The sequence below is a fragment of the Streptomyces sp. XY006 genome, from assembly GCF_002237655.1.
Classification (GTDB): domain Bacteria; phylum Actinomycetota; class Actinomycetes; order Streptomycetales; family Streptomycetaceae; genus Streptomyces; species Streptomyces levis.
Genome location: NZ_NOKT01000012.1, coordinates 112,549 through 167,371 on the forward strand (window position 1 = coordinate 112,549; position 54,823 = coordinate 167,371).

The window sequence follows — 54,823 nt, forward strand, 5'->3', positions numbered from 1 at the left end:
GCCCGTTCTGCCACGGCTGGGAGGTGCGCGACCAGCCGTTCGGGGTGCTCGCGACCAGCCCGGCGAGCGTGCACCAGGCGCTGATGGTGTCGCAGTGGTCTAAGGACGTGCGGCTGTTCCTGCACACGGTGGCCGAGGCGGAGCTGTCCGACGAGGATCTGCGCCGGCTCGCCGCGGCCCGGGTGGACGTGGTGCCCGGGGAGGTCGCGGAACTGGTGGTCGAGGACGACCGGCTCACCGGGGTCCGGCTGGCGGACGGCACGACGCACGCCCGCCCGGTGCTGTTCACCGCCCCGCGGCCGGTGCCGCAGACCGGCCTGCTGGAGCGGCTGGGCGCCGAACTGCACGAGACGCCGTTCGGCGCGTACCCGGTGGTCGACGCGACCGGCCTGACGACCGTGCCGGGCGTGTGGGCCGCGGGCAACGCGATCGGCTTCGCCGAGCAGGTCGTGCACGCGGCGAGCGGCGGCTACCGGGCCGCGTCCGCGATCGTCGGGGACCTGCTGATGACGGACCTGGACGCGGCCGCCCAGGTGTAGAGGCACCGCCCGCGGTGCACCATGACTGCATGCTGCTGCACCGGCTGGCCCGCGTGTCCCAGGAGGTCGCCGCCACCTCGGCGCGGTCCCGGAAGACGGCTCTGCTCGCGGAGCTCTTCCGGGACGCCGAGGCGGAGGACGTGCCGATCGTCATCCCCTATCTGGCCGGGCGGCTGCCGCAGGGCCGGATCGGCGTGGGCTGGAAGGTGCTGAGCCGCCCGGTCGGCCCGGCCGCGGAGCCGAGCCTGACCGTGCGGGACGTCGACGCCCGGCTGTCGGAGCTCGCCAAGGTGTCCGGCCCGGGCTCCCAGGCGGAACGCACCCGGCTGGTCGGTGAGTTGATGGGCGCGGCCACCGCGGACGAGCAGCGGTTCCTGCTCGGGCTGCTCACCGGGGAGGTCCGGCAGGGCGCGCTGGACGCGGTCGCGGTCGAGGGCCTGGCCCAGGCCACCGGGGCGCCGAGCGCGGACGTACGGCGGGCCGTGATGCTCGCCGGTTCCCTCCAGGCCGTCGCCGAGGCCCTGCTGACGGACGGCCCGGCTTCCCTCGAACGGTTCCGCCTCACCGTCGGCCGCCCGGTGCTGCCGATGCTGGCGCACAGCGCCTCCTCGGTGGCGGAGGCGGTGGACAAGCTCGGCGCCTGCGCCGTGGAGGAGAAGCTGGACGGCATCCGCGTCCAGGTGCACCGCGACGGCGACAGGGTGCGGCTGTACACCCGCACCCTCGACGACATCACCGACCGGCTGCCCGAAGTGACGGCCGCGGCGCTGGAGTTGCGGGGCGAGCGGTTCATCCTGGACGGCGAGGTGATCTCCTTCGACGCGCAGGGGCGGCCCCGTTCGTTCCAGGAGACGGCCGGGCGGGTCGGCTCCCGCACGGACGTGGCGACGGCCGCCCGCGCGGTCCCGGTCGCCCCCGTCTTCTTCGACGTCCTGTCGGTGGACGGCCGCGACCTGCTCGATCTTCCGTTCACCGAGCGGCACGCCGAGCTGGCCCGGCTCGTCCCCGAGCCGATGCGGGTGCGGCGCACGCTGGTGGCCGGGCCGGACGAGACGCGCACGGCGGAGGAGTTCCTCGCGGAGACCCTCGGGCGCGGCCACGAGGGCGTCGTCGCCAAGGCCCTCGACGCCCCCTACAGCGCGGGCCGGCGCGGCGCGTCCTGGCTGAAGGTCAAGCCCGTCCACACGCTCGACCTGGTCGTCCTGGCCGCCGAGTGGGGCCACGGCCGCCGCACCGGCAAGCTCTCCAACCTCCACCTCGCCGCCCGCACCGCCGACGGCGGCCTCGCCATGCTCGGCAAGACCTTCAAGGGCATGACCGACGCGATGCTCACCTGGCAGACCGAACGGCTCCGGCAGCTCGCCGTCGACGACGACGGCCACGTGGTGACCGTCCGCCCGGAACTCGTCGTCGAGATCGCCTACGACGGGCTGCAGCGCTCCACCCGCTACCCGGCCGGCGTCACCCTCCGCTTCGCCCGCGTGATCCGCTACCGCGAGGACAAGCGCCCGGAGGACGCCGACACGGTCGAGACGCTGCTGGCCGCCCACCCGGAGGTCAAGCCGTGAAGCGCAGCGCCGGTCTGCTGCTGTTCCGTCCCTCCGGCCAGGGCTTCGAGGTCCTGCTCGGCCACATGGGCGGCCCGTTCTTCGCGCGGCGCGACGCCGGGGCGTGGACCGTCCCCAAGGGCGAGTACGAGCCGGACGAGCCCGCCTGGGACGCCGCCCGCCGCGAGTTCCAGGAGGAACTGGGGCTGCCCCCGCCCGACGGGGAGGCCATCGACCTCGGCGAGGTCCGGCAGACCAACGGCAAGATCGTGACCGTCTGGGCGATCGAGGCGGACCTCGACCCGGCGGCGATCGTGCCCGGCACGTTCCGGATGGAGTGGCCGCCGCACTCCGGCCGGCTCCAGGAGTTCCCCGAGCTGGACCGGGTGGCCTGGTTCGGGCCGGAGCGGGCCCGCGAGGTGATCGTCAAGGCGCAGGTGGCGTTTCTCGACCGCCTGGCGGAGCACTCGCCCTGAGGAGACGCTCCCGCGTTGCGGTCCCCTCCGCCGCGCGGGAAGGTCGAGACACAGCCCGCTCCCAGGGAGGTCAGCCATGCCCATCGCAACGGTCAACCCGGCGAACGGCGAGACGCTCAAGACGTACGAGGCCATGGGCGAGGAGGAGATCGAGCGCCGGCTCCAGCTCGCGGAGGCCACGTTCCGCACGTACCGGACGACGACCTTCGCCGAGCGGGCCCGGCTGCTGCGCCGGGCCGCCGACCTCCTCGACGAGGACCAGCAGGACATCGCCCGGGTGATGACCACCGAGATGGGCAAGCCGATCCAGCAGGCCCGGGCCGAGGCGGCGAAGTGCGCCAAGGCGATGCGCTGGTACGCCGACCACGCCGAGGAACTGCTCGCCGACGAGGAACCCTCCGAGGCCGACGTCAAGGACTCCGGCGCCTCCCGGGTCCGGGTCCGCTACCGTCCGCTCGGCCCGGTGCTGGCGGTCATGCCGTGGAACTTCCCGCTGTGGCAGGTGGTGCGCTTCGCGGCGCCCGCTCTGATGGCGGGGAACGTCGGCCTGCTCAAGCACGCCTCGAACGTGCCGCAGACCGCCCTCTATCTGGAGGACCTCTTCCACCGGGCGGGCTTCACCGAGGGCTGCTTCCAGACCCTGCTGATCGGCTCCGCCGCGGTGGACGACATTCTGCGCGACGAGCGGGTCAAGGCGGCCACGCTCACCGGCAGCGAGCCCGCGGGCCGCGCGGTCGCCTCCACCGCCGGAGAGATGATCAAGAAGACGGTGCTGGAGCTGGGCGGCAGCGACCCGTTCGTCGTGATGCCCTCCGCCGACCTCGACCGGGCCGCGAAGGTCGCGGTGACCGCCCGGGTGCAGAACACCGGGCAGTCCTGCATCGCCGCGAAGCGCTTCATCGTGCACGCGGACGTCCACGACGCGTTCGCCGAGCGCTTCGCCGAGGGCATGCGGGCGCTGAAGGTCGGTGACCCCCTGTCCGACGAGACCGAGGTCGGGCCGCTCTCCAGCGAGCAGGGGCTGCGCGATCTGGAGGAACTGGTCGACGACGCGGTGCGCGGCGGTGCGCGGGTGCTGTGCGGTGGTGAACGGCCGGAGGGTCCCGGCTGGTACTACACGCCGACGATCCTCTCCGGCATCACGCGCGAGATGCGGATCCACCGCGAGGAGGCGTTCGGGCCGGTCGCCACGCTGTACCGGGTGGCCGACCTGGACGAGGCGGTGCTGGTGGCGAACGACTCTCCCTTCGGGCTGAGTTCGAACGTGTGGACGCGCGACGAGGCGGAGGTGGACCGGTTCACCCGGGACCTGGAGGCCGGGGGCGTGTTCTTCAACGGGATGACGGCGTCCCATCCGGCGTTCCCGTTCGGCGGGGTGAAGCGGTCCGGGTACGGGCGTGAGCTGTCCGGGCACGGAATCCGCGAGTTCTGCAACATCACCACTGTTTGGCATGGTGCGTGAGTGTTGCGGGGCTACGATCCCGTCTGTGAACCGCGAAGTGACTCTGCCTCTGATCGTCGACGACCGCGGGACCCTGCAGGTGGCTGCGGCGGATGTCAGCAAGCTGTTGCGGACGGTGGGGGGTCGGTGGGTCCGGCTGGTGGAGGACGGGGAGTCCGGGCTGGACGAGGACACGGTCGCGGCGCTGACCATCGAGCTGGCGAAGCTGGCCGACCGTATCGACGTGGCGTGCATCGCGCACAGCAGCGGGACCGCGACGTAGCGGTCAGTGGGACATCGTCCCGCTGAGCGCCGACCAGAAGCTCGCCTCGTAGTGCTGCAGCAGCCGGCCGTACGTGCGGGCCCGCCGCTCGTCGAGGCGCCCGGTGTCCACGGCCGCCCGCACCGCCCCCTCCGCCAGCCGGTCCAGGTCGGGTGAGGGCTCCGCGAAGAAGTCGAAGAAGGCGCAGGCCTCGTCGCCGAGGCCGTAGTGCTCGCGCAGCGCGGTGGCGATGGCCGCGCAGTAGCCGCCCCACGCCGAGAAGTTGGCCGTCAGGGCCAGGACGGCGTCCGCCGGTGCGGCGTTGAGGGCCAGCCACGCCACGTACGCGGGGTACGCCTGCGCGCCGGGGAGCGGCTCGTACGACGCCTGCTCGGCACCGCAGGCCCGTGCGAAGGCGACCAGCCGCTCCCCGGCCAGCGCCTCGCCCTGCGCGAGGGTCGTGAAGAAGGCCGCCGCCTCGGGGTCGGTCGCCTCGGAGCGCACGGCCAGGTGCTCGAACGCGCAGCGGTCCGCGGGGATCACCCAGGTCTGTTCCAGGGCGAGCGCGGCGAGGGTGGCGCGGGGTGCCGTGCCGGCGGCGATCCGGGGGACCACGGGGTTGGCCTCCGGGTCGGGGGCGAGGGCCGCCGTGGTCGTGCGCAACAGGTCCCGGGCGGGGTGGGTCATCGCGTCCTCCGTCGTCAGGGTGTCGGGTCGAGCCTGGCACGCGGTCCCCGAGACGGAGTAGTCCGGCGCGAAGTCGGCCTGCCGAAGGGTGATCGTGGGTGTACCACCCTAGAGGTGAACCACCTTCTGACCGGGGGGCGAAGGGCCTTCCGGGAGGCGAAAGCAGGCACGGTTCATGGCGACTTTGTGCAGACCTTCGGTGTCCGTTCCAGAGCACGTGATCACGATGGAGGAGACGCTTGAGCTGGCGCGTGAGCGCCACGCCGACCACCCCCAACTGCCGCTGGCCCTCCGGCTGATCGAGAACACCGGTGTGCGCACGCGGCGCATCGTGCAGCCCATCGAGGAGACCCTGAAGCATCCGGGGTTCGAGGACCGCAACAAGCTCTACGAGGCCGAGGCCAAGGCGCGGGTGCCCGCGGTCATCCAGCGGGCGCTCGACGACGCGGAGCTGCTCGCCACCGATGTGGACCTGATCATCTACGTGTCGTGCACGGGCTTCATGATGCCCTCGCTCACGGCCTGGCTGATCAACGAGATGGGCTTCGACCCGACCACCCGGCAGCTGCCGATAGCCCAGCTGGGCTGCGCGGCCGGCGGGGCGGCGATCAACCGGGCGCACGACTTCTGCACGGCCTACCCCGAGGCCAACGCGCTGATCGTGGCCTGCGAGTTCTGCTCGCTGTGCTACCAGCCCACCGACATCGGCGTCGGCTCGCTGCTGTCCAACGGTCTGTTCGGCGACGGCATCGCGGCGGCCGTGGTCCGCGGCCGGGGCGGCGAGGGCATCGCTCTGGAGCGCAACGGCTCGTACCTGATCCCCAAGACCGAAGAGTGGATCATGTACGACGTCAAGGCGACGGGTTTCCACTTCCTGCTGGACAAGCGGGTCCCGGCCACCATGGAGCCGCTCGCGCCGGCGCTGAAGGACCTGGCAGGCGAGCACGGCTGGGACGCCTCCGACCTGGACTTCTACATAGTCCACGCGGGTGGGCCCCGCATCCTCGACGACCTCAGCACCTTCCTGCACGTCGACCCGCACGCCTTCCGCTTCAGCCGGGCCACGCTCACCGAGTACGGCAACATCGCCAGCGCCGTCGTCCTGGACGCGCTGCGCCGGCTGTTCGACGAGGGCGGCCCCGAGCACGGGGCGCGCGGGCTGCTGGCCGGGTTCGGACCCGGTATCACCGCCGAGATGGCCCTGGGCCGCTGGCACCGCGCGGACGAGACGAAGTGAGATGAGCGAAGAGACGATCACCCAGACGCCGCCCCCGGTCCGGGAGTGGCCCGCGCTGGACCTGTCCGGTGCGGACTTCGACCCGGTCCTGCGGGAACTGATGGACGAGGGCCCGGTCACCCGCATCAAGCTGCCCAACGGTGAGGGCTGGGCCTGGCTGGTCACCCGCTACGACGACGTGCGGATGGTGACCAACGACCCGCGCTTCGGCCGCGAGGCCGTCATGGACCGGCAGGTCACGCGGCTGGCCCCGCACTTCATCCCGTCCCGGGGCGCGGTCGGCTTCCTCGACCCGCCGGACCACACCCGGCTGCGGCGCAGCGTCGCGGCCGCCTTCACGGCACGGGGCGTGGAGCGGGTGCGCGAGCGCTCCCGCCGGATGCTGGCGGAGCTGGTCGACGAGATGCTGCAGGACGGCCCGCCCGCCGACCTCACCGAGGCCGTGCTCGCCCCGTTCCCCATCGCGGTGATCTGCGAGCTGATGGGCGTCCCGGCCGCCGACCGGCACGACATGCACACCTGGACGCAGCTGATCCTGTCCTCCGCGCACGGCGCCGAGGTCAGCGAGAAGGCCAAGAAGGAGATGGGCGCCTACTTCGCCGACCTGATCGGCCTGCGGGAGGGCGCCACCGGCGAGGACGTGACCTCGCTGCTCGGCGCCGCGGTCGGCCGGGGCGAGGTCACCCTGGAGGAGGCGGTCGGACTCGCCGTGCTGCTGCAGATCGGCGGCGAAGCGGTCACCAACAACAGCGGCCAGATGTTCTACGTGCTGCTGACCCGCCCCGACCTCGCCGAACGGCTGCGGGCGGAACCGGAGATCCGCCCCCGGGCCATCGACGAGCTGCTGCGCTGGATCCCCCACCGCAACGCGGTCGGGCTCTCGCGGATCGCCCTGGAGGACGTGGAGATCGAGGGCGTGCGGATCCGGCAGGGCGACGCGATCTACGTGTCGTACCTGGCGGCCAACCGCGACCCGGACGTCTTCCCCGACCCGGAGACCATCGACTTCTCCCGCAGTCCGAACCCGCACGTCTCGTTCGGCTTCGGACCGCACTACTGCCCGGGCGGCATGCTGGCCCGGCTGGAGTCGGAGCTCCTGGTCGACGCGCTCCTCGACGGCGTGCCCGGTCTGCGGCTCGCCGTGCCGGCCGGGGACGTGCCCTTCAAGAAGGGCGCGCTGATCCGCGGGCCCGAGGCCCTGCCCGTCACGTGGTGAGCCGGCGATGACGGCGACGGAGGGCCTGCTCGTCCCGCCCGGTCAGGGCCGGGTCGTGCAGGCCCCCGCCCAGCACGTGACGTTCAAGGTGACCGGCACCCACTCCCGCATGGCCTCCACCTTCGAAGTGGTGGTGCCACCGGGATTCGACGTCGGAGCCCATGTGCACACCCGCAGCGAGGAGTTGTTCTACGTCCTCGAAGGCGAGCTGGACGTGCTCGCCTTCGAGCCGCGGGTGCGCACCCGCGACCACTGGCAGCGGTGGGAGTCCACCTCGGGCAGCCGGGTGGTGCGGGCGACGCCGGGAACGGTGATCGTCGTGCCCCCGGGGTGCCCGCACGCGTTCGCCAACCCGACGGACGAGCCCGCGAAGATGTTCTTCCAGGCGAGCCCGCCGCCGGACCACGAGCGCTACTTCGAGGAGCTGCTGGAGATCCTCGCCGGCGGGGGCCCGCCGGACCACGCGGCCATCGAGGAGCTGCGGGCGCGCTACGACATCGAGCAGCTGACGCCGCTGCGGCACCGTTAGCGGGCGTCAGCGGATGGGCACGCCGGCGAGGGTGCGGGCGATGACCAGGCGCTGGATCTCGCTGGTGCCTTCGAAGATGGTGTAGATCGCCGCGTCGCGGTGCATGCGCTCGACCGGGTACTCCCGGGTGTAGCCGTTGCCGCCCAGGATCTGGATGGCCTGGGCGGTGACCTTCTTGGCGGTCTCGCTGGCGAACAGCTTGGACATCGAGCCCTCGGCCGCCGTGAACGGCTTGCCGTTGATCGCCATCCAGGAGGCGCGCCAGACCAGGAGCCGGGCCGCGTCGATGGAGGTGCGCATGTCCGCGAGCTGGAACGCCACGCCCTGGTTGTCGACGATCGGCCGGCCGAACTGCTCGCGGGTGGTGGCGTAGTCGAGGGCGACCTCGTAGGCGGCGCGTGCGGTGCCGACGGCCATGGCGCCGACGGCCGGGCGGGAGGCCTCGAAGGTGGCCATGGCCGCGTTCTTCACGCGCTCCCCGCCCTGCCTGGCCTTCTCGCGGGCCCGGGCGAGCCGCTCGTCGAGCTTCTCCTTGCCGCCGAGCAGGCAGGAGCCGGGGACGCGCACGTTGTCCAGGATGACCTCGGCGGTGTGCGAGGCGCGGATGCCGTGCTTCTTGAACTTCTGGCCCTGGGACAGGCCCGGCGTGCCCGGCGGGACGATGAAGGAGGCGTGGCCCTTGGAGCCGAGCTCGGGGTCGACGACCGCGACCACGACGTGGACGTTGGCGATGCCGCCGTTGGTCGCCCAGGTCTTGGTGCCGTTGATGACCCACTCGTCCTTGGCCTCGTCGTACACGGCGCGGGTGCGCATCGAGGCCACGTCGGAGCCGGCGTCGGGCTCGGAGGAGCAGAACGCGGCGACCTTGACGTCGTTGGCGTCGCCGTACATCTGCGGGATCCAGGTGCCGATCTGCTCCTCGGTGCCGTTGGCGAGGACGCCGACGGCGGCGAGGCCGGTGCCGACGATGGACAGGGCGATGCCCGCGTCGCCCCAGAACAGCTCCTCCATCGCCATGGGGATGCCGAGACCGGTGGGGTCGAAGTACTGCTGGGCGTAGAAGTCCAGGGAGTAGATGCCGACCTTGGCCGCTTCCTGGATGACCGGCCAGGGAGTGTCCTCACGCTCGTCCCATTCGGCGGCCGCGGGCCGGATCACGTCGGCGGCGAAGCCGTGGAGCCAGTCGCGGACCTCCTTCTGTTCGTCGTTGAGCTCCATGGTGAACTCGGCCATGTCGGTCCCCTCCAGCGGCACACGTGCATGTTACTTGCGGTAACACCAGTCTGTTACCGGTGGGTAGTCCGCGTCAACTCCTACCGACCGGTCGGCACCCTTTCGGTGTCCGGGGCGTGCTTCAGTGTTAGTTTGCGCAGGCGTCATCGAAACAGCACGGGTGGGGAGAGCACATGGACACCACGCAGCGGACCGACCAGCAACGGTCCGCCGACCGCCGACGGCGTGAACTGCTGGAGGCCGCCGACCGGGTGGTGCTGCGCGACGGCCCGCAGGCCTCGATGAACGCGATCGCAGCGGAGGCCGGCATCACCAAGCCGATCCTCTACCGGCACTTCGGCGACAAGGGCGGACTTTACGCGGCCCTTGCCAAGCGGCACACGGACGCGCTGCTGGACTCGCTGCGGGCGGCGCTCGACGCGCCGGCGGACCGGCGCGAGCGGGTCGAGGCGACGCTGGACACCTACCTCGCGGCGATCGAGGCGCGGCCCCAGGTGTACCGGTTCCTGATGCACCCGGCGGAGGGGAGCCAGCCGGGCGACCAGGGTTTCGACGTCGGCAAGCACAGTGCGCCGCTGCTGCGGCGGATGGGCGAGGAGCTGGCGCAGGTCATTGAGGAGCGGCTGGATCTGGGGCCGGGCGGACAGCAACTCGCTCGCGTCTGGGGACACGGGATCGTCGGCATGATGCACGCGGCCGGGGACTGGTGGCTGGGCGAACGGCCGTGTTCCCGTGCGGAGTTGGTGCGGAGTCTGGCCGACCTCTTGTGGGGTCGCCTTGCCGCTGCGGGAGACAAGATCGGCGGTCCGGGGTTCTGACCGCCGGATCTCGGATGCGGGCCGGTGGGGGCTGGTCGCGCCCACGCGGCGGAGCCGCATATCGGATACGGCCCCGCGCCCCCGAGGCAACGGCCCTCAGGCGTTCCACGAAGCCCGGGCCACCTGGCGCATCAGCTTGCGTCGGCGCCAGCCCTTGAGGTGGTCCGCGTAGACGCGGCCCTCCAGGTGGTCGCACTCGTGCTGCAGGCAGCGGGCGAAAAAGCCCGTGCCGTGCAGGGTGACCGGTGCGCCGGTCATGGTGAAACCCTCGACCACCGCGTGGTCGTGGCGCTCCGTGCCCGCTTCCAGGCCCGGCAGGGACAGGCAGCCCTCGGGGCCGCGGATCACCACCCCGTCCGTCGTGACGAGGCGGGGGTTGACCACGTGGCCGAGGTGGCGGACGTCCTCGTCGTCGGGGCAGTCGTAGACGAAGACCCGCAGCGGCTCGCCGATCTGGTTGGCCGCCAGGCCCACGCCCCGGGCGGCGTACATCGTCGCGAACAAGTCCTCGACCAGCCGGGCCAGTTCGGGGCCGAAGTCGGTGACCTCCGCGCAGGGCGTGTGCAGGACGGGGTCGCCGTGCAGGGTGAGGGGTCTCACGCGGCCGCGGGCGCCGGGGATGGGGCTCTGTCGCATGGCCGCAAGAGTAAGGTCCTGTCGGTGCGCGCCTCCCACACGAGTTCGCCACGGTGCCGCGGTTCGGGAGTGCGAATGGATCTCGATAGGCTGAGGTCCACACCACGTGGCCGTCAGGCTTCAGGCGCGGCGCGTACGCAAGGAGGATCGAGAACTGATGGCAGGCAACTCGGACCCGCTCTCGCCGCGGGCCAAGCTGGCCGTGACCGCGGGCAAGGCGGTCGCAGCGGCGTCCCGTGCGGCGGGACGCGGCAGCGGATCGGTCATCGGCGGCCGGGTGGCGCTGAAACTCGACCCCGACCTCCTCGCCCGGCTGGCCCAGAACCTGGACGTGATCCTGGTCTCGGCGACCAACGGCAAGACCACCACCACCCGGCTCATCGCCGAGGCCCTGCGCGCGGCGGGACCGGTGGTCTCCAACGCGCTCGGCGCCAACATGCCGGCCGGCATCACCTCGGCGCTCGCCGGCGGCTCGGACGCCCGGTACGGCGTCATCGAGGTCGACGAGAAGTACCTGGCCGGCGTCGCCCGGGACACCGCCCCGAAGTGCATCGCGCTGCTGAACCTCTCGCGCGACCAGCTCGACCGCGCCGCGGAGACCCGCATGCTCGCCGAGAACTGGCGCGAGGGACTCGCGGGCTCCAAGGCGGTCGTCGTGGCCAACTGCGACGACCCGCTGGTGGTGTGGGCCGCGTCCTCCTCCCCTAATGTGATCTGGGTCGCAGCCGGGCAGATGTGGAAGGACGACGCCTGGTCCTGCCCGTCCTGCGGCGGCGTGATGCAGCGCCCGGGCGACGACTGGTTCTGCGGCGAGTGCGGCTTCCGCCGTCCGACGCCGAGCTGGGCGCTCTCCGGCGACCACGTCCTCGACCCGCACGGCTCGGCCTGGCCGATCCACCTGCAGCTGCCCGGCCGCGCCAACAAGGCCAACGCCGCCTCCTCGGCCGCCGTCGCCGCCGTGTTCGGAGTGCCGCCGCAGGTCGCGCTGGAGCGCATGTACCAGGTGCAGGCGGTGGCCGGACGGTACGACGTCGTGCAGTTCCAGGGCCGCGACCTCAGGCTCCTGCTCGCGAAGAACCCGGCCGGCTGGCTGGAGACGTTCTCCCTGATCGACCAGCCGCCCGCCCCGGTCATCCTGTCCGTGAACGCGCGCTCGGCCGACGGCACCGACACCTCCTGGCTGTGGGACGTCGACTACACGCGCCTGACCGGCCACCCGATCTGCGTGGTGGGTGACCGCCGGCTCGACCTGGCGGTGCGCCTGGAGGTCGCCGACCAGCACTTCCAGGTCTACGAGAACCTCGACCAGGCCGTGGCGGCGTGCCCGCCGGGGCGCATCGAGGTCATCGCCAACTACACGGCGTTCCAGGACCTGCGCCGCCGCGTCGGCAACTGAGCACGAGACGTCAGGGGACTTTTGTGAGCGACAACCAACTGCGGATCGTCTGGATCTACCCGGACCTGCTCAGCACCTACGGCGACCAGGGCAACGTCCTCGTCGTGGAGCGCCGGGCGCGGCAGCGCGGCCTGGACGTGGCCCGGCTGGACGTGCGCAGCGACCAGCCGATCCCGACCTCCGGGGACATCTACCTGATCGGCGGCGGCGAGGACCGGCCGCAGCGGCTCGCGGCCGAGCGGCTGCGCCGGGACGGCGGGCTGACCCGGGCCGTGGAGAACGGCGCCATCGTGTTCTCCGTGTGCGCCGGCTACCAGATCCTCGGCCACGAATTCATCAACGACCTCGGCCAGCGCGAGCCCGGCCTCGGGCTGCTGGACGTGGTCTCGGTGCGCGGCGAGGGCGCGCGGTGCGTCGGCGACGTCCTGGGCGACGTCGACCAGCGGCTCGGCCTGCCCCCGCTGACCGGCTTCGAGAACCACCAGGGCGTCACGCACCTCGGACCCACCGCCCGCCCGCTCGCCCGGGTGCGCTTCGGCAACGGCAACGGCACGGGCGACGGCACGGAGGGCGCGTACAACGACACGGTCTTCGGCACGTACATGCACGGCCCGGTGCTCGCGCGCAACCCGCTGATCGCGGACCTGCTGCTGAAGCTGGCCCTCGATGTCAACGCGCTGCCGCCGACCGACGACCGCTGGTACGAGGCGCTGCGCAACGAGCGCATCGCCGCTGCTCAGCAGCCCGCGTAGGCACAGCGCCGCAGCGTGCCCGGGGCACGCGTCAACCTGCTGGTCAACAGCCCGTATGACGGCCCATCCGCACAGGTGAGCGGGGTCGTCCAGCAGGCGGACGCGTGCTTCGGTCCGGCCCCTCGAAGCCGCTAGGGTGGCGGGGATTCCAGCCGGACAACGTGGTCCGGCCCCGGCCCACGTCGATAAGGTTTCTCGGGCTATGCGCATTGGTGTCCTCACGTCCGGCGGCGACTGCCCCGGCCTGAACGCCGTCATCCGGTCCGTCGTGCACCGTGCCGTCGTCGACCACGGCGACGAGGTCATCGGCTTCCGGGACGGCTGGAAGGGCCTCCTGGAGTGCGACTACCTCAAGCTCGACCTCGACGCGGTGGGCGGCATCCTCGCCCGCGGCGGCACGATTCTCGGGTCCTCCCGTGTCCAGCCCTCCCATCTGCGGGACGGTGTGGAGCGGGCCAGGGGCCATGTCGAGGAGCTCGGCCTCGACGCGATCATCCCCATCGGCGGTGAAGGCACGCTCAAGGCCGCGCGGCTGATGTCGGACAGCGGGCTGCCCGTGGTGGGTGTGCCGAAGACCATCGACAACGACATCGCGGTCACGGACGTCACGTTCGGCTTCGACACGGCCGTCGGGGTGGCGACCGAGGCGCTGGACCGCCTGAAGACCACGGCCGAGTCGCACCAGCGGGTCCTCGTCGTCGAGGTCATGGGCCGGCACACCGGCTGGATCGCGCTGCACTCCGGCATGGCGGCCGGCGCGCACGCCATCGTGGTGCCCGAGCGGCCCTTCGACATAGAGGAGCTGACCCGGCGGGTCGGCGAGCGGTTCGAGGCGGGCAAGCGCTTCGCGATCGTGGTCGCCGCGGAGGGTGCCAAGCCCCGGGCCGGGACCATGGAGTTCGACGAGGGCGGCAAGGACATCTACGGGCACGAGCGGTTCGCCGGCATCGCCCGGCAGCTCTCCGTCGAGCTGGAGCGGCGGCTGGGCAAGGAGGCGCGGCCGGTGATCCTCGGGCACGTGCAGCGCGGCGGTACGCCCACCGCGTACGACCGGGTGCTGGCCACGCGGTTCGGGTGGCACGCGGTGGAGGCCGTGCACCGGGGCGAGTTCGGACAGATGACCGCGCTGCGCGGGACCGACATTGTGATGGTGCCGCTGGCGGAGGCCGTGGAGACGCTGAAGACCGTGCCGGACGAGCGGTACGAAGAGGCGGAGACCGTTCTCTGAGGTCGCGCTCGTTCCGCCGGATGCGGGTCCTGAGTGACCGGTCGCGCGGGACCCCGCACCCCTGACGTGTCGTACCGCCCCCGGTCGCAGCGGCCACCGGGGGCGGTTCTACTCTTGTGGGCGGACAACTTGCTGCACACCCCCACGAAACAGGAGCCGGCGGAATGGATCACAGCGGGCACGGCATGACCATGGATCTGCCGCCGTTCACGCTGGGGCGAGGTCTGGAATGGTCGGCGGACCCGTTCTTCCTCGTCGCCTGCCTGGTGGGGCTGGCGCTGTACGGCTGGGGCGTGGTGCGGCTGGTGCGGCGTGGCGACAAGTGGCCCGTCGGCCGGACCGTCGCCTACACCCTGGGCGTGCTGAGCATCATGCTCATGATGTGCACCGGGCTGAACGACTACGGCATGGTCATGTTCAGCGTGCACATGGTGCAGCACATGGTGATCAGCATGGTCTCGCCGATCCTGATCCTGCTCGGGGCGCCGATCACCCTGGCGCTGCGGGCGCTGCCCACGGCGGGGCGGGGCCGCAAGGGGCCACGTGAGCTGCTGCTGATGTTTCTGCACAGCCGGTACATGCGGATCGTCACGCACCCGGCGTTCACGATCCCGCTGTTCATCGCGAGCCTGTACGGGCTGTACTTCACGCCGCTGTTCGACATGCTGATGGGCTCCAAGGCCGGGCACATCGCGATGATGGTGCACTTCCTCGCCGTCGGCCTGGTGTTCTTCTGGCCGATCATGGGCGTGGACCCGGGGCCGCACCGGCCGGGCTATCTGATGCGGATGCTGGAGCTGTTCGCGGGCATGCCGTTCCACGCGTTCTTCGGCATCGCGCTGATGATGGCGTCCCAGCCGATGGTGTCGACCTTCGAGAACCCGCCCGCCTCCCTCGGCATCGAGGCGCTGTCCGACCAGAACGCTGCCGGAGGCATCGCCTGGGCGTTCAGCGAGATCCCGTCCGTGCTGGTCCTGATCGCGCTGCTGTTCCAGTGGTACGCCTCGGAGCAGCGGCAGGCCAGGCGCTCGGACCGGGCCGCCGAGCGGGACGGGGACAAGGAGCTGGAGGCGTACAACGCCTATCTGGCCTCGCTGAACACGCAGGGGCGCTGAGAACCGGCTCGTGTAGGGCCCGTGCGCGCCGGGCGCCCACCGGGCACCATGGAGGGACCGGACCACGAGGAGGGTGTCACGATGCCCGGTTCCACGCACGGTTCCAGCGGTTTCAACGGGACGAAGACCATGGGGGTGCTCACTCTGGGCGGCCTCGTCGTGGTGACGGCCTACACGGTGGCACTCGGCAGCAACGGCTGGCTGTGGTTCGGCTGGGTCGTCCTGGGCCTGATCACCCTGGGGATGGTGGTCACCACGCGCAGCACCTGACGGCTCACTCCCGGGTCAGCCGGCCCGCCGAGTGCACACCCGGCTGGTACTTCGGGAGACGGACGGTGATCTTCATGCCGGCACCGACCGCGGTCTCGATCACGAGGCCGTGGTCGTCGCCGTAGACCTGGCGGAGCCGGTCGTCGACGTTGGACAGGCCGATGCCGCCCGAGGGGCTGGCCTCGCGGGCGAGGATGCGGCGCAGCAGTCCGGGGTCCATGCCCGCGCCGTCGTCCTCGATGACGACCAGGGCCTCGGCTCCCGCGTCCTGGGCGGTGATCTGGATGTGGCACTTGCCCGAGGAGACGGCCTTGCCCTCCAGGCCGTGCTTGACGGCGTTCTCCACGAGCGGCTGCAGGCACAGGAAGGGCAGTGCGACGGGCAGCACCTCCGGCGCTATCTGCAGGGTGACGGAGAGGCGCTCGCCGAAGCGTGCGCGCACCAGGGCCAGGTAGTGGTCGATGGCGTGCAGCTCGTCGGCGAGGGTGGTGAAGTCGCCGTGCCGGCGGAACGAGTAGCGGGTGAAGTCGGCGAACTCCAGCAGCAGCTCGCGGGCGCGCTCGGGGTCGGTGCGGACGAAGCTCGCGATCACCGCGAGCGAGTTGAAGATGAAGTGCGGGGAGATCTGGGCGCGCAGCGCCTTGATCTCGGCCTCGATGAGGCGGGTGCGGGACCGGTCCAGGTCCGCCAGTTCGAGCTGCACCGAGACCCAGCGGGCGACCTCGCCGGCGGCCCGGACCAGGACGGCGGACTCGCGGGGCGCGCAGGCGACCAGGGCGCCGTGGACCCGGTCGTCGACGGTGAGCGGGGCGACGACCGCCCAGCGCACCGAGCAGTCCAGGCGGTCGCAGGTCAGGGCGAAGGCCTCGCCCCGGCCGGAGTCCAGGGGGCCCGCGAGGCGTTCCATGATCTCGGAGCGGTGGTGGGCGCCGTCGCCGTCCCAGACCAGGACCTGTTCGCGGTCGGTGAGGCAGAGGGCGTCGGTGCCGAGCAGCGAGCGCAGTTTCCGGGCGGACTTGCGCGCGGTCTCCTCGGTCAGGCCGGCCCGCAGCGGCGGCGCGGCGAGGGAGGCGGTGTGCAGGGTCTCGAAGGTGGCGTGCTCCACGGGGGTGCCGAGACCGGCGAGGCTCTTGGCCCGGGCGGTGCGCCGGCCGAGCCAGACGCCGAGGGCCAGGACGGGGAGCACGGCGACGCACAGGCCGGCCAGGAAGTCGCTCATGCCGTCACCTCCGTGCGCAGTTCCTCGGGCAGGTGGAAGCGGGCCAGGACCCCGGCCGTGCCCGGCGGGACGCGGCCGGGGGTGGCGAGGGACACCAGGATCATCGTGAGGAAGCCGAGCGGCACCGACCACAGGGCCGGCCAGGCGAGCAGGGCGTGCAGGGCGGCGCCCCGGCCCGGGTAGCCCGCCATGGTCGCGGCGACCGCGAGCAGGGCGGAGCCGCCTCCGACCAGCATCCCGGCGGCGGCGCCGGGCGGGGTCAGCCGCCGCCACCAGATGCCGAGGACCAAAAGCGGACAGAAGGAGGACGCCGACACGGCGAAGGCGAGGCCCACCGCGTCGGCGACCGGCAGCCCGCCGACCAGGACGCTCGCCGCGAGGGGCACGACCATGGCCAGGACGGTCCCGAGCCGGAAGTGCCGCACGCCCCGGGAGGGCAGCACGTCCTGGGTGAGCACGCCCGCGACGGCCATGGTCAGGCCCGAGGCCGTGGACAGGAACGCGGCGAAGGCGCCGCCCGCGACCAGGGCCCCCAGCAGATCGCCGCCCACTCCCCCGATCATCCGGTCGGGCAGCAGGAGGACGGCGGCGTCCGGGTCCCCGGTGAGGGTCAGTTCGGGGGCGTAGAGGCGGCCCAGGGCGCCGTAGACGGGGGGCAGGAGGTAGAAGGCGCCGATCAGGCCGAGGACGGCGACGGTGGTGCGGCGGGCGGCGACGCCGTGCGGGCTCGTGTAGAAGCGGACCACCACGTGGGGCAGGCCCATGGTGCCGAGGAACGTGGCGAGGATCAGTCCGTAGGTGGCGTAGAGGGGGCGTTCCGCGCGGCTCTCGGCCTGGGACGGGGAGAGGTCGCCGCCGCCGCTGCGCTCGGCTTCGGGGACGGCCGCGCCCCGGGCGAAGGTGAGGCGGGTGCCGCCTTCGATGTGGTGGGTGCCGGCGGGCAGGTCGAGGCGGGTCCCGGTGTGGGTGCGGCCGTCGACGGTGCCGGTGACCGTGACGGTCAGGGGACGCTCCAGCTTCAGGTCGACGCTGTCGTCGACGCGGACGACGCGCTGCTCGCGGAAGGTGGCCGGTTCGTCGAAGGCGTGGCGCGGGGCGCCGTCGCTCTGCCAGGCGAGGACCAGGAAGAGGGCGGGGACGAGCAGGGCCGTCAGCTTCAGCCAGTACTGGAAGGCCTGGACGAAGGTGATGCTGCGCATGCCGCCGGCGGCGACGGTCGCGGTGACGACGACGGCGACGATCACGCCACCCAGCCAGTCGGGCGCCCCGGTCAGCACGGTCAGGGTGAGCCCGGCTCCCTGCAGCTGGGGCAGCAGGTACAGCCAGCCGACGCCGACGACGAAGGCTCCGGCGAGCCGACGCACGGCCTGGGAGGCGAGGCGGGCCTCGGCGAAGTCGGGCAGCGTGTAGGCGCCGGAGCGGCGCAGCGGGGCGGCGACGAAGAGCAGCAGGACGAGGTAGCCGGCGGTGTAGCCGACCGGGTACCAGAGCATGTCGGGGCCCTGGACGAGGACCAGGCCGGCGATGCCGAGGAAGGACGCGGCGGAGAGGTACTCGCCGCTGATGGCCGCGGCGTTCAGACGCGGGCCGACGGTGCGGGAGGCGACGTAGAAGTCGGAGGTGGTGCGGGAGATGCGCAGGCCGAAGGCGCCGACCAGGACCGTGGCGACGACGACGAGGGCGACGGCGGGGACGGCGTAGCTGGAGTTCATGGGCGTGGAAGTCAGCGGTCCTCGACGAGACGGACGAAGTCGCGCTCGTTGCGCTCGGCGCGGCGGACGTACCAGCGGGCGAGCAGGACCAGGGGGAGGTAGAGGCCGAAGCCGAGGACGGCCCACTCCAGGCGGCGGGCGTCGGGCATGGCGGCGAAGAGCAGCGGGAGCGGGCCGACGAGCAGGCCGAGGACGGCGAAGACGGTGAGGGCGGCGCGCAACTGGGTGCGCATCAGGGAGCGGACGTAGGTGTGGCCGAGGGTGGTCTGCTCGTCGATCTCGGTGCGCGGGCGGTAGTAGCCGGAGGCCCGCCGGGCCTGCCGGGGCGGGCCGGTGACGACGACGCGGCGTTCGGTGTGGTCCTGGGGCACCGTCATGTCCTCCTCATGAGCAGGTCGCGCAGTTCGCGCGTGTGGCGGCGGCTGACCTGCAGTTCCTCGGAGCCGACGAGGACGCTCACGGTGCCGGCGTCGAGGCGGAGTTCGCCGATGTGGCGCAGGGCGACGAGGTGTCGGCGGTGGATGCGGACGAAGCCGCGTGAGCGCCAGCGCTCCTCCAGGGTGGACAGCGGGATGCGGACCAGGTGGCTGCCCTTGACGGTGTGCAGGCGGGCGTAGTCGCCCTGGGCCTCGACGTGGGTGATGTCGTCGACGGCGACGAAGCGGGTCACGCCGCCGAGTTCGACGGGTATGTGGTCCGGGTCGGGTTCGCTCACGGGGATGCGGGGCGTGGCGCCGCGCAGCTCGGCGGCCCTGCGGACGGCCTCGGCCAGGCGTTCCTTGCGGACGGGTTTGAGGACGTAGTCGACGGCCTTGAGGTCGAAGGCCTGCACGGCGAAGTCCTCGTGGGCGGTGACGAACACGACGAGCGGCGGGCGGGCGAAGCCGGTGAGCAGCCGGGCCAGGTCGAGGCCGTCGAGCCCGGGCATCTGGATGTCGAGGAAGACGACGTCGATGGCCTCGGGTCCGCCCGGGCCGGACTCCAGGGCGCGGTTGATGCGGCGCAGCGCCTCGGTCGCGTCACCGGCGCCCTCCGCGCTGCCGATGCGGGGGTCGGCCTGCAGCAGGTAGAGCAGTTCCTCCAGGGAGGGGCGTTCGTCGTCGACAGCCAGGGCGCGCAGCATGAACGTGGAGTGTAGGGGCGATCCCTGCGTCTGGACACGTGCCGGGGGTGGACGTTCCCGCCGGACGCGGTGGCGGGGCCGGAGCGGGCGCGGGCCGGGGGGCCGGTGGATACAGTGCCCGCATGAACAGCAGGTCCTCGGCGTTCGACGAACTCGACCGGAAGATCGTCACCGCGCTGATGGCGAACGCCCGGACGTCGTTCGCGGAGATCGGCACGGCCATCGGGCTGTCGGCCACGGCGGTCAAGCGGCGCGTCGACCGGCTGCGCGAGACGGGCGTGATCACCGGGTTCACGGCGACCGTCAAGCCGTCGGCGCTGGGCTGGCGCACCGAGGCCTACGTCGAGGTGTACTGCGAGGGCGCCGCCCCGCCGCGGCGGCTGGCCGACGTCGTGCGCGACTACCCGGAGATCACCGCGGCGATGACCGTGACCGGTGGCGCGGACGCGCTGCTGCACGTGCGGGCGCGGGACGTGGAGCACTTCGAGGAGGTGCTGGAGCGCATCCGGCAGGAGCCGTTCATCCGGAAGACGATCAGCGTGATGGTGCTCTCCCATCTGCTGCCGGAGAGTCCGGAGGCGGGAGCCAGCCACCCGGCGCCCGAGTAGCTCCCGGGCGGCGCAGCGTCCGTGCGCCGGCCGGGCGGAAGACGCAGCGTTCCTGCGTGGACGCGCAATCTTTGTTTCTTGTCGGCCCCCACCGTCAGTTCCTACCGTTGTGTCAACCCCCAGTCACACACCGTGAGGAAGCGGAGGGACCCCTTCGTGCCCGACTCCCGTGTGCCGCGCCGGCGGCGCTACCTCGTCTGCGAGCCCAGACACTTCGCCGTGCAGTACGCGATCAACCCCTGGATGCACCCCGACGAACCCGTCGACGTGATCAGGGCCCTGGACCAGTGGCAGGCGCTGGTCGACACCTACCGTGCCCACGGCCATACCGTGGACAGTGTGAAACCCGTTCCCGGCCTGCCCGACATGGTCTTCGCCGCGAACGCGGCGGTCGTGGTCGACGGGCGCGTCTTCGGCTCGCTCTTCCACGCGCCCGAGCGCCGTCCCGAGTCCGTGCCCTACGAGGCGTGGTTCAAGACGGAGGGCTACGAGGTCTATCACCCCGAGGCGGTCTGCGAGGGCGAGGGCGACCTGGTGCCGGCCGGGCGCTGGATCCTCGCCGGGACGGGCTTCCGCACGACCCGGGAGGCCCACAGCGAGGTGCAGGAGTACTTCGGCGTACCGGTGATCGGGCTGACGCTGGTGGATCCGTACTTCTACCACCTCGACACGGCGTTGTTCGTCCTCGACGACGAACGCGACGGGAACATCGCCTACTACCCCGAGGCGTTCTCGCCGGGCAGCCGCGAGGTGCTGGCCCGGCTCTACCCGGACGCGGTGCTCGCCACCCGCGAGGACGCGATGGCGTTCGGGCTCAACTCCGTCTCCGACGGGCGCCACGTCTTCATCTCACCCGGGGCGACGGGCCTGGCCGCGCGGCTGGCCGACCGCGGCTACGTGCCCGTCCCCGTCGACCTGTCCGAATTCCACAAGGCCGGGGGCGGCATCAAGTGCTGCACCCAGGAGATCCGGGAGATCCGCTCATGACCGCACCCGTCACCACCCGTGGCCCGCAGGAGACCCCCGGTCCGCGGGGCGGCCGCGGCTCGGAGGAACTCATCCGCGCGGAGGAGCCGGTCCTCGCGCACAACTACCACCCGCTGCCCGTGGTCGTCGCCCGCGCCGAGGGCACCTGGGTGGAGGACGTCGAGGGCCGCTGCTACCTCGACATGCTGGCGGGCTACTCGGCCCTCAACTTCGGCCACCGGCACCCGGCGCTGATCGAGGCCGCCCACCACCAGCTCGACCGGCTGACCCTGACCTCGCGGGCCTTCCACAACGACCGGCTCGCGGAGTTCGCCGAGCGGCTGGCCGCGCTGACCGGGCAGGACATGGTGCTGCCCATGAACACCGGCGCGGAGGCGGTGGAGAGCGGGGTGAAGGTGGCCCGCAAGTGGGCCTACGACGTCAAGGGCGTCCCGGCGGACCGGGCCACGATCGTGGTGGCGGCGGACAACTTCCACGGCCGGACGACGACGATCGTCAGCTTCTCCACGGACGAGACCGCGCGGAGCGGCTTCGGGCCCTTCACGCCGGGGTTCCGGATCGTGCCGTACAACGACCTGGCCGCGCTGGAGGCGGCGGTCGACGAGACGACGGCCGCGGTGCTGATCGAGCCGATCCAGGGCGAGGCCGGGGTGATCATCCCCGACGACGGCTACCTGGCGGGCGTGCGGGAGCTGACCCGCCGCAGGGGCTGTCTGTTCGTGGCGGACGAGATCCAGTCCGGGCTCGGCCGGACGGGCAGCACGCTGGCGGTGGAGCACGAGTCGGTGGTGCCGGACGTGCTGCTGCTGGGCAAGGCGCTGGGCGGCGGCATCGTGCCGGTGTCGGCGGTGGTCGGGCGCCGGGACGTGCTCGGGGTGCTGCACCCGGGCGAGCACGGCTCGACGTTCGGCGGCAACCCGCTGGCGGCGGCGGTCGGCACGGCGGTGGTCGAGCTGCTGGAGACGGGCGAGTTCCAGCGCCGGGCGGCCGAACTGGGCGTGATCCTGCGCGAGGGCCTGGCGGGCCTGGTCGGCAAGGGCGTGGTCGGTTTCCGCTCGCGCGGGCTGTGGGCGGGCGTCGACGTCGATCCCGCGCTCGGCACCGGCCGCGAGATCAGCGAGCGTCTCATGCGCGAGGGGATCCTGGTGAAGGACACCCACGGCTCGACGATCCGCCTGGCACCGCCGCTGACCATCACCGGCGAGGAGCTCCGGGAGGCGCTCGGGGCCCTGGAGAAGGTCCTCGGATAGGCGGGCCGGAGGCTGGTCCCGGGCGGGCGGCCGCCCGGGACCGGCCTCCCCGACCGGACCTGCACAAGCCGCCCCCTCTCACCGGAAGGGTGAAGATGGGGGCAAGAGGTGGTAGACCACTCTCAGCGACAGAGAGGTCGGCCGTGGGCGCAGACGAGGAGTACGGCACTGCCCGGCAGCGGTTCGACGTGGCCGACGCGGCGCCGCTGTTGCTCGATCCGCAGGGCGTGGTGACGGCCTGGACCGACGACGCCCGGCGCCTGCTGGCGTACCCGGCCGCCGAGGCGGTGGGCCGCAAGCTCGCCGATCTGCTGGCCGACGAGGACGCGCAGCGGGTGCCGGACCTGGTCGAGCGGTGCCGCAGGGACGGCGGCTGGCGGGGACTGCTGACGGCCCGCCACAAGAACGGGCGGCCGGTGCGGGTCGCCGCCCGGATCGCCCCGGCGGAGGAGGCACACGGCGGCTCCCGCTGGCTGGTGCTGCTGTCGGAGCTGGCCGGCGCACCCGGCTGGGACATGAGCCGTACGGTGCTGGAGCGGATGGTGTCGGACGCTCCCGTCGGCATCGCCATCGTGGACACGGACCTGCGGTTCGTGTGGTCCAACGCAGCCCTGGAGCAGTTCGGCGGCGGACCGGCGGCGCGCCGGCTCGGACTGCGGTTCGCGGACGTCCAGCCGGGGCTGGACGGGCAGGCGGTCGAGGCGCAGATGCGGCACGTGCTGGAGACGGGCGAGCCGGTCGTCGGCTACGAGCACGTGGGGCATGTGCGGTCGGCGCCCCTGCGGGAGACGGCGCACATGCTGTCCTTCACCCGGCTGGAGGACGACCGGGGCCACCCGATAGGCGTCTACTACACGGTCGTGGACATGACCGAGCGGCACCGGGCCCGGCAGCGGCTGGCGCTGCTCGACCGGGCCGGTGAGTGCATCGGCCGCAGCCTGGACCTTATGCGCACCGCGCAGGAACTGGCCGACGTGGCGGTGCCGGGACTGGCCGACTTCGCCTCCGTGGACCTGCTGGACACGGTGCTGCGCGGCGGCGAACTGTCGCCCGGGCCGCTCCCGGACACGGCGGAGCCGGTGGCGCTGCGCCGCGCGGGCCACCGGGCCGCGGACGAGGACCTGCCGGCCGTCGTCGTCCCCGTCGGGGACACGGCCACCTACCCGGCCGGGTCGCCCCCGGTCCGCTGCCTGACCTCGGGCCGGTCCTGGCGGGCGGAACGGCTCGACCCGTCGTCCAGGGACTGGACCACCGACGCCCCGGGCGGCCGGCGGGCCACCTTCCGGGAACTGGGCCTGCACAGCGTGCTGACCGTGCCGATCCGGTCGCGGGGCACCACTCTGGGCCTGACCAGCTTCTTCCGCCGCACCCACCGGGAGCCCTTCGACGCCGAGGACCTGCGCCTGGCGGAGGACCTCGTCGCCCGCGCGGCCGTCTGCCTGGACAACGCCCACCGCTACACCCGCGAGCGGGACGCCGCGCTCGTCCTGCAGCGCAGTCTGCTCCCCCACCGGCTGCCCGAGCAGGACGCCGTCGAGGTGGCCGCGTGCTACCGGCCGGCGGACGAGCTGACCGGCCTGGGCGGCGACTGGTACGACCTCATCCCGCTGTCCGGGGCGCGGGTCGCGCTCGTCGTGGGCGAGGTGCCCGGGCACGGCATCGACGCCGCGGCGGCCATGGGGCAGTTGCGGACCGCCGTGCGGACGCTGGCCGCGCTGGATCTGCCGCCCGAGGAGGTGCTGGCGCACCTGGACGACCTGGTGGCGCGGTCGGCGCGGGAGGACGGGGCCGAACCGGACGCGGCGGGCGCCGACGGCGGGCGGTCCGTGGGCGCCGGATGCCTGTACGCCGTCTACGACCCGGTCGACGGCGGGTGCGCGATGGCCGCGGCGGGCCAGCCCGCCCCGGCGGTCGTGCGGCCGGACGGTTCGGTCACGTTCGTCGATCTCCCGCAGGGCCCGCCGCTCGGCGTGGGCGGCCCGCCCTTCGAGGCGGTCGAGCTGACCCTGGCGGAGGGCAGCACGCTGGCCCTGCACACCGACGGGCTGCTGGCCCGCAGCGACACCTGGGCCGTCGACGCCGGCCGCGAGCGGCTGCGCCGGGCCCTGGAACAGGCGGGTCCGCTCGACGCGCACTGCAGAACCGTGGTCGACGCGCTGGTACCGGCCCGTCCGTACGACGACGTGGCCCTGCTGATGGCCCGGACGAAACGTCTCGGCAGCGGGCAGGTGGCGGTCTGGGAGCTGTCCAGCGACCCGGCCGTCGTCGCCGAGGCCCGCCGCACGGCGACCCGGCAGCTGGCGCGCTGGGGCCTGGACGAGCTGGTGTTCACCACCGAGCTGGTGGTGAGCGAGCTGGTCACCAACGCCATCCGGTACGGCGACGGGCCCATCCGGCTGCGGCTGATCCGGGAGCGCGCCCTGGTGTGCGAGGTCTTCGACAACGGCGCCACCGCGCCCCATCTGCGCCATCCCCGCACGACGGACGAGGGCGGGCGCGGGCTGCTGCTGGTCTCCCAGCTCACCCAGCGGTGGGGCACGCGCTTCATCCCCGACGGGAAGATCATCTGGGCCGAGCAGCCGCTGACGGGCGTCCCGGAATGATGCCCGGGTGAGGTACGCCCATACCGTGCGAAACTGGTGTGATTCCCGGCATCGGTGAGGCGGCGGCCATGACGAATTCGGTGATCGACTACGCGGCGATGTTCCAGTGCCTGCCCGGCATGGTGGCGCTCCTGACGCCCGAGCTGGTGTACGCGGACGTCAACGAGGAGTTCGTGCGGGGCTCCGGCCGCTCCCGGGAGCAGCTGATCGGCCGCTACGTGTTCGACGTCTTCCCGGACAACCCCAACGACCCGGCCGCGACGGGCATGCGCAATCTGGAGGCGTCGCTGTACCGGGTCCTGGCCACCGGCGAGCGCGACGCCATGGCGCTGCAGCGCTACGACGTCGAGGATCCGGACCGCCCCGGGGAGTGGGCGGAGCGCTACTGGAGCCCGGTGAACGCGCCGGTGCTCGGCCCCGACGGGAAGGTGCTGCTGATCGTGCACCGCGTCGAGGAGGTCACGGAGCTGATCCGGGCCCGGGGGCGCGCAGGGGGCCGCAACAGCCGCGCGCGGGTGCTGGAGGCGGAGCTGTACACCCGCGCCCGTGAGCTCCAGGAGCTCAACGAGCGGCTGCGCCAGGCGCACTCCCGGGAGCGCGAGGTGGCACTGGCGCTGCAGGAGGCGATGCTGCCCGCCCGACGCCAGGTCAGCCGCCACCATCGGGCCGCGGTCCGCTACCGCCCGGCCGTCGGCGCGCTCAACGTCTGCGGTGACTGGTACGACCTGGTCGAACTGGTCGACGGCCACCGGATCGGGGTGTCCGTGGGGGACGTGGTCGGGCACGGGCTCGCCGCCGCCGGCGTCATGGGGCAGCTGCGCAGCGCGCTCAGCGCGGCCTCCCGGGTCGCCGCGGGCCCGGCCCAGGCGCTGGACGTGCTCGGGCGCTACGCCCACGTGGTCGACGGTGCCGAGTCGGCGACGGCGGTGACGACCTTCATCGACTTCGAGCGGCAGACCATCACCTACAGCAGCGCGGGCCATCCACCGCCGGTGCTGGTCCAGCCCGACGGCCGCACCCGGTTCCTCGACCAGGCCACCGACACACCGCTCGACGCCCGGCCCGATCCGATCCCCCGGCCCCAGGCCGAGACCGTGTTCACGCCGGGCACCACGCTGGTGCTCTACACCGACGGGCTGATCGAACGGCGCCGTGAGGACATCGACGCGGGTCTGGCCCGGCTCGCCGACGCCCTGCGCCGTCACCGCGACCAGGACCCCGAGACCCTCGCCGACACCGTCCTGCTGGAACTGCTGCCGTCCGGCGGCGCCACGGACGACACGGCGCTGATCATCGTGCGGCTGTGACCGTCACATCCGGGTCCTGCCGTGGTCCAGCAGGCGCACCCGGTCCACGTTCTGCCGGTCCTCGGCGTCCGTGCTGGGCACTGCCCCGAACCAGGCGTCGAGGATCTCCTTGAGCAGCGGCTCGGACGTCAGCCGGAGGCTGAGCGCGAGCACGTTGGCGTCGTTCCAGCGGCGGGCACCGTCGGCCGTGTAGGAGTCCGTGCACAGGGCCGCCCGGATTCCGGGCACCTTGTTGGCTGCGATCGAGGCGCCCGTGCCGGTCCAGCAGCACACCACGGCCTGGTCGGCCGTCCCGTCGGCGACCTCGCGGGCCGCGGCCTCGGAGCACACCGCCCACTGCGGGTCGTCCCCGGGGCGCAGAGCGCCGTGCGGGCGCACCTCGTGTCCCCGGTCGCGCAGCGCGGCCACGAGGGAGCGGGCGACGGGCTCGTCCATGTCCGAGGAAACAGAGATCCGCATGCTTCGCAGGTTACTCGGCGGGGCCGCAAGAACCAGCGGCCGGACAGGGAGCCGTCCGTATCGCGCCATGCGCGGCGTTCGGCTTGCCGGTCACTCGTACGGAGCAGCACGCTGGTCCCGCGATACTCCCCGGCCGCACGGGCACCACCGGACACACCCTGCTGACTGACCGTCAGTCAAAGCGTGAAGGATCGGCGCGGTCCTGCCGCACGAGGTGCCCGGTGACTGCCCCTGCACCTACACTGGCACCCCACGACATGCCGGTTGACCTGCTGGAATGCGGCGGTTGAGTCCACCGCCAGAGTCGAGGAGCGCCCGCTTTGTTCTACTACCTGCTGAAATACGTGCTGCTGGGGCCGCTGCTGAGACTGGTCTTCCGGCCTCGAATAGAGGGTCTGGAGCACGTGCCGGCGGAGGGCGCCGCGATCATCGCCGGCAATCACCTGTCGTTCTCGGACCACTTCCTGATGCCCGCGATCCTCAAGCGGCGCATCACCTTCCTCGCCAAGGCCGAGTACTTCACGGGCCCGGGCGTCAAGGGCCGTCTGACGGCCTTCTTCTTCCGCAGCGCGGGGCAGATCCCGGTCGACCGCTCCGGCAAGGACGCCGGCCAGGCGGCGATCCGCGAGGGCCTCGGCGTCCTGTCCAAGGGCGAATTGCTCGGCATCTACCCGGAGGGCACCCGCTCGCACGACGGCCGGCTCTACAAGGGCAAGGTCGGTGTCGCGGTGATGGCCCTGAAGGCCGGCGTCCCGGTGGTGCCCTGCGCGATGATCGGCACGTTCGAGGCCCAGCCCCCGGGCAAGGTCATCCCCAGGATCCACCCGGTCGTGATCCGTTTCGGCAGGCCGCTCGACTTCTCCCGCTACGAGGGCATGGAGAACGAGAAGGCCGTCCTGCGCGCCATCACCGACGAGATCATGTACGCGATCCTCTCGCTGTCCGAGCAGGAGTACGTGGACCGGTACGCGGCAGTGGTGAAGGCGGAGGAGGCCGCAGCGAAGGAGCGCAGGTTCCCGCGCATGCCCCTGAGGTGACCGCTGCTGCCGGCAGAAGGCGTTCCCGGGGCCGGGCGGGGCGATCTACGGTCGCGGCATGAGACGTGCTGAGGTGATCGGGGCGGGCGGACAGACCGGCCGGCCCACGGTGGCAGCGCCGGCCCGGGACGGCTGGGCAGTGACGGCCGCCTCCCGCGGCGGCGGCCGGGACGGGGACTGGCCCGGGTAAGTCCGCGCCGCGCGGCTCGACCGCTAGTACGACGCGGCATTGGGGCGCTGATCGGCGATGGCCGCGACCCGCTGGGCCAGGTCGTCGCCTACGGGGCGGGCCCGGCGTGCACGGCGGTTGACGGCCCTGGCCGGCCGCGTCGGCTCGGCGGTCGTCGTCTCCACGGTTTTGGTGTACGAGGAGGGCGCGGGCCGCGGCTTCGACCCGCCGGGACGGCCGGGCGGCCTCCCCGGCCCCGGCCGGTCGACGGAACCTGTACGGGCTCTCGCCTCGGAAGGCGAGAGCCCGTCGGCGCTGAGCTCGAGCCGGCGTGTGGCTCGGGGAGCGGGGTGGTGTGGGTGAGGGGCGGTCGGGGGTCCGGCCGCCCCTCTTTCGCCGCTACGGCTTCGGCGTGGCGTGCGGGGTGCAGGTCACGTCCGCGGCGTCCAGTTCGCCGGTGAGCAGGTAGCTGTCCACCCGGGTGTTGATGCACGGGTTGGTCAGGCCGGTGACACCGTGGGAGCCCGCGTCCTTCTCGGTGATCAGGCGCGAGCCCTTGAACCGCTGGTGCAGTTCGACGGCACCCTCGTACGGGGTGGCCGCGTCACGCTCGGACTGCACGATCAGCACCGGCGGAAGGCCCTTGCCGGTCTTCACGTTCAGCGGCGTCTGCTGCTTGGCCGGCCAGGTGGCGCACGGGAGGTTCATCCAGGCGTTGGCCCAGGTCATGAACGGGTGGTCCCGGTGCAGCCGCGTGTTGTCGCGGTCCCACCGCTGCCAGCTGGTGGGCCACTTGGCGTCGGCGCACTCCACGGCCGTGTACACGGCGTTGCCGTTCTCGGAGGCGGCGTTGCCCGCGGTGTCCGACAGGTCGGGCGCGGCGGCGTCCACCAGCGCCTGGGTGTCCCCGGCGACGTACTTGCTGAACACCGAGGCGATCGGGGCCCACTGGGAGTCGTAGTACGGCGCGCTCTGGAAGAAGGAGATCAGCTCCGCCGGGCCGACGACCCCGCCGAGCGGGCTCTTCTTCGCGGTGGCGCGCAGCTTCAGCCACTGCTCCTGGACCTCGGCGCGGGTGTCGCCCAGGTGGTAGGTCGCGTCGTTCTTCGCGACCCAGTCCTGCCAGTCCTTCCAGCGGCCCTCGAAGGCGACGTCCTGGTCCAGGTTGGCCTGGTACCAGATCTTCTCGCGGGACGGGTTGACGACGCTGTCGACGACCATGCGGCGCACGTGGCCCGGGAAGAGCGTGCCGTACACGGCGCCGAGGTAGGTGCCGTACGAGACGCCCAGGAAGTTGAGCTTCTTCTCGCCGAGGGCGGCGCGGATGACGTCGAGGTCGCGCGCGGTGTTCGGCGTGGTCATGTGCGGCAGCATCCAGCCGCTGCGCTCCTGGCAGCCCTCGGCGTACTCGCGGGCCAGCTTGCGCTGGGCGAGCTTGTCCGCCTCGGAGTCGGGCACCGGGTCCATCTTGGGCGCCGTGACAAACTCCTGCGGGTCGACGCAGGAGATGGGCGTGGACTTGCCGACGCCGCGCGGGTCGAAGCCCACGAAGTCGTAGGCCTTGGCGGCGTTGGCCCAGATGGGGTTCTTGGCGGTGACCCGGGCCGGGAAGCGCAGTCCGGAGCCGCCGGGGCCGCCGGGGTTGTAGATGAGCGCGCCCTGCCGCTCGGCCTTCGTGCCGGTGTTGCCGATGCGGTCGACGGCGAGCTTGATCTGCTTGCCGTACGGCTTGGCGTAGTCGAGCGGCACGGTGACGTACCCGCACTGGATCGGCTTGGCCAGGTTCCAGTCGGCAGGGCAGTCCTGCCAGTCGATGCCGGCCTTCGCGGCGCGGTCGGCGGCGATGGCGGCGCCCCGGGCCTCGCGGTCCGCGCCGGGGCCGCTGCCCGCGCTCGCGTTCGCCGTGGGCGCCGCGACGGCGCCGGCTATCAGCGTGGCCGTGACGAGCGCGCCGGCCGAACCGAGCGCCGTCACCCGCCTCTTCGGACTCGTACCCCTCAAGGGGGACCTCCCCGTACTCAGTTGCGATCAGTACGGGGGATCCTCGCGGGTGTGAGGTCCCCGGCAACAGGGGCGGGCATCCTTCTTTGCCAATCCGATAAACGGAGCGCCACGTCTGCTGTGCGGACGGCTACCCGAGCTGGGCGAGGGCCTCGTCGAGCAGCCGCCGCAGCCGCAGGGCGTCCGGCGCAACGGCCGTGACCAGCGCGGCGGGCCCGGCCAGCGGCATGAGCGCGGCGCCTTCGGCCAGCACCCCGCCCTGGACCGGCTCGGCCCCGAACTCCGGACGTACCACCACGAGTTGGCCCACGGCGCGATGCCCCGCGAGACCGGCCGGCCCGTCCCAGCCGCCGGGTGCGCCGGGCCCGCAGGCCAGTTCCTGGTCGAGCACGAGCCGCCCGGCCACCCGTAGCGTCAGACGGCTCGTCAGACGCCCGGGCCGCTCACCGGTCCGCCCCAGCACCTGCTCCTCGCGCAGCACGAGCCGGGCCGTGGCGGCCACCTCGGCCCGGGTCGTGACGCACAGGTCGCTGCCCTGAGCGGAGATCAACTGTTCCGGCAGCCAGTGCAGTTCGGCGTCGTCGGCGACGTCGAGCCGGACGTCGTAGCGGGCCTCGCCCTTGGCCTGGCCGGGCAGGGCGATGGTGGCGGCTGCCGATCCGACGGACAGCGTCGCGCCCTCTTCGACCCGGGCGTGCACGGTGAAGTGGTCGCCGCCGAGCGGGCCGCTCATCGCGCCGATCAGCATGACCCGCGCCCCGGCCCCGGTGGCCCGGGTGCGTCGCAGCGCCAGCGGCCCGTCGCTCGCCAGCACGGGCAGCGTGGTGCCGCCCCGGCCGTCGTCCCGGGCGACGATCCGCGCGACGGACCGCACCCCGGCCGCGTTCACGCGCCCGCCGTCCAGGCGGCGAGCCGGCCGCGCACCCACGCGGCGACGTCGGCGACCCCGGGCCCGCCGCGCAACGACTGGAAGACCACCGGCAGTTCGGCGCGCTGCGCCTTGGCGTCGGCCGCCATGCGCGCCAGGTCGGAGCCGACGTAGGGGGCGAGGTCGGTCTTGTTCACGACGAGCAGGTCGGCGGTGGTCACGCCGGGTCCGCCCTTGCGCGGGATGTCGTCGCCCCCGGCCACGTCGATGACAAAGATCTGCGCGTCGACGAGCCCTTTGGAGAAGGTCGCGGTGAGGTTGTCCCCGCCGGACTCCACGAGGACCAGGTCCAGCGGGCCGATCGCGTCCTCCAGGTCCTCCACCGCCTCCAGGTTGGCGGAGATGTCGTCCCGGATGGCGGTGTGCGGGCAGGCCCCCGTCTCGACGGCGGTGATCCGCTCGGGCGGCAGGACGGCCTCCCGGAGCAGGAACTCGGCGTCCTCCCGCGTGTAGATGTCGTTGGTGACGACGGCGATCGACAGCTCGTCGCGCAGTGCCCGGCACAGCGCGGCGACGGTGGCGGTCTTCCCCGAGCCCACGGGCCCGCCGAGCCCGATCCGCAGGGCGCGGCGGCTGCCGTCGGGGCGGTGTGCGTCGGCACCGACGGCGGCGGGGCCGTCGTGGTGGTGATCGAGGTGCATGTGCGGCTCCTGGTGAGGGCGGGCCCGGGGTGGCGGGCTACCGAGGTACGGAGTGGAGGGCTCGGGGTTGCGGGCTGCCGGGTACGGGGTGGCGGGGGCTGGTGCCGGGTGCGGGTGGGTGAGGGCTGGTCGCGCAGGTCCCCGCGCCCCTGGGGCGGGGAACTGCACGGCGTACAGCGTGCGGCTATGAGGCGAACAGCCGTACGGGCCACCCCGCGTGCACCTCCGCCCCGATCTCCAGCAGGGGCGCGGACGGGGCGGGCAGCGCGTCGACGCCGTCGTCGACGACCCGGCGGGCCGCCTCCACGCCCCGGTCCACGACCCGGTCCAGCTCGGGGGCGAGCCGGGCCAGCACCCTCGTGGCGTCGAAGGGGTCCAGGCTCAGCAACCGCACCGTCGCCGTGGCCGGCCCGCTCACGCTCTCGTACGCCGCGCAGTACGCCGCGTCCACCGGCCCGAGGCCGGCCGCCCGCGCCGCGAGACCGAGGACCACCGGCTGATGCGCCCCCTTGGGGAACTGCCGTCCCAGGGCGTCCAGTTCGGCGGACGGCCAGGTCGCCCGGGCGGCCCGCAGCAACTGCCGCCCCAGCTTGCGCGCGGCGACGCGCAGCGCGGGCGAGGGCGTACGGGCGTCCGCCGCGCCGTCCAGCGTGACGGGGTCGATGCCGAGCGCCGCGGCCGCCGCGAGGGACGCCGACACCAGCCCGGCCGTGTGCAGCCGCCCCCGGCAGAACTCCGCCAGGCTCGCCGCCCCGCTGATCCGCCCGGCCTTGACGGCCTCCTCGGCCCCGCCGGAGTGCGCGTGCCCTCCGGCGGGGAACCGGCCGTCGGCCAGTACGAGCAGTGCCGCCCGTGACATCGCGACCTCGCCTTCAGAAGAGGAAGTAGCGCTGCGCCATGGGCAGCTCGGCCGCGGGCGTCGCCTCGACGAGTTCCCCGTCGATGTGCACGGCGAAGCTGTCGGGATCGATCCGCACCTCGGGCCGCGCGTCGTTCTCGCGCATGTCCGCCTTGGTGACCGAGCGGGTCGACTCGATGGCCACGAAGCGCTTGCCGAGCCCGAGACGTTCCGGCAGCCCGTCCTCGACGGCCAGGGGCGCGACGAAGTTGACGGAGTTGGCGGCGGGGGCCCGGCCGATCGCGCCGTACATCGGGCGCGGCAGGACCGGTTGCGGGGTCGGGATGGAGGCGTTCGCGTCGCCCATCTGCGCGTACGCGATCTGTCCGCCCTTGAGGACCAGTTGCGGCTTGACGCCGAAGAACGCGGGTTCCCAGAGCACCAGGTCGGCCAGCTTGCCGCTCTCCACCGACCCGATCTCGCGGGCGAGGCCCTGGGCGAGCGCGGGGTTGATCGTGTACTTGGCGACGTAGCGGCGCACCCGGTGGTTGTCGGCTCGGCCGTCGCCGGGCAGTGCGCCGCGCCGCCGCTTCATGACGTGGGCGGTCTGCCAGGTCCGCAGGATCACCTCGCCCACGCGTCCCATCGCCTGCGAGTCGGAGGAGATGATGGAGATCGCGCCGAGGTCGTGCAGCACGTCCTCCGCGCCGATGGTGGAGGGCCGGATCCGGGACTCGGCGAACGCCAGGTCCTCCGGCACGGCCGGGTTGAGGTGGTGGCACACCATCAGCATGTCGAGGTGTTCCTCGGCGGTGTTGACGGTGAAGGGCCGGGTCGGGTTGGTGGAGCTGGGCAGCACGTGGGACTCGGAGACCACGGTCATGATGTCCGGCGCGTGCCCGCCGCCCGCGCCCTCGGTGTGGTACGCGTGGATGCCCCGTCCGGCGATGGCGGCGAGCGTGTCGCCGACGAACCCGGCCTCGTTCAGGGTGTCCGTGTGGATGGCGACCTGGATGCCCGTGCGCTCGGCGACGGTCAGCGAGGCGTCGATGACGGCCGGGGTGGAGCCCCAGTCCTCGTGCAGTTTCAGGCCGAGCGCGCCGCCCCGGATCTGCGACAGCATCGCCTCGTGCGAGACGGTGTTGCCCTTGCCGAGGAACCCGATGTTGAGCGGGTAGGCCTCCATGGCCTCCAGCATCCGGGCCAGGTGCCAGGGGCCGGGGGTCACGGTCGTCGCCTTGGAGCCCTCCGCCGGGCCGGTGCCGCCGCCGACCAGGGTCGTGACGCCCGACGCCAGGGCCTCGTCGGCGATCTGCGGGCAGATGAAGTGGACGTGCGCGTCGATCGCGCCGGCCGTGAGGATCCGCCCGTTGCCGGCGATGATCTCGGTCTCCGGGCCGATGACCAGGTCCGGGTGGACGCCGTCCATGGTGTCGGGGTTGCCGGCCTTGCCGATGCTGGTGATGCGGCCGTCGCGGATGCCGATGTCGGCCTTGACGATGCCCCAGTGGTCGATGATCACCGCGCCGGTGATCACCGTGTCCGGAGTGCCCTCCGCGCGCGTGGCACGCGACTGGCCCATGGACTCGCGGATGACCTTGCCGCCACCGAACACGGCCTCGTCACCGGCGCGTCCGGGACCGCCGGAACGGTCCTCCTCGATCTCCACCAGCAGATCGGTGTCGGCGAGCCGGATCCGGTCACCGGCCGTCGGGCCGAACAGGTCGGCGTACGCGGCGCGCGAGATCTCAGGCATCGAGGGCACCTCCGGTCTCCCCGCGCAGACCGGGCACCACACGGGCGCCGGCGAGCGGAACGAGTTCGACGTCGACGGGGATGCCCGGTTCGAAGCGCACGGCCGTGCCGGCGGCGACGTTCAGCCGCTTGCCCCGTGCCGCGGACCGGTCGAACTCCAGGCCCGGGTTGGCCTCGGCGAAGTGGTAGTGGGAGCCGACCTGGACGGGCCGGTCGGCGGCGTTGAGCACGGTGAGCCGGGTGACCTCGCGGCCCTCATTGCAGACAATCGGGTCCTCGGCGAAGAGGATCTCTCCGGGAATCATGCGGGCCCTCTCAGACGATCGGCTCGTGGACGGTGACGAGCTTGGTGCCGTCCGGGAAGGTGGCCTCGACCTGGACGTCGTGGATCATCTCCGGGACGCCCTCCATCACGTCGTCCCGGGTGAGCAGCGTGCGTCCGGAGGACATGAGTTCGGCGACGGTGCGGCCGTCCCGGGCGCCTTCGAGGATGTGCGACGTGATGAGGGCGACCGCCTCGGGGTGGTTGAGCCTGAGCCCGCGGGCCCGGCGCCTGGCGGCCACGTCGGCCGCCACATGGATCAGCAGTCGCTCTTGCTCGTGCGGGGTCAGCTGCACGTCCCACCTCACAGTCCTCGCTCCGGGCCGTGCGGGGCCCGGGTGCCGCGGCCACGGGGCAAAGTGCCAGGTGGCGTGGAGCGGCAGGCTAGTTGGACCGCGTTTCGGGCACGTTAACCCGGCTGTGACCCGGTGGCCGGGGCGCGCTCGTCCCGCATGCTCATCAGGGCCCGCAGACCGTCCCGGAGGACCTCGACCGGGGCGGGTCCGAACAGGGACTGCTGGGCGATGAACCCGAGCACGGCGGCGATCATCGTGCGGGCCACATGGTCCGGCTCGACGTCCGGCCGCATCATCCCGGCCCGCTGGTAGCCCTCGACGATCTTCGTCCAGGCCGCGCGGACGGAGCCGTAGCCCTCGCGCAGGACGGCCGCCAGGTCCTCGTTGCGCAGGGTCTCCGGCCACACCTGGATGACGAGGCGCGGGAAGGCGGGCCTGCCGTCGACGACCAGGTACTCGCGGGCGGCGAGCACCGTGCCGAGGACGGTCGCGACGAGTTCGTCCGGCGGCGGGGGCGGGCTCTGCCGGGACGCCTCCTCGAAGGCGCCGCGGACCGAGCCGAGGACCTCGCCGACGATCGCGCCGATCAGTTCCTCCTTGCCGCTGAAGTAGCGGTAGACCGCGCCGGCGGACAGGCCGACCTCCTTCAGCACGTCCTGCATGGACGTGGCGTGGAAGCCGTTGCGGGCGAAGCAGACCGCGGCGCCGTCGAGGATCTGGCGGCGGCGGGCGTCGAGGTGTTCCTGGGACACGCGGGCCATGGTCCCCAACGTAAAACGAATATTCATTCTTGACAAGGAGCGACCGGCGGAGCACGGTGGTGACAGAGCAAAACGAACGATCCTTCTTTTTACTGCCGACCGCTTCGCAGGCCGGTCCGCCGCTCGCAGGAGACCCTCATGTCCCACACGCCGAATCGCCGACTGATCGCGGTCGTCGTCCTCGTTCCCGTCCTGGCCGCCCTGGCCCTGTGGGCCTTCGCCTGGCCGGCCGCCCGCACCGCGCCGCGCGACCTGCCGCTCGGCGTCGCCGGACCGCCCGCCGCGACGGCACAGGTGGAGCGACAGCTGGAGCGGCACGAAGGCGCCTTCGAGCTCCACCGCTACGCCGACGAGGCCGCCGCCCGGGAGGCCATCCAGGACCGCTCGGTGTACGGCGCGGTCGTGGTCACGCCGCAGGGGCCCGAACTGCTCACGGCCTCCGCCGCGGGTCCGGCCGTGGCCCAGCTGCTCCAGCAGGCCGTGACCCGGCAGGCCGCCGCCGAGGGCACGCAGGTCAGGACGGTCGACGTGGTGCCCGCCCCGCAGAGCGACCCGCGGGGCGCGGCGCTGAGCGCGTCCGTGCTGCCGCTGGCGCTGGCCGGCATCGCCGCGGGCGCGGTGGTCACCCTGCTGGGGCTGAGCGGACCGCGGGCCGTGGGTGCGCTGCTCGGCGCCTCCGCGCTCGTGGGCGTGACCGCGGCCGGGATCGCGCACAGCTGGCTCGGGGTCCTCACGGGTGACTGGTGGACGGAGGCCGCCGTGCTCGGACTGTCGTCCCTGGCCGTCAGCGGCGCCGTCGCCGGACTCGCCGCGCTGACGGGCCCCAAGGGCATCGGGATCGCCGGTGGCGTGGTGATGCTGCTCGGCAACCCGTTCTCCGGCGCCGCGTCGGCACCGCAGCTGCTGCCCGAGCCGGCCGGCGCGATCGGCCAGTGGCTGCCGCCGGGCGCGGGCACGACCCTGCTGCGCTCGGTGTCGTACTTCGACGGCGCGGCGGCCACCGGGCCCGCCCTGACACTGGCCTGGTGGGCGGTGCTGAGCCTGGGCGCGGTCCTGCTCGGCGGCGCGCTCCGCGCACGGAAGCGGTCCGGCACGGCCGCGACCGACACGCGGGAACTGACGACCGTCGGCTAGCCGGAACCCCGACGAGCCGAACGGCGGACGCGGCCCGCGCGCCGGAACCCCAGCGCCCGGGCGGCCGACGCAGCCCCCGCAAGAGAACGACCGTGCACCCCCGCTGTAGCGGACGGGGGTGCACGGTCATCCGTCTGCCGGGGTGGGTCAGGCGGGGCCGGCCCTGCGGTGCTCCGCCGCGATCCCGAACCGCTGCCGTTCGCCCGGGGCGGACGCGACCTGGCGGACGGTGGACACCGCGCTGACCACCTGCTCCTCGGCCGGTTCCGCGACCTCGGCCTGTTCGAGCCGCCGCAGGTCATCGGCGGAGACGAGAGCGACGAGGGGCTTGCCGTGACGGGTCACGACGACGCGCTCACCGGCGTACACCACGCGGTTGATCAGGTCGGCGAGCTCAGCCCTGGCTTGCGTCACCGGAATCTCGTAGGCCATGAGCCCATCATAACGTCATGTACGTCCTGTACATTTTTTACGGAGACAGCTGTCACCGGAGACAGCCCTGCCCGTGAGGAGGGGTTCGCCATGACCCGACCGTCCGCCCGTCACGTGCTGCCCGAGTTCACCGACCGCACAGGGATGGGACAGCGGACGCTGGATCCGTACTCCAAGCTCCTGAAGGAGCGGATCGTCCTCCTGGGCACGCCGGTGGACGAGGCCTCGGCGAACGACGTGTCGGCCCAGATCATGTACCTGGAGCACCAGGCCCCGGACCGCGACATCTCGCTCTACGTCAACTCGCCCGGCGGCAGCTTCCACGCGATGACGGCGATCCACGACACCATGCGGTACGTCTCCTGCGACGTGGAGACGATCTGCCTGGGCCAGGCGGGCACGGAGGCCGCGGTACTGCTGGCGGCGGGCACGCCCGGCAAACGCTTCACGCTGGCGGACGCCCGTATCGTGCTCCGCCAGCCCGCGCTTCCCGAACCGGTCCGGGGGCAGGCGGGCGATCTGGCCGTCCAGGCCGACGAGTTGACGCGCGTCCGCACACGGACGGAGGAGCTGCTGGCCCGTCACACCGGCCGCACCCGGGAGCAGGTGAGCGCGGACCTGGAACGGGACAGGTTCCTCACCGCCCAGGAGGCGGTCGAATACGGCCTGGTGGACGGGATCATGCCCGACCGCACGGCCGGCCGGCCCGCGCCGACGGGACGGTGAGCCGCCCGTGCTGCCTCCCGAACTGCCGCCGCTGCCCGCCCTGACGCGCGCCGAGGCGGAGCTGATCGACCGTTACCTGGACGTCGTCGACCTGCTCGGCCGGATCAACCCGGCGCTGGACGGCGACACCTACCGCGGACTGCGCGCCGCCCAGGCCCTGGTCGGCAAGGCGACCGCGCTGCGCGACGCGCTGGCCGTGATGCACCACCGGGGCGAGACAGAACTGCACGCGGGCACGCTGGCCCGGGCGCTGCGGGTGCTGGACGGCGAGCGGCGCACGGCACGCGTCACGCTGCCTCCGGAGTCCGCGAGTTGACGCGGCGGTGACGGCCCGGGCGCCCGTCCGGCCGACGGTGCGTCCGGGCCTGAGTCGAAACGGCCCAAACGACGTACCCCTGTTCGGAGTAGACAGGGATCCTTTTTTTGGCCCCTCGCAGTTGCGCAACGCGCGGACCCCTGGGGCGGAATGGGGCGTTCCATCGCTGGTCCGGCCGTCCGCGAACCCGTGGACAGCCGGTCGAACACAGACGTGTCCACCCGAACGGGTGAGTGGTGAGTAACAACACAAATCCCCGGTTGCGTTGGGATTTCAGGACAACCATGAGTCAAGATCCCTGTCTGACGACAAGCCCCCGCCACAGCGGCGGGGCGGTCCGGGCGGACGCCGAGTCCTGCCGCCGCCCGGATGACCGGTCGACAGGAGTGGATCGGCAGGAGTGGAGGACCCAAGCACGACGGGTCGCCGGGACGGTCACGCCATGACCGGGTCCGAGCAGCCCTTGGGGTGAAGCCGCGTCAGCGGCCGGGCAACTTCGCCAGCCCGAATCCGACAGGTCATCCTTCACAGGCGGCTGACGAAGGGTTGCGCATGACTGCGCTCAATCGTGTCCCGTCGCTGATGGTCCGGGCCGGTACGGCTTCGGCCCTCACCATCGCCGCCGTGGGCGGCTCGATCGTGGCGCCCGGCTTCTCGTCCGAAGCGGCGGCGGCCACGCCGGCGACCAAGGCACTCCAGATAGCGGCCTCCAAGAAGGGTTCGCCCTACAAGTACGGGGCCACCGGACCGCACCGGTTCGACTGCTCGGGGCTGACGCTCTACGCGTTCAAGAAGGCGGGCAAGAAGCTGCCGCGCACGGCCGCCCAGCAGTACAACAAGACGCGCCACATCTCCGCCAAGAACCGCAAGGCGGGAGACCTGGTGTTCTTCCACTCGGGCAGCAGCGTGTACCACGTGGGTATCTACGCGGGTAAGAACAAGCTCTGGCACTCCCCGAAGAGCGGTGACGTGGTGCGGTTGCAGAAGATCTGGACCAAGAGTGTCTGGTACGGGCGCGTGAAGTGATCCTCCGGCGTGCGGCGGCGTCCTGACGCGCCGCCGCACGCCCGGAGCGTGACACGGGCTCATGGGGGCACCCGTCCCCCATGGCCGAGCACCGCCCCTGCACCGCACGCAACGAGACTCCGCTGCAGCGCGCCGACCGCAACTTCGTCGAGCTGCTCCAGGAACTCCGCGTCACCCAGACGGGCGTACAGATCCTCTTCGCCTTCCTGCTGTCGCTCGCCTTCACCTCGCGCTTCGAGGACCTCGACGCGGTCCAGCGCGTCACCTACGTCATCACGCTGCTGCTGGCGGTCCTGGCCGCGACGCTGTTCACCGCGCCGGCCGCGCTGCACCGCTCCCTCTTCCAGCAGGGCGCCAAGCCGCGCATCGTGCAGGTCTCCTCGCGGCTGGCCACCGCCGGTCTGGTGGTGCTGGTGTTCGCGTTCAGCGGCTCGGTGCTGCTGGTGGTCGATGTGACCATGGGCCGGGCCGGTGGCATCGCCGCCTGCGCGGGAACGTTTCTGGTCTGCGTCGGTCTGTGGGGGCTGCTCCCCCGGCTGGTGCGGCGGGCCGGGCTGCGTGACGAGGAGGGCGGGACCGCCGCCCGGAGCGCCTCCGAGACGCCGCCCCAGGACGGTACGAGGATCCCCGCACCGCTGCGGCGCACCGTCGTCCAGCCGACCACGCCGAGCGGGGCGGTGCCCCACCGGGAGGCCTCGGCCCGGCAGCGGTGACGGCCGCTACGGCTCCTGCCGGACCGCCGTCGGCACGGGCTGCGCCGGGATCACCCACGGCAGTTCGATCGAGATGGTCTTGCCGCCCTCGCGGGTGGGGCGGATCCTGAGCCTGCCGCCGCACTCGGCGGTCAGCCACCGGATGATCACCAGGCCGCGGCCGTTGTCCTGCTGCACGGCGGCGGGGAGCCGTCTGGGAAAGCGCGGGTGGCTGTCCGTGACCCCGATGCGCAAGCGCTCGTCTCGGTCGAGCGCGACGTCGACGGTGAAGGTGGGCGACTGTCCGAAGGTGTGCTGGACGGCGTTGGTGGCGAGTTCGGAGACGATGAGCCGGATGGTGTCGGACACTTCCGTGTCCGCCGGCAGGCCCCACTCCGCCAGCGTGCCCACCACATAGGCGCGCGCTGCGGAGACCGAGGCCGGATCGCTCGGCAGAGTGACGGATGCTTCCAGATGGTCTGCCATGGCGACGTCGTCCCTTTCCCACGGGACCGCAGTCCGACACGGAGCGGATGGTTCGAGTACGGTCCCGGACTGGTGCTTCGTCCGCCAGACTGCCACCGAATCACCCACGAAGGACGGCGATCCACCAAGATATGCATATATCTGTCGCTCGAAGCGGTGAACTCTGCGACGCGAGACCGTATTTGGGTGGCACGGAAGGAGTAAGGAGAAGCCCATGCAGCACGGTCCCGCGGTGCGCCGCCGGAAGCTGGGCGCCGAACTGCGCGCGCTGCGCGCCGCGGCGGGGCTCACCAGTGGTGAGGCGGCCCGGCTGGTGGGCTGGCACCAGTCCAAGGTCAGCCGGATCGAGACGGGCACGAGCGGGGTGAAACCGGCCGATGTGCGGTTACTGCTCGACGCCTACCGCGTGGCCGACACCCAACTGCGGGACCTGCTCATGGTGTTGGCGGGATCCGACGACACCGGCGGCCGGCACCACTGGTGGCACGCCTACCGCGGGGTCCTGCCCCCGACCTACCGGGACTTCATCAGCCTGGAGTCGCAGGCCACCGCGATGCGCACACTGGAGACCACGGTCGTCCCGGGCCTGTTGCAGACGCCGGAGTACGCGCGGGCGGTGACCAGGGCCGCCGTGGAGGGACTGCCGGAGGACCGGCTCGACACCCTGGTCGAGGTGCGCCTGGCCCGGCAGGACGTGCTGCGCGCGGACCCGCCGCTGGAGCTGAGCGCCGTCCTGGACGAGGCGGTGCTGCGGCGGGAGGTGGGCGGGCCCGGGGTCATGGCCCGGCAGCTGGAACGGCTGGTCGAGGCGGCCCGCCTGCCCCAAGTGCGGCTCCAGGTCCTGCCGTTCGCCGCCGGAGCGCACATCGGCGTCACCGGGCCTTTCGTAATTTTCTCATTTTCGAGCACTTCTGATCTGGATGTGGTTGTTCTGGACCACTTGACGAGTAGCCTCTACCTGGAACGGAAAGAAGACCTCCAGGCGTACACGGAGGCCTTCAACGCCCTTCAGATCCACGCCCTTTCGCCCGAGGACTCGTTGGATTTCATCGCCGGGACAGCCGCCGGCGCCTAAGGAGGCACCATGCGTGCACTGCCTCGTCACGTCCCCTCAAGCAGCGAACTGCACGGCCTGCGATGGTTGCGCAGCAGCTACAGCACCGGCGCGAACAACTGCGTCGAGACCGCGTGTCCGCAGACCCCGCCCTGGGCGGGACTGCTCGCCGTACGCGACTCCAAGGCCCCGGACGGGCCCGCACTGCTCTTCTCCGGGCGGAGCTGGGCCGCGTTCACGGCCGGGGTCGGCCGTATGTGACCGTCTTCCGGTCTGTCCACCCTCGTGCGACGCACGGCCGTGTACGCCGACTCATGGCCGCGTCTCGCCGATCAGCCGTACAGCGCGTTCGATCTGCTGACCGGTCAGGTCCGCGCGGGCGGTCAGCCTGAGCCGTGAGATGCCGTCCGGCACGGACGGCGGGCGGAAACATCCCACGGCCAGGCCCGCCGCGCGGCACTCGGCCGCCCAGCGCACGGCGTCCTCCGCGGAGGGCGCCCGCACCGAGACCACCGCGGCGTCCGGACGCACCGCTTCCAGACCCGCGGTGGTCAGGCGTGCGTACAACTCGTCCGCCACCGCGCGGGCCCGCTCCGCCCGTTCCGGCTCGCGGCGCAGCAGCCGCAGGGCCGCGAGGGCGGCTCCCGCCGCCGCGGGGGCCAGGCCCGTGTCGAAGATGAACGTCCGGGCCGCGTTGACCAGGTGCTCGACGACCCGGGCGGGGCCGAGGACCGCTCCGCCCTGGCTGCCGAGCGACTTGGACAGCGTGACCGTGGCGACGACGTCGTCCGCGCCCGCGAGTCCCGCCGCGTGCGGGGCGCCGCGGCCGCCGTCGCCGAGGACGCCCAGGCCGTGGGCGTCGTCCACGACCAGCCCGGCGCCGTGCTCCCGGCAGGCCCGGGCGAGCGCGGCCAGCGGGGCCGCGTCGCCGTCGACGGAGAAGACCGTGTCGGACACGGCGATCGCCGTGCCCTCGTGATCCGCCAGCGCCTTGCGCACGGCCTCCGGCTCGGCGTGCGCCACGACCTCGGTGGTGCCCCGGGCCAGCCGGCAGCCGTCGATGAGCGAGGCGTGGTTGCCCGCGTCGGAGACGATCAGGGAGCCGTGCGGCGCCAGCGCGGTGACCGCCGCCAGGTTGGCGGCGTAGCCGGAGGAGAAGACCAGGGCCGCCTCGAAGCCGCAGAATTCGGCCAGTTCCCGCTCCAGCTCGGTGTGCAGTTCGGTGGTGCCGGTGACGAGCCGGGAGCCGGTCGCGCCCGCGCCCCAGGTGCGCGCCGCGCGGGCCGCGCCCTCGGTGACCTCGGGGTGGTGGGCCAGCCCCAGGTAGTCGTTGCTCGCCAGGTCGAGGAGCGGGGAACGGGCCGGACGGGGACGCAGCGTCCGCACGAGCCCGGCGCGGCGGCGCAGCTCCGCCTGCTCGTCGATCCAGCCGAACGCCATGGGTGGTCCTCCGCGGAATTTGTAGGCAGTGCACAGACACTAGCGGGACGACCAGCAGGTCAGTGTGTGGCAATACCCACACCTCGAAGCGGGTCTGTTGTGCGAAGTCTCCTTGGCCCGGACCGCCTCCTTAGGACAGGATCGGCTCTCATGGACCTGCTGAACACGCTGGTGGACAAGGGGCTTCGGCGCGAGCTGCCGACCCGGGACGAGGCACTGGCCGTCCTCGCGACGTCCGACGACGACCTGCTCGATGTGGTGGCCGCGGCCGGAAAGGTGCGCCGGCACTGGTTCGGCCGGCGGGTGAAACTCAACTATCTCGTCAATCTGAAGTCGGGCCTGTGCCCCGAGGACTGCTCGTACTGTTCGCAGCGGCTGGGCTCCGAGGCCGGGATCCTGAAGTACACCTGGCTCAAGCCGGACCAGGCCTCCGACGCCGCCGCGGCCGGGGTGGCCGGGGGCGCCAAGCGGGTGTGCCTGGTGGCCAGCGGGCGCGGTCCCACCGACCGTGACGTGGACCGGGTCTCCGAGACGATCAAGGCGATCAAGGAGAACAACGAGGGCGTCGAGGTGTGCGCCTGTCTCGGCCTGCTCTCCGACGGACAGGCCGAGCGGCTGCGCGAGGCCGGCGCCGACGCCTACAACCACAACCTGAACACGTCCGAGGCGACGTACGGCGAGATCACCACCACGCACACCTACGCCGACCGGGTCGACACGGTGAACAAGGCGCACGCGGCCGGTCTGTCCGCCTGCTCCGGGCTGATCGCCGGCATGGGCGAGACGGACGAGGACCTGGTCGACGTCGTGTTCGCGCTGCGCGAGCTGGACCCGGACTCGGTTCCGGTCAACTTCCTGATCCCGTTCGAGGGCACCCCGCTCGCCAAGGAGTGGAACCTCACCCCGCAGCGGTGCCTGAGGATCCTGGCGATGACCCGGTTCGTCTGCCCGGACGTCGAGGTGCGGATCGCGGGCGGGCGCGAGGTCCATCTGCGCACCCTGCAGCCGCTCGCGCTGCACCTGGCCAACTCCATCTTCCTGGGCGACTACCTCACCAGCGAGGGCCAGGCGGGCAAGGCCGACCTGGAGATGATCGCGGACGCCGGGTTCGAGGTGGAGGGCACCGGCCAGGTGACGCTGCCCGAGCACCGGGCCGCGGGCGGCTGCGGAAGCGGCGGTGGCTGCGGCTCCGAGGGTGCCGAGGGGGGCGGCGTGTGCGGCTCCGCGCCGGCCGCGCAGCCCGCCGAGGTCCGGACCGACCTGGTCGCCGTGCGCCGCCGGGGCGCCGGGACGGACCTCGCGCCCAATGCCTGAGCGGTCGGTCGCCGAGCTGCTGGAACTCGACCGGCGGCACGTGTGGCACCCGTACGGCCCGATGCCCGGACGGCAGGAACCGCTCGTCGTGGAGTCGGCGAGCGGGGTGCGGCTGCGGCTCGCGGACGGCTCGGGCGAGCTGGTCGACGGCATGTCGTCCTGGTGGTCGGCGATCCACGGCTACAACCACCCGGTGCTGAACGAGGCCGCGCGCGAGCAGCTCGGGCGGATGAGCCATGTGATGTTCGGCGGGCTCACCCATGAGCCCGCCGTACGCCTGGCGAAGCTCCTTGTCGACATGTCGCCCGAGGGGCTGGAGCACGTCTTCCTCGCCGACTCCGGCTCGGTGTCGGTCGAGGTGGCGGTCAAGATGTGTCTGCAGTACTGGCGTTCGCTGGGCCGCCCCGGCAAGCAGCGCCTGCTGACCTGGCGCGGCGGCTACCACGGCGACACCTGGCAGCCGATGTCGGTGTGCGACCCCGAGGGCGGGATGCACGAGCTGTGGACCGGGGTGCTCCAGCGCCAGGTGTTCGCGGACCCGCCCCCGGCGGAGTTCGACGAGGCCTACGCCGAACACCTGCGGTCGCTGATCGGGCGGCACGCCGACGAGCTGGCCGCGGTGATCGTCGAACCGGTGGTGCAGGGCGCGGGCGGGATGCGCTTCCACTCCCCCGCCTATCTGCGGGTGCTGCGCGAGGCGTGCGACGCGCACGGCGTGCTGCTGGTGTTCGACGAGATCGCGACCGGCTTCGGCCGCACGGGCGCGCTGTTCGCGGCGGAGCACGCGGCGGTGACACCGGACGTGATGTGCGTGGGCAAGGCGCTGACCGGCGGCTATCTGACGATGGCGGCGACGCTGTGCACCGCGCGGGTGGCCGACGGCATCTCGCGGGGCGAGGTGCCGGTGCTCGCGCACGGCCCGACCTTCATGGGCAACCCGCTGGCGGCGTCGGTGGCCTGTGCCTCGATCGAGCTGCTGCTGGGGCAGGACTGGCTCGCCGAGGTCAAGCGGATCGAGGCGGGCCTGCGCGAGGGACTCGCGGCGGCCTCGGACCTGCCGGGCGTGAAGGACGTACGGGTCCTCGGCGCCATCGGGGTGGTGCAGCTGGACCACCCCGTGGACATGAGGGCGGCGACGGAGGCGGCCGTGCGCGAGGGCGTCTGGCTGCGGCCGTTCCGCGATCTGATCTACACCATGCCGCCGTACGTGACGGGCGACGCGGATCTGGCGCGGATCGCCCGGGCGGTGTGCGCGGCGGCGCGGGAGGGATGACATGCCGGTACTGGTGATCACGGGCACGGGCACGGAGGTCGGCAAGACGGTCGTGACCGCGGCCGTCGCCGCGACGGCGCTGGCGGCCGGCCGGTCGGTGGCCGTGCTGAAGGCCGCGCAGACGGGCGTGCTCCCGGGCGAACCGGGGGACGCGGCGGAGGTCGCGCGCCTGGCGGGCCCGGTGACGACGGCCGAACTGGCCCGCTATCCGGAACCGTTGGCCCCGGCCACGGCCGCGCGCCGGGCCGGCCGGGCCCCGGTGCATCCGCACGAGGTCGCGGAGGCCGCCGCCAAGCTGGCCACCGAGCACGACCTGGTGCTGGTGGAGGGAGCGGGCGGACTGCTCGTGCGGTTCGACGCGGCCGGCGGCACCCTGGCGGACGCGGCCGGGCTGCTGTCCGCGCCCGTGCTGGTCGTGACCGCGGCGGGCCTGGGCACCCTGAACACGACAGAGCTGACCGCGCGGGAACTGCGCTCCCGGGGGCTGGACCTCGCCGGGCTGGTGATCGGCAGCTGGCCCGCCGAACCGGACCTCGCCGCCCGCTGCAATCTCGCCGACCTGCCGGACGTGACCCGGGCGCCGCTGCTGGGGTCCGTGCCCGCCGGGTCGGCGGCCCTGTCCCCCGCGCGTTTCCGCGCCGCGGCCCCGCAGTGGCTGGCGCCCCGGCTGGACGGTTCGTGGGACGTGGAGGCGTTCCGGACGCGGGAGGCGCCCGGGGCGCCGTGATGCCCGCGGGGCACGGAGTGAAACCGGCGCGGTCGTTTCCCGCGTGTTGACCTTCGTACGCGATCACCGTCGAAGGGAAGCCCGTGCACACCGAACAGCCACGTCCCTCCCGCCGTGCGGCACTCGTGCTGGGTACGGCCGCCGCTCTCGCACTGGGCGGCGGCACGGCCCACGCGTCACCGGGCAGCGGCTCCGTCACCGCCCGGCTGCGGCGGCTGGAGCGGGAGCACACCGCACGGCTGGGCGTCTACGCCCGTAATCTGCGCACGGGCCGGACGGTGGCGTACCGGTCCGACGAACGCTTCCCGATGGCCTCCGTGTTCAAGACGCTCGCGGCGGCGGCCGTGCTGCGCGACCTCGACCGCGACGGCGAGTTCCTGGCCCGGCGCATCCACTACACCCGGGCCTATGTGACGAAGTCCGGATACTCCCCGGTCACCGAGCAGCACGTCGCGACCGGCATGACCGTCGGTGAACTGTGCGACGCCACCATCCGCTTCAGCGACAACACCGCCGGCAACCTGCTGCTGAAGGAGCTGGGCGGACCGACCGCGATCACCCGGTTCGCCCGCTCGGTCGGTGACGGGGTCACCCGGCTGGACCGCTGGGAGCCCGAGCTCAACAGCGCGGAACCGTGGCGCCTGACGGACACGACCACCCCGCGCGCCATCGGCCTGACCTACGCCCGGCTCGTGCTGGGCGACGCGCTGGCGCCGCGGGACCGGGCCCGGCTCACGGACTGGCTGCTGCGCAACACCACCAGTACCGAGAAGTTCCGCAAGGCCCTGCCCGCCGACTGGCTGATCGCCGACAAGACCGGCGGCGGGCGCTACGGCGGCAATCACGACGTGGGCATCACCTGGCCCCCGGACGGTCCGCCGATCGTGATGTCCGTGCTGACGACCCAGCCGGAGGAGGACGCCCCGGCCGACAATCCGCTGGTGGCGAAGACGGCCGCGCTGCTGGCCGCGGAACTCGCCTAGCCCGGGGCGGGACGTCGTGGGACGCCTGGCTCGTCGCCGGCGCGGTCGGCGTCGCCGGTCTGCCGGCCCTGCACTCCGCCGTGCCCAACGGGGCGGGGCGGCTGGGGAGCCTCCTGGAGACGTTTCTGCCCTGGACGGGCGCGGCCGTGCCGGTGCTCGTCGCGTCGGCCCTGTGGGCGCGGTCGAAGGCGGGGCTGCTCGCCTGTGCGGTGCCCGCGCTGGTCTGGTGCTGGATGTTCGGGGGTCTGTGGTTCGCCTCGTCCCCGGGGCCGCACGAGCTGACCGTCGTCCAGCACAACGTCGCCGACGACAACGCCGACCCCGCCGGCACGGCCCGCGCCCTGCTGGCCTCAGGCGCCGGGCTGGTGGCCGTCCAGGAGCTGACGGCGGCGGCACGGCCCCGGTACCAGGACGTCCTCGGGGCCTCCCACCCGCACCGGGCCGTTCACGGCACGGTGGGGCTCTGGTCGGCCTGGCCGCTGTCGGACGTGCGGCCCGTGGACATCCGGCCCGAGGGGTTCCCGGCGAGCTGGCGGCGCGGTCTGCGGGCCACCGTGTCCGCGCCGGGCGGGCCGATCGCGGTGTACGTGGTCCACCTGCCGTCCGTCCGCCTCGGGCCGACGGGGCTGGCGTCGGCGGCCCGGGACGAGAGCGCGGCCCTGCTCGGGGCCCGGATCGCGGACGACCCGGCCGGGCGGCTGCTGGTCGTGGGCGATCTCAACGGCACGGTGTGGGACCGCGGGCTCGGGCCGCTCACCGGGCAACTGGACGCCCCGGAGGCGGGGTTCGCGTTCAGCTGGCCTGCCGCCCTGCCGGTGGCGCGGATCGACCAGGTGCTGGGGCGGGGCGTCGAGGTGACGCGGGTGGCGGCGCTGGAGGCGACGGGCAGTGACCACCTGCCGGTGCTGGGCCGCGTCCGTCTGCCGTAGCCGGCAGGGGTGGGCCGGGCCCGTCCGGGGGACAATGCGGGTGAGGCCGGCCTTGTCCAGGGAGGTCCCCATGCCGCTCCGCTCCGGCACGCTGCCGCGGGACGCCGTACGCCATCCGCTGTTCGCCCGCTGCTACGCCCGTGTCAGCGTCACCGCGGAGACGCGGATGGGCATGGGCCGGGTGCGCGAGAGACTGCTCGGCGGGCTGTCGGGCCGGGTGATCGAGATCGGCGCGGGCAACGGCCTGAACTTCGCGCACTACCCGGGCACCGTCTCGGAGGTCGTGGCCATCGAGCCGGAGCGGCGGCTGCGGCAGCTGGCCGTGGAGGCAGCGCTGCGCGCCGAGGTGCCGGTGGACGTGGTGCCGGGCGCGGCCGAGGCGCTGCCCGTCAAGAGCGAGGGCTTCGACGCGGCGGTGGTGTCGCTGGTGCTGTGCAGCGTGCGGGACGTGCCCCGGGCGCTCGCGGAGCTGAAGCGGGTGCTGCGGCCGGGCGGTGAGGTGCGGTTCTTCGAGCACGGCCGGGGCGGCGGACGGGCGATGGGCGCCACGCAGCACGCGCTGGACCGGACGGTGTGGCCGCTGCTGAGCGGGGGCTGCCATCTGTCCCGCGAGCCGGTGCGGGCGTTGCGCGAGGCCGGTTTCGAACTCGGCCCCTACCGGCGGCTGCTGATGCCGGAACAGGGGCCGGTACTGCCCACGTCGTACTGCGTCCTGGGCACGGCGTGGCGGCCGGGGGTCAGCGCCTAGGCCTGCCCGTCACAGGCTCCACTGGAGCAGTTCCCGCTCGATGTCGTGGACGGACGCCTCGCCGCTTTTGACCAGCCGGGCCAGGTCGCGGACCTGTTCGGGTGAGGTGACGACCTTGGCGCCGCTGGCGACGAGGTAGGCGTAGGCGACGGCCGAGGCGAACAGGGCGTTGGAGCGCTCCAGCGCGGGGACGTGGATCAGCAGTTGCAGCAGCGCGGCGGCGCGGGCGTGCGGGCTGTCGTAGACGGGGACGTCGAATATCCGGGCCTGATGGCGGGCGACGGCGGCGACGAGGGCTCCCCAGTCGGTGACCTGGGGGTCTCCGGGGGTCTTCTGCTCGGCGAGCATCAGCAGCCAGGCGAGGTCGATCTCCAGGTTGTTCAACGCTTCAGGGGCGACCTTCGCGCGGGCCGTCGCCGTCCGGGCCGAACTCCTCGGCGAAGACCGACTCGTACTGCTTCATGAAGTCGGCGGCGGCCTCCACGAACGTGTGGCCCACCTCGCCGGTGTCCTGCCGGACCAGTTCCTCGATGTAGCGGTTGACGCTCATCCCCCGGGCCAGGGCGCGCTCACGGGCGGCGCGGGCGGTGCCCTCGTCGACGCGCACGTTCAGCTGGGTCTTCGCCATACCTCGAAGCTAGCGCGCGGGTGCTAGCACCGGCAAGGCCGCGGTCCGACCCACGGAGGATGCCGGGTGTGGGCCGGGTCACATTACGCTCGGGCAGAGCCAGGACGTCCTGACGCGACCCTCAAGGAGGCGGCCTTGTCGACACCTGCTGCGGAGCACACCCCCGGCCTCGCGCCGGCCGACGGGATCGCGGCCCGGGCCCGCGGTCTGACCAAGGCCTACGGGTCCGGCGAGACGGCCGTGCTCGCCCTGGACGCGGTGGACGTGGACGTGGTCCGCGGCCGGTTCACCGCGGTGATGGGGCCGTCGGGCTCCGGCAAGTCCACGCTCATGCACTGCCTGGCCGGGCTCGACACGGTCTCGGCCGGTCAGGTGTGGCTCGGCGACATCGAGATCACGGGCCTGAAGGAGCGCGAGCTGACGCGGCTGCGCCGGGACCGGATCGGTTTCATGTTCCAGTCGTTCAACCTGATCCCCACCCTGAACGCGCTGGAGAACATCACCCTCCCGATGGACATCGCCGGCCGGAAGCCCGACGCGCAGTGGCTGGACCGGGTGATCGACACGCTGGGCCTGCGCGACCGGCTGCGGCACCGGCCGTCGCAGCTGTCCGGCGGCCAGCAGCAGCGCGTGGCCTGTGCGCGGGCGCTGGCCTCCCGGCCCGAGCTGATCTTCGCGGACGAGCCGACGGGCAACCTGGACTCGCGCGCGGGCCTGGAGGTGCTCGGCTTCCTGCGCGAGGCGGTGGACCGGCTGGGGCAGACCGTCGTCATGGTCACCCACGACCCGGGGGCCGCCGCCCACTCGGATCTGGTGCTGTTCCTCGGGGACGGCCGGATCGTCGACGAGATGCGACGGCCGACCGCGGAGGCCGTACTGGAACGTATGAAGCGTTTCGACGTGATCCGCACGCGGTCCGAGGGCGCCCCGGCGCCGGCCGAGGAGAACTGATCCGGTGCTCAAGGCGACCCTGAGGAGCTTCCTGGCCCACAAGGGGCGGCTGCTGCTCTCGGCGCTGGCCGTCCTGCTGTCGGTCGCGTTCGTCACGGGAAGCCTGATCTTCTCCGACACGGTCGGCCGCACCTTCGACCGGCTGTTCGCCTCGACCGCGGCGGACGTCACGGTCAGCCCGAAGGAGGATCTCGACGAGGCGGTGCCCTCGGGCCGGACGGCGACCCTGCCGGCGGCGCTCGCCGACCGGGTGCGCCGGGTCGACGGTGTCGCGGGCGTCCGCGCCGAGGTCAAGGTGGAGGGCCTCACCGTCACCGACGAGGACAACGAGTCGGTGAGCCCGACCACCGGGGCGCCCACGCTCGGCAACGCCTGGCAGCCGGGCCCGCGCAGCCCGGTGGAGCTGACCTCGGGCCGCGCCCCGCGCGGACCCGGCGAGGCCCTGCTCGACTCGGAGACCGCCGGCCGCGAGGACGTGGCCGTCGGCGACACGCTCACCGTGATCGCTCCCCCTGGGTCGTTCCGCGTCCGGGTCGTCGGTCTCGTCACCTTCACCACCACCAACCCGGGCGCCGCCCGGATCTACTTCGACACCCCCACCGCCCGGACGAAACTGCTCGGCGCCCCGGACGCCGCCACCTCCCTGGCGGTCGACGCGGCGGACGGCGTCGGCGACCAGCGGCTCAAGCAGCGCGTGGCCGCCGCGCTCGGCCCGCACGCCTACGACTTCCGGACGGCCGGTGAACAGGCCGAGTCGGACGTCGAACAGCTCGGCGGGTTCCTCGACGTCATCAAGTACGTGATGCTCGGCTTCGCCGGGGTCGCCGTGCTCGTCGGCGTGTTCCTGATCGTCAACACCTTCTCCATGCTCATCGCCCAGCGCACCCGTGAGCTGGGCCTGCTGCGGGCGCTCGGGGCGGACCGGCGCCAGGTGCGCCGCTCCGTCCTCACCGAGGCGTTCCTGCTCGGCCTGGTCGGCTCCACGCTGGGGCTGGCCGCCGGCATCGGGCTCGCGGCCGGGCTCATCGCCCTGATGGGCCTGCTCGGCACCCACATCGACGCCGGCGAGATGGTCATCGGCTGGGTGACACCGGTGGCGGCGTACGTCGTCGGTCTCGGGGTCACCTTCGTCGCCGCGTACCTCCCGGCGCGGCGGGCGGCGGGTGTCTCGCCGATGGCCGCGCTCTCGGACGCCGAGGTCGCCGGAGTGGGCCGTCCGCTGAGGGTGCGCGCGGTGGCGGGCGCGGTCGTCGGGGCGGCCGGAGCGGCGGCGCTCGCGGGATGCGCCGCCTCCGGGCGGACGGCGTCGGCGGCGTCCCTGCTCGGGCTCGGGGTGGTGCTGACCCTGATCGCGGCCGTGATCGCCGGGCCGCTGCTGGTGCGTCCGGTGATCCGGGTCCTCGGCGCCGCCTTCCCCGCGCTGTTCGGGTCGATCGGCCGGATGAGCCAGCGCAACGCGCTGCGCAACCCGCGCCGTACGGGGGCGACGGCGGCCGCGCTGATGGTGGGCATCGCGCTGGTCGGCGGGATGTCGGTGGCGAGCGAGTCGATGACCAGGTCCTTCGACCAGCAGATCGACCGGACGCTGGGGGCCGACTTCGTCGTCCAGAACACCAACTTCCTGCCGTTCCCGCGGGAGGTCACCGACGCGGTGCGCGAGACGGGCGGGGTGGGCCTGGTGGTGCGCGGGCGGTTCACGCCGGTGGCGGTGCGGCTGCCGGACGGCGACCGCGTGGAGACCACCGCCGCCGCCTACGATCCGCGGCTCGACGAGGTCGCCAATATCACCTACACGCGAGGGGACACCGCGGCCGCGCTCGCGCCGGGCCGGCTGGCCATGGACCGGGACTTCGCCCGCGACCACGGCGTGCGGGTGGGCAGCACGCTGCCGGTGTGGTTCCAGGGCGGACGCAGCGCCACGCTGAGGGTCGGCGCGCTCACCGACCAGGACTCCGCCGAGGGCTTCGGGACCCAGGGCGGGCTCTACTTCGGGCTGGCCACCCTGGAGCGGTACGCGCCGGGCGGGCAGGACTCCGCGCTGTACGTCAACGCCGCCCCGGGCACGAGCGACGCCTCCCTGCGCGCCGCCCTGGAGGAGACCCTGGAGCCGTACCCCCAGGTGCAGGTGCGGGACCTGGCCGACTACAAGCAGCTGGTCCGCGACCAGATCTCGGTGCTGCTGTACCTGGTGTACGCGCTGCTCGGGCTGGCGATCATCATCGCGGTGCTCGGCGTGGTCAACACGCTGGCCCTCTCGGTCGTCGAGCGCACCCGGGAGATCGGGCTGCTGCGGGCCATCGGACTGGCCCGGCGTCAGCTGCGGCGGATGATCCGGCTGGAGTCGGTGGTGATCGCGGTGTTCGGCGCGGTCCTGGGGCTCGTGCTGGGGCTGGTGTGGGGCGTGAGCATGCAGCAGGTGCTGGCGCTGCAGGGGATGACGGCCCTGGCGATCCCGTGGTTCACGATCGTCGCGGTGGTGGTGGGTTCGGCGGTGGTCGGGGTCGTGGCGGCGCTGCTGCCGGCGCTGCGCGCCTCGCGCATGAACGTACTGGCGGCCATCGCGCACGAGTGAGGCGGTCACGGGCGGGTGCGCCGGTCGCGGGCGTGCGAGGCGGTCTCGGCCGGGTCAGGCGGTCGATGTCCGCATCCTGAAACGGCCTGTCCGCCCGGACGGTGCGTGGTGTGATCACCGCATGAGCGAACTGCGCATCCGGGCGGCGACGCCGGACGACCTCGACGCCGTGCTGGCCTTCTGGAAGGTGGCCGCCGAGGGCACGAGCATCAGTGACGACCGGGGCGGTGTGGAGCGGCTGGTGGCGCGCGATCCCGAGGCGCTCGTCCTGGCCGAGCGGGACGGCGAGCTGGCCGGCACGGTCATCGCCGGGTTCGACGGCTGGCGCTGCCATCTGTACCGGCTGGCCGTGCACCCCGACCACCGCCGCCGGGGAATCGCCTCCGCGCTGCTCGCCGCCGCCGAGGAGCGGTTCGTACGGCTCGGCGGGCGGCGGGCCGACGCGATGGTCCTCACCCGCAACGCGACCGCGCACGCCGCGTGGGGCGCCGCCGGGTACGCGGCCGAGGAGCAGTGGCGCCGCTGGGTGAAACCACTGACCGACTGATGACTTTGCCCATCCTTTACTCTTGGATGGCCACTCGGTTCTTTATGAAAGGTTGTGAGCGTCCGCCCATGGGCGAGCCTCCCCGCGCGCGCCGTCGCGCGCCCCGCCCGGTCCTGGAGAACCATGGAACGGGGGTGAACCGATGACCGAAGTGCTGCTCCTGCTGGCCGCGATCCTGCTCTCGCTGGCCTGCGGCGCCTTCGTGGCCGCCGAGTTCTCCCTCACCACGGTCGAGCGCGCGGAGCTGGAGCGTGCGGTGGAGCGCGGCGAACGCGGCGCCCAGGGCGCGCTGAAGGCCGTACGGAACCTGACGTTCCAGCTCTCCGGCGCGCAGCTCGGCATCACCGTCACGAACCTGGTCGTCGGCATGCTGGCCGAGCCGTCCATCGCCGCGCTGATCGCCGGTCCGCTGCAGGACGCCGGTGTCTCGCAGTCGGCGTCGCGCAGTCTCGCGCTGGTGATCGGCACGGCCCTGTCGACAGTGTTCCTGATGGTCGTCGGCGAACTGGTGCCGAAGAACTGGGCGATCTCCTCGCCGCTGACGGTCGCCAGGACCGTGGGCAACGCGCAGCGCGGGTTCAGCGCCGCGTTCCGCCCCTTCATCACGCACCTCAACAACACGGCGAACCGGGTCGTGCGCCGGATCGGCGTCGAGCCCGCCGAGGAGCTGGCCTCGGCGCGCGGACCGCAGGAGCTGGCGGCGCTCGCCCGGCACTCCGCCAAGGAGGGCGTCCTGGAGGCCGACACCGCCGAGCTGTTCGTGCGGACGCTGAACCTCGCCGACCTGACCGCGGAGAACGTGATGACGCCCCGGGTGCAGGTGGTCGCCCTGGAGGTGCAGGCGACCCTGGAGGACGTGGCCAACGCGACCCGGGCGACCGGCCTGTCCCGGTTCCCCGTCTACCGCGGGACGCTCGACTCGGTCGTCGGCACCGCGCACGTGAAGGACGTGCTGGCGGTGCCGGCCGAGCACCGGACCAGGATCCACGTCTCCGAGCTGATGCGCGAGCCGCTGCTGGTCCCCGAGACGCTCACCGTCGACCGTCTCCTGGACCGGCTCTCCGGCAAGCGCACCATGGCCGTCGTGATCGACGAGTACGGCGGCACCGCGGGCGTGGCCACCCTGGAGGACATCGTCGAGGAGGTCGTGGGCGAGGTGCGCGACGAGCACGACCCGCACGAGCTGCCGGACATCGCGCCGGCCGGTACGGACGAGAGCGGGCACCCCCTCTACTCGGCCGACGGCTCCGCCCGCGTGGACCATCTGGAGCGCGTCGGCCTGCGCGCCCCGCAGGGGCCCTACGAGACGCTCGCCGGGCTGGTGGCGACGGAACTCGGCCGCATACCGGCCGCGGGTGACACCCTCCAGGTCGCCGGCTGGCGGATGGAGGTCCTGGACGCCACGGGCCGCCGGGCCGCCCGCGTCCTGCTGCGCGCGCCCCTGGAC

General features: G+C 72.8%; 59 protein-coding genes and 1 pseudogene (2 of these 60 running past the window's edge). 38 read left to right on the top strand and 22 right to left on the bottom strand.

Annotated elements, in window-relative coordinates; genetic code table 11:
• The 5 genes from CHR28_RS15840 to CHR28_RS15860 form a co-directional block, all read left to right on the top strand.
• On the top strand, positions 1–539 hold the 3' portion of the coding sequence (locus tag CHR28_RS15840) for an NAD(P)/FAD-dependent oxidoreductase (RefSeq protein ID WP_094054279.1). Its footprint begins 391 nt before the window's first position; only the last 539 of its 930 coding nucleotides appear in the window; the start codon falls outside the window, past its left edge; its stop codon occupies positions 537–539.
• Between the two features lie 29 nt (positions 540–568).
• Positions 569–2,107, top strand: coding sequence for an ATP-dependent DNA ligase (locus CHR28_RS15845; RefSeq protein WP_094054280.1), 1,539 nt, complete (start codon positions 569–571; stop codon positions 2,105–2,107).
• The gene (locus tag CHR28_RS15850) at positions 2,104–2,562 is read left to right on the top strand and encodes an NUDIX domain-containing protein (protein ID WP_094054281.1); all 459 of its coding nucleotides are present in this window, start codon (positions 2,104–2,106) and stop codon (positions 2,560–2,562) included. Before CHR28_RS15845 ends, CHR28_RS15850 begins: the two co-directional genes overlap by 4 nt.
• A 76-nt stretch (positions 2,563–2,638) precedes the next feature.
• Complete coding sequence (locus CHR28_RS15855) at positions 2,639–4,024, top strand: NADP-dependent succinic semialdehyde dehydrogenase (protein ID WP_094054282.1); 1,386 nt, start codon at positions 2,639–2,641, stop codon at positions 4,022–4,024.
• Between the two features lie 25 nt (positions 4,025–4,049).
• Positions 4,050–4,286, top strand: coding sequence for a DUF6213 family protein (locus CHR28_RS15860; RefSeq protein ID WP_094054400.1), 237 nt, complete (start codon positions 4,050–4,052; stop codon positions 4,284–4,286).
• 3 nt (positions 4,287–4,289) lie between these two features.
• Here CHR28_RS15860 and CHR28_RS15865 read toward each other — a convergent pair whose 3' ends face one another.
• Entirely contained in the window at positions 4,290–4,952 is a 663-nt protein-coding gene (locus CHR28_RS15865) for a transcriptional regulator (protein WP_094054283.1), read from the bottom strand.
• 169 nt (positions 4,953–5,121) lie between these two features.
• Here CHR28_RS15865 and CHR28_RS15870 point away from each other — a divergent pair.
• From CHR28_RS15870 to CHR28_RS15880, 3 genes and pseudogenes are all read left to right on the top strand, one after another.
• Positions 5,122–6,189, top strand: a pseudogene (locus CHR28_RS15870) (type III polyketide synthase); the annotation flags it as partial.
• A 1-nt stretch (position 6,190) separates the two neighbouring features.
• Entirely contained in the window at positions 6,191–7,405 is a 1,215-nt protein-coding gene (locus tag CHR28_RS15875; protein WP_094054285.1) for a cytochrome P450, read from the top strand.
• Positions 7,406–7,412: 7 nt separating this feature from the next.
• Entirely contained in the window at positions 7,413–7,934 is a 522-nt protein-coding gene (locus CHR28_RS15880) for a cupin domain-containing protein (protein WP_094054286.1), read from the top strand.
• Between the two features lie 6 nt (positions 7,935–7,940).
• Here CHR28_RS15880 and CHR28_RS15885 read toward each other — a convergent pair whose 3' ends face one another.
• Entirely contained in the window at positions 7,941–9,167 is a 1,227-nt protein-coding gene (locus CHR28_RS15885; protein ID WP_094054287.1) for an acyl-CoA dehydrogenase family protein, read from the bottom strand.
• A 173-nt stretch (positions 9,168–9,340) separates the two neighbouring features.
• On the opposite strand from CHR28_RS15885, the gene CHR28_RS15890 reads away from it, so the two are divergent.
• The gene (locus CHR28_RS15890; RefSeq protein ID WP_094054288.1) at positions 9,341–9,985 is read left to right on the top strand and encodes a TetR family transcriptional regulator; all 645 of its coding nucleotides are present in this window, start codon (positions 9,341–9,343) and stop codon (positions 9,983–9,985) included.
• A 96-nt stretch (positions 9,986–10,081) separates the two neighbouring features.
• Here the strand turns inward: CHR28_RS15890 and def are convergent, their stop codons facing one another.
• Positions 10,082–10,621, bottom strand: a complete 540-nt coding sequence (gene def, locus CHR28_RS15895; RefSeq protein ID WP_094054289.1) for a peptide deformylase — start codon at positions 10,619–10,621, stop codon at positions 10,082–10,084.
• Between the two features lie 157 nt (positions 10,622–10,778).
• Here def and CHR28_RS15900 point away from each other — a divergent pair, with 157 nt between their 5' ends.
• The 5 genes from CHR28_RS15900 to CHR28_RS15920 all read left to right on the top strand — a co-directional run bounded on the left by CHR28_RS15900 (position 10,779) and on the right by CHR28_RS15920 (position 15,382).
• Positions 10,779–12,017, top strand: coding sequence for a MurT ligase domain-containing protein (locus CHR28_RS15900; RefSeq protein WP_094054290.1), 1,239 nt, complete (start codon positions 10,779–10,781; stop codon positions 12,015–12,017).
• A gap of 23 nt (positions 12,018–12,040) precedes the next feature.
• A complete protein-coding gene (locus CHR28_RS15905) occupies positions 12,041–12,769 on the top strand; it encodes a type 1 glutamine amidotransferase (protein ID WP_094054291.1) in 729 nt (242 codons plus the stop codon).
• 202 nt (positions 12,770–12,971) lie between these two features.
• Positions 12,972–13,997 (top strand): 6-phosphofructokinase, encoded by a 1,026-nt coding sequence (locus CHR28_RS15910; protein ID WP_094054292.1) that lies wholly within the window; start codon positions 12,972–12,974, stop codon positions 13,995–13,997.
• A gap of 164 nt (positions 13,998–14,161) precedes the next feature.
• Positions 14,162–15,112, top strand: coding sequence for a cytochrome c oxidase assembly protein (locus tag CHR28_RS15915; protein WP_094054293.1), 951 nt, complete (start codon positions 14,162–14,164; stop codon positions 15,110–15,112).
• Between the two features lie 81 nt (positions 15,113–15,193).
• Positions 15,194–15,382, top strand: coding sequence for a hypothetical protein (locus tag CHR28_RS15920; protein ID WP_179272461.1), 189 nt, complete (start codon positions 15,194–15,196; stop codon positions 15,380–15,382).
• Positions 15,383–15,386: 4 nt separating this feature from the next.
• On the opposite strand, the gene CHR28_RS15925 is transcribed toward CHR28_RS15920, so the two are convergent.
• Genes CHR28_RS15925 through CHR28_RS15940 form a run of 4 tightly spaced genes read right to left on the bottom strand, consistent with a single transcriptional unit; the run spans position 15,387 to position 19,436 of the window.
• Positions 15,387–16,601 (bottom strand): sensor histidine kinase, encoded by a 1,215-nt coding sequence (locus tag CHR28_RS15925; protein WP_094054295.1) that lies wholly within the window; start codon positions 16,599–16,601, stop codon positions 15,387–15,389.
• A complete protein-coding gene (locus CHR28_RS15930) occupies positions 16,598–18,313 on the bottom strand; it encodes a sodium/solute symporter (RefSeq protein WP_094054296.1) in 1,716 nt (571 codons plus the stop codon). The genes CHR28_RS15925 and CHR28_RS15930 overlap by 4 nt, the downstream gene beginning before the upstream one ends.
• Positions 18,314–18,324: 11 nt before the next feature.
• Entirely contained in the window at positions 18,325–18,684 is a 360-nt protein-coding gene (locus CHR28_RS15935; RefSeq protein WP_094054401.1) for a hypothetical protein, read from the bottom strand.
• A 2-nt stretch (positions 18,685–18,686) separates the two neighbouring features.
• Entirely contained in the window at positions 18,687–19,436 is a 750-nt protein-coding gene (locus tag CHR28_RS15940) for a LytR/AlgR family response regulator transcription factor (RefSeq protein WP_094054297.1), read from the bottom strand.
• Between the two features lie 122 nt (positions 19,437–19,558).
• Here CHR28_RS15940 and CHR28_RS15945 point away from each other — a divergent pair, with 122 nt between their 5' ends.
• From CHR28_RS15945 to CHR28_RS15965, 5 genes are all read left to right on the top strand, one after another.
• The gene (locus CHR28_RS15945) at positions 19,559–20,044 is read left to right on the top strand and encodes an Lrp/AsnC family transcriptional regulator (protein ID WP_094054298.1); all 486 of its coding nucleotides are present in this window, start codon (positions 19,559–19,561) and stop codon (positions 20,042–20,044) included.
• A gap of 156 nt (positions 20,045–20,200) precedes the next feature.
• The gene (ddaH, locus tag CHR28_RS15950) at positions 20,201–21,031 is read left to right on the top strand and encodes a dimethylargininase (RefSeq protein ID WP_094054299.1); all 831 of its coding nucleotides are present in this window, start codon (positions 20,201–20,203) and stop codon (positions 21,029–21,031) included.
• Complete coding sequence (rocD, locus tag CHR28_RS15955) at positions 21,028–22,281, top strand: ornithine--oxo-acid transaminase (RefSeq protein ID WP_094054300.1); 1,254 nt, start codon at positions 21,028–21,030, stop codon at positions 22,279–22,281. The genes ddaH and rocD overlap by 4 nt, the downstream gene beginning before the upstream one ends.
• Before the next feature lie 143 nt (positions 22,282–22,424).
• A complete protein-coding gene (locus tag CHR28_RS15960; RefSeq protein WP_094054301.1) occupies positions 22,425–24,884 on the top strand; it encodes a SpoIIE family protein phosphatase in 2,460 nt (819 codons plus the stop codon).
• A gap of 68 nt (positions 24,885–24,952) precedes the next feature.
• Positions 24,953–26,191 carry a PP2C family protein-serine/threonine phosphatase gene (locus CHR28_RS15965; RefSeq protein WP_094054402.1) on the top strand — a complete coding sequence of 413 codons (1,239 nt, stop codon included), beginning with the start codon at positions 24,953–24,955 and terminating at the stop codon, positions 26,189–26,191.
• A 3-nt stretch (positions 26,192–26,194) separates the two neighbouring features.
• Here the strand turns inward: CHR28_RS15965 and CHR28_RS15970 are convergent, their stop codons facing one another.
• Positions 26,195–26,650 (bottom strand): RpiB/LacA/LacB family sugar-phosphate isomerase, encoded by a 456-nt coding sequence (locus CHR28_RS15970; RefSeq protein WP_094054302.1) that lies wholly within the window; start codon positions 26,648–26,650, stop codon positions 26,195–26,197.
• A 320-nt stretch (positions 26,651–26,970) separates the two neighbouring features.
• On the opposite strand from CHR28_RS15970, the gene CHR28_RS15975 reads away from it, so the two are divergent.
• The gene (locus CHR28_RS15975) at positions 26,971–27,687 is read left to right on the top strand and encodes a lysophospholipid acyltransferase family protein (RefSeq protein WP_094054303.1); all 717 of its coding nucleotides are present in this window, start codon (positions 26,971–26,973) and stop codon (positions 27,685–27,687) included.
• 58 nt (positions 27,688–27,745) lie between these two features.
• Complete coding sequence (locus CHR28_RS38985; RefSeq protein ID WP_373453359.1) at positions 27,746–27,877, top strand: hypothetical protein; 132 nt, start codon at positions 27,746–27,748, stop codon at positions 27,875–27,877.
• A gap of 23 nt (positions 27,878–27,900) precedes the next feature.
• On the opposite strand, the gene CHR28_RS38990 is transcribed toward CHR28_RS38985, so the two are convergent.
• From CHR28_RS38990 to CHR28_RS16020, 9 genes are all read right to left on the bottom strand, one after another.
• Positions 27,901–28,041, bottom strand: a complete 141-nt coding sequence (locus CHR28_RS38990; RefSeq protein ID WP_179272462.1) for a hypothetical protein — start codon at positions 28,039–28,041, stop codon at positions 27,901–27,903.
• Positions 28,042–28,255: 214 nt separating this feature from the next.
• Positions 28,256–29,857: an alpha/beta hydrolase gene (locus CHR28_RS15985; RefSeq protein ID WP_094054304.1), complete on the bottom strand. Its 1,602-nt coding sequence runs from the start codon at positions 29,855–29,857 to the stop codon at positions 28,256–28,258.
• A 130-nt stretch (positions 29,858–29,987) separates the two neighbouring features.
• Entirely contained in the window at positions 29,988–30,746 is a 759-nt protein-coding gene (locus CHR28_RS15990; protein ID WP_094054403.1) for an urease accessory protein UreD, read from the bottom strand.
• A complete protein-coding gene (ureG, locus tag CHR28_RS15995) occupies positions 30,743–31,426 on the bottom strand; it encodes an urease accessory protein UreG (protein WP_094054305.1) in 684 nt (227 codons plus the stop codon). The genes CHR28_RS15990 and ureG overlap by 4 nt, the downstream gene beginning before the upstream one ends.
• Positions 31,427–31,610: 184 nt before the next feature.
• Positions 31,611–32,285: an urease accessory protein UreF gene (locus tag CHR28_RS16000; RefSeq protein WP_094054306.1), complete on the bottom strand. Its 675-nt coding sequence runs from the start codon at positions 32,283–32,285 to the stop codon at positions 31,611–31,613.
• Between the two features lie 13 nt (positions 32,286–32,298).
• Positions 32,299–34,020, bottom strand: a complete 1,722-nt coding sequence (locus CHR28_RS16005) for an urease subunit alpha (RefSeq protein WP_094054307.1) — start codon at positions 34,018–34,020, stop codon at positions 32,299–32,301.
• The gene (locus tag CHR28_RS16010) at positions 34,013–34,324 is read right to left on the bottom strand and encodes an urease subunit beta (protein WP_094054308.1); all 312 of its coding nucleotides are present in this window, start codon (positions 34,322–34,324) and stop codon (positions 34,013–34,015) included. The genes CHR28_RS16005 and CHR28_RS16010 overlap by 8 nt, the downstream gene beginning before the upstream one ends.
• A gap of 10 nt (positions 34,325–34,334) precedes the next feature.
• Positions 34,335–34,637, bottom strand: coding sequence for an urease subunit gamma (locus CHR28_RS16015; RefSeq protein ID WP_094054404.1), 303 nt, complete (start codon positions 34,635–34,637; stop codon positions 34,335–34,337).
• Positions 34,638–34,750: 113 nt separating this feature from the next.
• A complete protein-coding gene (locus CHR28_RS16020; RefSeq protein ID WP_094054309.1) occupies positions 34,751–35,398 on the bottom strand; it encodes a TetR/AcrR family transcriptional regulator in 648 nt (215 codons plus the stop codon).
• 138 nt (positions 35,399–35,536) lie between these two features.
• Here CHR28_RS16020 and CHR28_RS16025 point away from each other — a divergent pair, with 138 nt between their 5' ends.
• Positions 35,537–36,532, top strand: coding sequence for an ABC transporter permease (locus tag CHR28_RS16025; protein WP_094054310.1), 996 nt, complete (start codon positions 35,537–35,539; stop codon positions 36,530–36,532).
• Positions 36,533–36,679: 147 nt separating this feature from the next.
• Here the strand turns inward: CHR28_RS16025 and CHR28_RS16030 are convergent, their stop codons facing one another.
• Complete coding sequence (locus tag CHR28_RS16030) at positions 36,680–36,964, bottom strand: type II toxin-antitoxin system Phd/YefM family antitoxin (RefSeq protein WP_094054311.1); 285 nt, start codon at positions 36,962–36,964, stop codon at positions 36,680–36,682.
• 90 nt (positions 36,965–37,054) lie between these two features.
• On the opposite strand from CHR28_RS16030, the gene CHR28_RS16035 reads away from it, so the two are divergent.
• The 4 genes from CHR28_RS16035 (at position 37,055) to CHR28_RS16050 (ending at position 39,745) form a co-directional block, all read left to right on the top strand.
• Complete coding sequence (locus CHR28_RS16035; protein WP_094054312.1) at positions 37,055–37,690, top strand: ATP-dependent Clp protease proteolytic subunit; 636 nt, start codon at positions 37,055–37,057, stop codon at positions 37,688–37,690.
• A 7-nt stretch (positions 37,691–37,697) separates the two neighbouring features.
• Entirely contained in the window at positions 37,698–38,006 is a 309-nt protein-coding gene (locus tag CHR28_RS16040) for a hypothetical protein (protein WP_094054313.1), read from the top strand.
• A 552-nt stretch (positions 38,007–38,558) separates the two neighbouring features.
• The gene (locus CHR28_RS16045; RefSeq protein WP_094054314.1) at positions 38,559–39,032 is read left to right on the top strand and encodes a C40 family peptidase; all 474 of its coding nucleotides are present in this window, start codon (positions 38,559–38,561) and stop codon (positions 39,030–39,032) included.
• Between the two features lie 80 nt (positions 39,033–39,112).
• On the top strand, positions 39,113–39,745 hold the full coding sequence (locus CHR28_RS16050) for a DUF6328 family protein (protein WP_094054315.1): 633 nt from the start codon (positions 39,113–39,115) through the stop codon (positions 39,743–39,745).
• A 6-nt stretch (positions 39,746–39,751) separates the two neighbouring features.
• Here CHR28_RS16050 and CHR28_RS16055 read toward each other — a convergent pair whose 3' ends face one another.
• A complete protein-coding gene (locus CHR28_RS16055; RefSeq protein ID WP_094054316.1) occupies positions 39,752–40,210 on the bottom strand; it encodes an ATP-binding protein in 459 nt (152 codons plus the stop codon).
• A gap of 214 nt (positions 40,211–40,424) precedes the next feature.
• Between CHR28_RS16055 and CHR28_RS16060 the strand changes: the two genes are divergently transcribed.
• Both CHR28_RS16060 and CHR28_RS16065 read left to right on the top strand, forming a co-directional pair.
• Positions 40,425–41,285, top strand: a complete 861-nt coding sequence (locus CHR28_RS16060; protein WP_094054317.1) for a helix-turn-helix domain-containing protein — start codon at positions 40,425–40,427, stop codon at positions 41,283–41,285.
• A gap of 9 nt (positions 41,286–41,294) precedes the next feature.
• Entirely contained in the window at positions 41,295–41,525 is a 231-nt protein-coding gene (locus CHR28_RS16065) for a DUF397 domain-containing protein (RefSeq protein ID WP_094054318.1), read from the top strand.
• 51 nt (positions 41,526–41,576) lie between these two features.
• Here the strand turns inward: CHR28_RS16065 and CHR28_RS16070 are convergent, their stop codons facing one another.
• Entirely contained in the window at positions 41,577–42,704 is a 1,128-nt protein-coding gene (locus CHR28_RS16070; RefSeq protein WP_094054319.1) for an 8-amino-7-oxononanoate synthase, read from the bottom strand.
• Between the two features lie 150 nt (positions 42,705–42,854).
• On the opposite strand from CHR28_RS16070, the gene bioB reads away from it, so the two are divergent.
• The 6 genes from bioB to CHR28_RS16100 all read left to right on the top strand — a co-directional run bounded on the left by bioB (position 42,855) and on the right by CHR28_RS16100 (position 48,678).
• Complete coding sequence (gene bioB, locus CHR28_RS16075) at positions 42,855–44,018, top strand: biotin synthase BioB (RefSeq protein WP_094054320.1); 1,164 nt, start codon at positions 42,855–42,857, stop codon at positions 44,016–44,018.
• The gene (locus CHR28_RS16080) at positions 44,011–45,291 is read left to right on the top strand and encodes an adenosylmethionine--8-amino-7-oxononanoate transaminase (RefSeq protein WP_094054321.1); all 1,281 of its coding nucleotides are present in this window, start codon (positions 44,011–44,013) and stop codon (positions 45,289–45,291) included. The genes bioB and CHR28_RS16080 overlap by 8 nt, the downstream gene beginning before the upstream one ends.
• Before the next feature lies 1 nt (position 45,292).
• Entirely contained in the window at positions 45,293–46,018 is a 726-nt protein-coding gene (bioD, locus tag CHR28_RS16085; RefSeq protein WP_094054322.1) for a dethiobiotin synthase, read from the top strand.
• A gap of 83 nt (positions 46,019–46,101) precedes the next feature.
• A complete protein-coding gene (bla, locus tag CHR28_RS16090) occupies positions 46,102–47,001 on the top strand; it encodes a class A beta-lactamase (RefSeq protein ID WP_094054323.1) in 900 nt (299 codons plus the stop codon).
• 80 nt (positions 47,002–47,081) lie between these two features.
• The gene (locus tag CHR28_RS16095) at positions 47,082–47,930 is read left to right on the top strand and encodes an endonuclease/exonuclease/phosphatase family protein (RefSeq protein ID WP_256984269.1); all 849 of its coding nucleotides are present in this window, start codon (positions 47,082–47,084) and stop codon (positions 47,928–47,930) included.
• 70 nt (positions 47,931–48,000) lie between these two features.
• Positions 48,001–48,678 (top strand): class I SAM-dependent methyltransferase, encoded by a 678-nt coding sequence (locus tag CHR28_RS16100; protein ID WP_094054324.1) that lies wholly within the window; start codon positions 48,001–48,003, stop codon positions 48,676–48,678.
• Positions 48,679–48,687: 9 nt separating this feature from the next.
• On the opposite strand, the gene CHR28_RS16105 is transcribed toward CHR28_RS16100, so the two are convergent.
• Positions 48,688–49,062 carry a fic family toxin-antitoxin system, toxin component gene (locus tag CHR28_RS16105; protein ID WP_094054325.1) on the bottom strand — a complete coding sequence of 125 codons (375 nt, stop codon included), beginning with the start codon at positions 49,060–49,062 and terminating at the stop codon, positions 48,688–48,690.
• 4 nt (positions 49,063–49,066) lie between these two features.
• The gene (locus CHR28_RS16110; RefSeq protein ID WP_094054326.1) at positions 49,067–49,306 is read right to left on the bottom strand and encodes a toxin-antitoxin system HicB family antitoxin; all 240 of its coding nucleotides are present in this window, start codon (positions 49,304–49,306) and stop codon (positions 49,067–49,069) included.
• Positions 49,307–49,441: 135 nt separating this feature from the next.
• On the opposite strand from CHR28_RS16110, the gene CHR28_RS16115 reads away from it, so the two are divergent.
• The 4 genes from CHR28_RS16115 to CHR28_RS16130 form a co-directional block, all read left to right on the top strand.
• Positions 49,442–50,257 (top strand): ABC transporter ATP-binding protein, encoded by an 816-nt coding sequence (locus tag CHR28_RS16115; protein ID WP_094054327.1) that lies wholly within the window; start codon positions 49,442–49,444, stop codon positions 50,255–50,257.
• A 4-nt stretch (positions 50,258–50,261) separates the two neighbouring features.
• Positions 50,262–52,829 (top strand): ABC transporter permease, encoded by a 2,568-nt coding sequence (locus CHR28_RS16120; RefSeq protein ID WP_094054328.1) that lies wholly within the window; start codon positions 50,262–50,264, stop codon positions 52,827–52,829.
• A 121-nt stretch (positions 52,830–52,950) separates the two neighbouring features.
• A complete protein-coding gene (locus tag CHR28_RS16125; RefSeq protein WP_094054329.1) occupies positions 52,951–53,376 on the top strand; it encodes a GNAT family N-acetyltransferase in 426 nt (141 codons plus the stop codon).
• Positions 53,377–53,518: 142 nt separating this feature from the next.
• Positions 53,519–54,823 carry the 5' portion of a hemolysin family protein gene (locus CHR28_RS16130; protein ID WP_094054330.1) on the top strand. 48 nt of this gene lie beyond the right edge of the window, so the window shows 1,305 of its 1,353 coding nt (coding positions 1–1,305); its start codon is at positions 53,519–53,521; its stop codon lies off the right edge, out of view.

What these genes read in the sequence shown, in the direction of transcription:
- CHR28_RS15965 (WP_094054402.1), top strand. Translation starts at nt 24,953, where the DNA reads ATGACGAATTCGGTGATCGACTACGCGGCGATGTTCCAGTGCCTGCCC.
- CHR28_RS16030 (WP_094054311.1), bottom strand. Translation starts at nt 36,964, where the DNA reads ATGGCCTACGAGATTCCGGTGACGCAAGCCAGGGCTGAGCTCGCCGAC.
- CHR28_RS15925 (WP_094054295.1), bottom strand. Translation starts at nt 16,601, where the DNA reads ATGAGCGACTTCCTGGCCGGCCTGTGCGTCGCCGTGCTCCCCGTCCTG.
- CHR28_RS15970 (WP_094054302.1), bottom strand. Translation starts at nt 26,650, where the DNA reads ATGCGGATCTCTGTTTCCTCGGACATGGACGAGCCCGTCGCCCGCTCC.
- CHR28_RS16055 (WP_094054316.1), bottom strand. Translation starts at nt 40,210, where the DNA reads ATGGCAGACCATCTGGAAGCATCCGTCACTCTGCCGAGCGATCCGGCC.
- CHR28_RS15855 (WP_094054282.1), top strand. Translation starts at nt 2,639, where the DNA reads ATGCCCATCGCAACGGTCAACCCGGCGAACGGCGAGACGCTCAAGACG.
- CHR28_RS15915 (WP_094054293.1), top strand. Translation starts at nt 14,162, where the DNA reads ATGGATCACAGCGGGCACGGCATGACCATGGATCTGCCGCCGTTCACG.
- CHR28_RS15930 (WP_094054296.1), bottom strand. Translation starts at nt 18,313, where the DNA reads ATGAACTCCAGCTACGCCGTCCCCGCCGTCGCCCTCGTCGTCGTCGCC.
- CHR28_RS16110 (WP_094054326.1), bottom strand. Translation starts at nt 49,306, where the DNA reads ATGGCGAAGACCCAGCTGAACGTGCGCGTCGACGAGGGCACCGCCCGC.
- CHR28_RS15885 (WP_094054287.1), bottom strand. Translation starts at nt 9,167, where the DNA reads ATGGCCGAGTTCACCATGGAGCTCAACGACGAACAGAAGGAGGTCCGC.
- CHR28_RS16020 (WP_094054309.1), bottom strand. Translation starts at nt 35,398, where the DNA reads ATGGCCCGCGTGTCCCAGGAACACCTCGACGCCCGCCGCCGCCAGATC.
- CHR28_RS16065 (WP_094054318.1), top strand. Translation starts at nt 41,295, where the DNA reads ATGCGTGCACTGCCTCGTCACGTCCCCTCAAGCAGCGAACTGCACGGC.
- CHR28_RS16125 (WP_094054329.1), top strand. Translation starts at nt 52,951, where the DNA reads ATGAGCGAACTGCGCATCCGGGCGGCGACGCCGGACGACCTCGACGCC.
- CHR28_RS16025 (WP_094054310.1), top strand. Translation starts at nt 35,537, where the DNA reads ATGTCCCACACGCCGAATCGCCGACTGATCGCGGTCGTCGTCCTCGTT.
- CHR28_RS15940 (WP_094054297.1), bottom strand. Translation starts at nt 19,436, where the DNA reads ATGCTGCGCGCCCTGGCTGTCGACGACGAACGCCCCTCCCTGGAGGAA.
- CHR28_RS15945 (WP_094054298.1), top strand. Translation starts at nt 19,559, where the DNA reads ATGAACAGCAGGTCCTCGGCGTTCGACGAACTCGACCGGAAGATCGTC.
- ureG (WP_094054305.1), bottom strand. Translation starts at nt 31,426, where the DNA reads ATGCACCTCGATCACCACCACGACGGCCCCGCCGCCGTCGGTGCCGAC.
- rocD (WP_094054300.1), top strand. Translation starts at nt 21,028, where the DNA reads ATGACCGCACCCGTCACCACCCGTGGCCCGCAGGAGACCCCCGGTCCG.
- bioD (WP_094054322.1), top strand. Translation starts at nt 45,293, where the DNA reads ATGCCGGTACTGGTGATCACGGGCACGGGCACGGAGGTCGGCAAGACG.
- CHR28_RS16005 (WP_094054307.1), bottom strand. Translation starts at nt 34,020, where the DNA reads ATGCCTGAGATCTCGCGCGCCGCGTACGCCGACCTGTTCGGCCCGACG.
- CHR28_RS16000 (WP_094054306.1), bottom strand. Translation starts at nt 32,285, where the DNA reads ATGTCACGGGCGGCACTGCTCGTACTGGCCGACGGCCGGTTCCCCGCC.
- def (WP_094054289.1), bottom strand. Translation starts at nt 10,621, where the DNA reads ATGCGACAGAGCCCCATCCCCGGCGCCCGCGGCCGCGTGAGACCCCTC.
- CHR28_RS15880 (WP_094054286.1), top strand. Translation starts at nt 7,413, where the DNA reads ATGACGGCGACGGAGGGCCTGCTCGTCCCGCCCGGTCAGGGCCGGGTC.
- CHR28_RS16010 (WP_094054308.1), bottom strand. Translation starts at nt 34,324, where the DNA reads ATGATTCCCGGAGAGATCCTCTTCGCCGAGGACCCGATTGTCTGCAAT.
- CHR28_RS15910 (WP_094054292.1), top strand. Translation starts at nt 12,972, where the DNA reads ATGCGCATTGGTGTCCTCACGTCCGGCGGCGACTGCCCCGGCCTGAAC.
- bioB (WP_094054320.1), top strand. Translation starts at nt 42,855, where the DNA reads ATGGACCTGCTGAACACGCTGGTGGACAAGGGGCTTCGGCGCGAGCTG.
- CHR28_RS38985 (WP_373453359.1), top strand. Translation starts at nt 27,746, where the DNA reads ATGAGACGTGCTGAGGTGATCGGGGCGGGCGGACAGACCGGCCGGCCC.
- CHR28_RS15845 (WP_094054280.1), top strand. Translation starts at nt 569, where the DNA reads ATGCTGCTGCACCGGCTGGCCCGCGTGTCCCAGGAGGTCGCCGCCACC.
- CHR28_RS16035 (WP_094054312.1), top strand. Translation starts at nt 37,055, where the DNA reads ATGACCCGACCGTCCGCCCGTCACGTGCTGCCCGAGTTCACCGACCGC.
- CHR28_RS16070 (WP_094054319.1), bottom strand. Translation starts at nt 42,704, where the DNA reads ATGGCGTTCGGCTGGATCGACGAGCAGGCGGAGCTGCGCCGCCGCGCC.
- CHR28_RS16080 (WP_094054321.1), top strand. Translation starts at nt 44,011, where the DNA reads ATGCCTGAGCGGTCGGTCGCCGAGCTGCTGGAACTCGACCGGCGGCAC.
- CHR28_RS15890 (WP_094054288.1), top strand. Translation starts at nt 9,341, where the DNA reads ATGGACACCACGCAGCGGACCGACCAGCAACGGTCCGCCGACCGCCGA.
- CHR28_RS16045 (WP_094054314.1), top strand. Translation starts at nt 38,559, where the DNA reads ATGACTGCGCTCAATCGTGTCCCGTCGCTGATGGTCCGGGCCGGTACG.
- CHR28_RS15875 (WP_094054285.1), top strand. Translation starts at nt 6,191, where the DNA reads ATGAGCGAAGAGACGATCACCCAGACGCCGCCCCCGGTCCGGGAGTGG.
- CHR28_RS15900 (WP_094054290.1), top strand. Translation starts at nt 10,779, where the DNA reads ATGGCAGGCAACTCGGACCCGCTCTCGCCGCGGGCCAAGCTGGCCGTG.
- CHR28_RS16100 (WP_094054324.1), top strand. Translation starts at nt 48,001, where the DNA reads ATGCCGCTCCGCTCCGGCACGCTGCCGCGGGACGCCGTACGCCATCCG.
- CHR28_RS15920 (WP_179272461.1), top strand. Translation starts at nt 15,194, where the DNA reads ATGCCCGGTTCCACGCACGGTTCCAGCGGTTTCAACGGGACGAAGACC.
- CHR28_RS16050 (WP_094054315.1), top strand. Translation starts at nt 39,113, where the DNA reads ATGGCCGAGCACCGCCCCTGCACCGCACGCAACGAGACTCCGCTGCAG.
- CHR28_RS16060 (WP_094054317.1), top strand. Translation starts at nt 40,425, where the DNA reads ATGCAGCACGGTCCCGCGGTGCGCCGCCGGAAGCTGGGCGCCGAACTG.
- CHR28_RS15865 (WP_094054283.1), bottom strand. Translation starts at nt 4,952, where the DNA reads ATGACCCACCCCGCCCGGGACCTGTTGCGCACGACCACGGCGGCCCTC.